Source organism: Flavobacterium sp. HJJ, from assembly GCF_015351475.1.
In the GTDB taxonomy this organism is placed as follows: Bacteria; Bacteroidota; Bacteroidia; order Flavobacteriales; family Flavobacteriaceae; genus Flavobacterium; species Flavobacterium marginilacus.
In genome coordinates this window covers 1-57671 of record NZ_JADKPR010000003.1, presented here as the reverse complement: position 1 = coordinate 57671, position 57671 = coordinate 1, and the positions used below count along the sequence as shown (strand labels likewise).

Annotated in this window: 37 protein-coding genes (1 of these 37 running past the window's edge); 10 read left to right on the top strand and 27 right to left on the bottom strand. The window is 36.6% G+C overall.

What is annotated here, in order from left to right; all coding sequences use genetic code 11:
- The 8 genes from IRZ80_RS03705 to IRZ80_RS03670 all read right to left on the bottom strand — a co-directional run.
- Positions 1-689, bottom strand: the beginning of a protein-coding gene (locus tag IRZ80_RS03705) for a glycosyl hydrolase (RefSeq protein WP_194640216.1). It extends 2704 nt beyond the left edge of the window; only the first 689 of its 3393 coding nucleotides appear in the window; its start codon is at positions 687-689; its stop codon lies beyond the left edge, outside the window.
- A 102-nt stretch (positions 690-791) separates the two neighbouring features.
- Positions 792-4070: a glycoside hydrolase family 2 TIM barrel-domain containing protein gene (locus IRZ80_RS03700; protein WP_194640215.1), complete on the bottom strand. Its 3279-nt coding sequence runs from the start codon at positions 4068-4070 to the stop codon at positions 792-794.
- A gap of 80 nt (positions 4071-4150) precedes the next feature.
- Positions 4151-5281, bottom strand: a complete 1131-nt coding sequence (locus IRZ80_RS03695; protein WP_194640214.1) for a glycosylase — start codon at positions 5279-5281, stop codon at positions 4151-4153.
- Positions 5282-5469: 188 nt separating this feature from the next.
- On the bottom strand, positions 5470-7152 hold the full coding sequence (locus tag IRZ80_RS03690) for a hypothetical protein (protein ID WP_194640213.1): 1683 nt from the start codon (positions 7150-7152) through the stop codon (positions 5470-5472).
- A 115-nt stretch (positions 7153-7267) separates the two neighbouring features.
- A complete protein-coding gene (locus IRZ80_RS03685) occupies positions 7268-9448 on the bottom strand; it encodes an alpha-rhamnosidase (RefSeq protein ID WP_194640212.1) in 2181 nt (726 codons plus the stop codon).
- A 1-nt stretch (position 9449) separates the two neighbouring features.
- A complete protein-coding gene (locus IRZ80_RS03680) occupies positions 9450-11030 on the bottom strand; it encodes a sodium:solute symporter (RefSeq protein WP_194640211.1) in 1581 nt (526 codons plus the stop codon).
- The gene (locus IRZ80_RS03675; RefSeq protein ID WP_194640210.1) at positions 11027-12091 is read right to left on the bottom strand and encodes a Gfo/Idh/MocA family protein; all 1065 of its coding nucleotides are present in this window, start codon (positions 12089-12091) and stop codon (positions 11027-11029) included. The genes IRZ80_RS03680 and IRZ80_RS03675 overlap by 4 nt, the downstream gene beginning before the upstream one ends.
- A gap of 132 nt (positions 12092-12223) precedes the next feature.
- Positions 12224-14728, bottom strand: a complete 2505-nt coding sequence (locus IRZ80_RS03670; protein WP_194640209.1) for an L-rhamnose mutarotase — start codon at positions 14726-14728, stop codon at positions 12224-12226.
- Between the two features lie 252 nt (positions 14729-14980).
- Between IRZ80_RS03670 and IRZ80_RS03665 the strand changes: the two genes are divergently transcribed.
- Positions 14981-15922, top strand: coding sequence for a helix-turn-helix domain-containing protein (locus tag IRZ80_RS03665; protein ID WP_194640208.1), 942 nt, complete (start codon positions 14981-14983; stop codon positions 15920-15922).
- A 144-nt stretch (positions 15923-16066) separates the two neighbouring features.
- Here the strand turns inward: IRZ80_RS03665 and IRZ80_RS03660 are convergent, their stop codons facing one another.
- The 6 genes from IRZ80_RS03660 to IRZ80_RS03635 all read right to left on the bottom strand — a co-directional run bounded on the left by IRZ80_RS03660 (position 16067) and on the right by IRZ80_RS03635 (position 21977).
- A complete protein-coding gene (locus IRZ80_RS03660; RefSeq protein ID WP_194640207.1) occupies positions 16067-16903 on the bottom strand; it encodes an amidohydrolase family protein in 837 nt (278 codons plus the stop codon).
- 5 nt (positions 16904-16908) lie between these two features.
- Positions 16909-17706, bottom strand: a complete 798-nt coding sequence (locus IRZ80_RS03655; protein WP_194640206.1) for an SDR family oxidoreductase — start codon at positions 17704-17706, stop codon at positions 16909-16911.
- 189 nt (positions 17707-17895) lie between these two features.
- Positions 17896-18909 (bottom strand): zinc-binding alcohol dehydrogenase family protein, encoded by a 1014-nt coding sequence (locus IRZ80_RS03650; RefSeq protein WP_194640205.1) that lies wholly within the window; start codon positions 18907-18909, stop codon positions 17896-17898.
- 51 nt (positions 18910-18960) lie between these two features.
- Entirely contained in the window at positions 18961-19815 is an 855-nt protein-coding gene (locus IRZ80_RS03645; RefSeq protein ID WP_194640204.1) for a fumarylacetoacetate hydrolase family protein, read from the bottom strand.
- Between the two features lie 138 nt (positions 19816-19953).
- Positions 19954-20718: an SDR family NAD(P)-dependent oxidoreductase gene (locus IRZ80_RS03640; protein ID WP_194640203.1), complete on the bottom strand. Its 765-nt coding sequence runs from the start codon at positions 20716-20718 to the stop codon at positions 19954-19956.
- 17 nt (positions 20719-20735) lie between these two features.
- A complete protein-coding gene (locus IRZ80_RS03635; RefSeq protein WP_194640202.1) occupies positions 20736-21977 on the bottom strand; it encodes a glycoside hydrolase family 105 protein in 1242 nt (413 codons plus the stop codon).
- Between the two features lie 194 nt (positions 21978-22171).
- On the opposite strand from IRZ80_RS03635, the gene IRZ80_RS03630 reads away from it, so the two are divergent.
- The 9 genes from IRZ80_RS03630 to IRZ80_RS03590 all read left to right on the top strand — a co-directional run bounded on the left by IRZ80_RS03630 (position 22172) and on the right by IRZ80_RS03590 (position 32712).
- Entirely contained in the window at positions 22172-23311 is a 1140-nt protein-coding gene (locus tag IRZ80_RS03630; protein WP_194640201.1) for an ABC transporter substrate-binding protein, read from the top strand.
- A 4-nt stretch (positions 23312-23315) separates the two neighbouring features.
- Entirely contained in the window at positions 23316-24458 is a 1143-nt protein-coding gene (locus IRZ80_RS03625) for a CaiB/BaiF CoA transferase family protein (protein WP_194640200.1), read from the top strand.
- An 88-nt stretch (positions 24459-24546) separates the two neighbouring features.
- Positions 24547-25683, top strand: a complete 1137-nt coding sequence (locus IRZ80_RS03620) for a CaiB/BaiF CoA transferase family protein (RefSeq protein ID WP_194640199.1) — start codon at positions 24547-24549, stop codon at positions 25681-25683.
- Positions 25684-25685: 2 nt separating this feature from the next.
- Entirely contained in the window at positions 25686-26909 is a 1224-nt protein-coding gene (locus tag IRZ80_RS03615; RefSeq protein WP_194640198.1) for an extracellular solute-binding protein, read from the top strand.
- Between the two features lie 2 nt (positions 26910-26911).
- On the top strand, positions 26912-27979 hold the full coding sequence (locus IRZ80_RS03610) for a Gfo/Idh/MocA family protein (RefSeq protein WP_194640197.1): 1068 nt from the start codon (positions 26912-26914) through the stop codon (positions 27977-27979).
- Between the two features lie 150 nt (positions 27980-28129).
- Positions 28130-28570: a MaoC/PaaZ C-terminal domain-containing protein gene (locus IRZ80_RS03605; protein ID WP_194640196.1), complete on the top strand. Its 441-nt coding sequence runs from the start codon at positions 28130-28132 to the stop codon at positions 28568-28570.
- A gap of 24 nt (positions 28571-28594) precedes the next feature.
- Positions 28595-29899 (top strand): L-fucose:H+ symporter permease, encoded by a 1305-nt coding sequence (gene fucP, locus IRZ80_RS03600; RefSeq protein WP_194640195.1) that lies wholly within the window; start codon positions 28595-28597, stop codon positions 29897-29899.
- Between the two features lie 189 nt (positions 29900-30088).
- Positions 30089-31777, top strand: a complete 1689-nt coding sequence (locus tag IRZ80_RS03595) for a glycoside hydrolase family 3 protein (protein WP_194640194.1) — start codon at positions 30089-30091, stop codon at positions 31775-31777.
- A complete protein-coding gene (locus IRZ80_RS03590) occupies positions 31732-32712 on the top strand; it encodes a glycoside hydrolase family 3 C-terminal domain-containing protein (protein WP_194640193.1) in 981 nt (326 codons plus the stop codon). The genes IRZ80_RS03595 and IRZ80_RS03590 overlap by 46 nt, the downstream gene beginning before the upstream one ends.
- 297 nt (positions 32713-33009) lie before the next feature.
- Here IRZ80_RS03590 and IRZ80_RS03585 read toward each other — a convergent pair whose 3' ends face one another.
- The 13 genes from IRZ80_RS03585 to IRZ80_RS03525 form a co-directional block, all read right to left on the bottom strand.
- A complete protein-coding gene (locus tag IRZ80_RS03585; RefSeq protein ID WP_228520792.1) occupies positions 33010-34638 on the bottom strand; it encodes a DUF5597 domain-containing protein in 1629 nt (542 codons plus the stop codon).
- Positions 34639-34755: 117 nt separating this feature from the next.
- Positions 34756-36954 carry an endo-1,4-beta-xylanase gene (locus IRZ80_RS03580; RefSeq protein ID WP_194640192.1) on the bottom strand — a complete coding sequence of 733 codons (2199 nt, stop codon included), beginning with the start codon at positions 36952-36954 and terminating at the stop codon, positions 34756-34758.
- Between the two features lie 70 nt (positions 36955-37024).
- Positions 37025-38401 carry a glycan-binding surface protein gene (locus IRZ80_RS03575; RefSeq protein ID WP_194640191.1) on the bottom strand — a complete coding sequence of 459 codons (1377 nt, stop codon included), beginning with the start codon at positions 38399-38401 and terminating at the stop codon, positions 37025-37027.
- Between the two features lie 17 nt (positions 38402-38418).
- Positions 38419-40056: a RagB/SusD family nutrient uptake outer membrane protein gene (locus IRZ80_RS03570; RefSeq protein ID WP_194640190.1), complete on the bottom strand. Its 1638-nt coding sequence runs from the start codon at positions 40054-40056 to the stop codon at positions 38419-38421.
- A gap of 12 nt (positions 40057-40068) precedes the next feature.
- Positions 40069-43239: a SusC/RagA family TonB-linked outer membrane protein gene (locus IRZ80_RS03565; RefSeq protein WP_194640189.1), complete on the bottom strand. Its 3171-nt coding sequence runs from the start codon at positions 43237-43239 to the stop codon at positions 40069-40071.
- 483 nt (positions 43240-43722) lie between these two features.
- Positions 43723-46248 carry a glycosyl hydrolase 115 family protein gene (locus tag IRZ80_RS03560; RefSeq protein ID WP_194640188.1) on the bottom strand — a complete coding sequence of 842 codons (2526 nt, stop codon included), beginning with the start codon at positions 46246-46248 and terminating at the stop codon, positions 43723-43725.
- Positions 46249-46579: 331 nt separating this feature from the next.
- Positions 46580-48526, bottom strand: coding sequence for a RagB/SusD family nutrient uptake outer membrane protein (locus IRZ80_RS03555; protein WP_194640187.1), 1947 nt, complete (start codon positions 48524-48526; stop codon positions 46580-46582).
- 11 nt (positions 48527-48537) lie between these two features.
- The gene (locus IRZ80_RS03550; protein WP_194640186.1) at positions 48538-51633 is read right to left on the bottom strand and encodes a SusC/RagA family TonB-linked outer membrane protein; all 3096 of its coding nucleotides are present in this window, start codon (positions 51631-51633) and stop codon (positions 48538-48540) included.
- Positions 51634-52152: 519 nt separating this feature from the next.
- On the bottom strand, positions 52153-52809 hold the full coding sequence (gene fsa, locus IRZ80_RS03545; RefSeq protein WP_194640185.1) for a fructose-6-phosphate aldolase: 657 nt from the start codon (positions 52807-52809) through the stop codon (positions 52153-52155).
- 353 nt (positions 52810-53162) lie between these two features.
- Entirely contained in the window at positions 53163-54488 is a 1326-nt protein-coding gene (gene xylA, locus IRZ80_RS03540) for a xylose isomerase (protein ID WP_194640184.1), read from the bottom strand.
- Positions 54489-54495: 7 nt separating this feature from the next.
- Positions 54496-55977, bottom strand: a complete 1482-nt coding sequence (locus IRZ80_RS03535; protein ID WP_194640183.1) for a xylulokinase — start codon at positions 55975-55977, stop codon at positions 54496-54498.
- Between the two features lie 9 nt (positions 55978-55986).
- Positions 55987-56997, bottom strand: coding sequence for a GntR family transcriptional regulator (locus IRZ80_RS03530; protein ID WP_194640182.1), 1011 nt, complete (start codon positions 56995-56997; stop codon positions 55987-55989).
- 238 nt (positions 56998-57235) lie between these two features.
- Positions 57236-57671, bottom strand: a 436-nt coding sequence (locus IRZ80_RS03525; protein ID WP_194640181.1) for a family 43 glycosylhydrolase, incomplete at its 5' end; no start/stop codon positions are given.

The window sequence follows — 57671 nt, the reverse complement described above, 5'->3', positions numbered from 1 at the left end:
ATTACGATTGATTTACAGGTAAAAGGATGTGCAAATTCATACTGAATCCAGCCTGCATCTGTAAACTTGAAATTTTCATCTTTTTTAGAATCTGCCAAAAACGAAGCATCAGTATTGTTTGATGTCGTTACTTTTGGTAACTGAATCTGCGAAGTCGTCTGATATTCTTTTATCGGAAGGGCAAAAACCACAATGTCTTTATAATACTCTTTGTAATGTTCGGGAACTGGCAGTTTTGAAGCTACTTTTTTTCCTCCCAAAATTTCAGTTGTTGACCAGACTACTTTTTGCATCGACATTTCGGGTGTAATCCATGGACCACCTGCAACGGCGAAACCGTCTGCTCCGTGAAAAGCCAATTTCAATCCTAAACGATCCGCTTCTTTAAATGCCCAGTGAATCATATCCCAAAATTCAGGACTCAGCTGTAAAACCGGCGGATCCATCAATGGCAGATTTGCCGGCCCTTTGATGGTCATTAAATACGCGCCTGCAATTCCGGCTTGTTTCATGGCTTCCAAATCGGCTGTGATGCCGCGTTTAGAATAAGCAGATTTCATCCAATACCAATACACCCAAGGTTTTGAGGATTCTATCGTTGGCTGAAATGATTCTTTTTTATAGACTTCCTGCGCAGAGACGAAGCATGCGAAAAGGAGGATAAAAAAGAGGTGTGCTTTTTGAAACATTTTAATTGTTTTTAACCGTTTTGTTTGTCAATTCCGACGTAAGGAGAAATCTCATACCGAGAGCAACTAAACATGATTGCTTCGTTCCTCGCAATGACTTCATTAATACTTAAACTTCTTCAAACTGCTTTCCAGCTGGTTTTTTGAACCACTGAAAGGCGTTAAATAAAAACTATATTGATAATCTCCTGATTTAATTTGATATTGTTCCAAAGGCTGTGCAACTAATGTCCAGCTATCGTTCCCTCCCACTCCCATCTGCATTAAGTCGATATTTACCGTCAAAAATCCCGGATCTTTTAGATCGTACGTATGACCTGCTGAACTCAGGTTTTCTTGTGTGTAAGGCCACGCACTCATGCTTAAAACTTTGGAATCATTCACCACCAAAAATCCATTGCTTTTCTGTGGAGTGCTTAATGCCATCCATCGTACATCACATCGGTTTCCGTTTTCCTGCGGTTTTGGATAATGTTCGATAAAATCATTTATTGGCAGTGAATATTTACCAACAAACGAGCCAAAACTTCTGTCGTTGTAATTTTCTAGTTCGCCTTTTCCGTACCACGAAATCTGGTCGAATTTTCTCTGAACACCCATCTGCATTCCGATTTTTGGAATGTTTGGCAGTTTGTCTGAAGCTTTTAAACTATAATCAACTTTTATCACGCCGTCTGGACTGATATTGTACACTACATTTACACTAGCACTGTCTTTTATAATTTCGTAATCGCTGATGATTTTAATATCTGAAGCTGATTTATCTATTTTAATGTTTATCAATTTAGGTTTCGCTTTGTACCATTGTTTCAAAAGCTTTTGGGATTTCCATCCTCTTTTGTCATTGTCTGTAAGTGGTCTTACGAAATTTGGAAGCAATGGCGCAAAAACCTGTTCTTCTCCATTGAAAACATACGAGCTCAATGCTCCGTTTACTTTGTTGATTTTGATATCAAAAGTTTTTCCTTTGATATTAAAATCAGCATCTGATTCGGAAACGCTTAGATTTCCTTTTTTAGATTCTAAAGTAACTTCCTTCTTTTTCAGCAGAAACTGATCTTCTGCAACAGCGTAGCCTTTTGAAGCCCACAACTCATCTTTCGAAAGCTGGAATTCGATATTTAAAATGTACTCTGCATCGGCTTTCATTTTTGGAAGATACTGACTCACATTTAATGTTGTGAATTGTCCTGCTTCTAAAGTGAAAGGTTTTAAAATCTGTGTTTTGATTACATTACCGTTTTCTAAAATCTTCAAAACCGGAATATAACCCGCTAAAGATTTTTCAGCACTGCGGTTCTTTATTTCTAATTGATTGCCGTCTTTTAAGGTTGAAGTCACCGGTTGAAACACCCATTTACATTCATAAATAGAGCCTTTGGGTTTTCCGTTAGAATCTACAATTCCTTTTGTATTGAAGTTTCCATCATGGTATTTTTCGCCAAAATCCCCTCCGTGGGCAAAATAATTCTGACCTGATCTGGAATCGAATTTTACCAGTCCCTGATCTTTGAATTCCCAGATACAGCCTCCAATAACTCTTGGAAGCGAACGGAATTCATCCCATAATTCTTTTAAATTTCCAACTGAATTCCCCATAGCGTGTGAGTATTCAACGAAAATAATTGGCCTTGTATCTTTCTTCTGATCTACCAAAAATTTAGGTGTGAAAACCCCCGGATAAAAACGGCTGACCATATCTACATACGAATCATCCTGCGGATTTTCAAAACGATACGCGTGATCAATTGTTTTTGGATATCCTGGATCAAGCGGGTCAATGTAACCGTCTAACTTTGCATTTCCCTGAGCAGGTTCATAATGTACCGGACGAGTAATATCAAAATCGTGAACCCAGCCCGACATTGCGGAATGATTTGGCCCTTTTCCGCCTTCATTGCCTAAACTCCACATCACTACTGACGGGTGATTTTTATCTCTTTCAACCATTCGGGTCATACGCTCCAAATAGGCGTTGGTCCATTTTGGATCGTTACTCAGTTTTCCTCCAATTCCGTGTGTTTCCTGATTGGCTTCGTCCATTACCATAATTCCATATTGATCACATAATTCGTAGAAATAAGGATCGTTTGGATAATGGCTGGTACGTATGAAGTTGAAATTAAACTTTTTAATCGTGGTAATATCCTGCTTGATGTCCTCTCTGGTTAATGCTTTTCCACGTACAGGGTTATGATCGTGACGGTTTACACCATATACATACGTTTCTTTTCCGTTGATGAGCATTTTTCCGTTTTCTTTCGAAAATTCAATAGAACGAAAACCTACTTTACAGCTTTTGGCTTCGGTAATATTTCCATTTTTATCTTTTATCGAAATGACCATCGTGTATAAATTCGGTTCTTCTGAACTCCATTTTTTAGGATTTTTGATGTTTTCCTGAAAGAAACCGAAACGTACATTATCCAGACGCGGGTAGCTTTCGTTGATTAAATCGATCACCGGTCTTTGAAGCGGTTCTTTGAACATTGCCGTATTGTTAGCATCGTACAACTGAACATTCATCATATAATCTTTGATTTTTTGTCCCGTCAGATTCTCTACTTTCGGTCGTAGTTTGAAAATCGCATCTTCGTATTTTTTGTCTAATTTGGTCTGAACAAAGAAATCCTGAATGCGTAACTTTGGCTCTGCCATAATAAAAACTTCACGCTGGATTCCACTCACACGCCAGTGATCCTGATCTTCCAAATAGGAACCATCCGCCCAGCGAATCACCCGCACAGAAACTACATTTTCGCCTGCTTTCAAATATGGCGTTACATCAAACTCAGATGGCAGGAAACTGTCTTCTCCGTATCCTAAAAATTCTCCGTTCAACCATACTTCAAAACCTGAACTTACAGCTCCGAAATGTAAAGTAACCGTCATATCTTTCCAGTTTTCAGGAACGGTAAAACTTCTTTGGTACGAACCAACTCCGTTATAATCTTTCGGGATATAAGGCGGATTTATTGGTCTAAAAGGATAAACCGCACTTTTGTAAATTGGGTTGTCGTAACCTTTCATTTCCCAATTGGAAGGCACTTCAATTTTGTCCCAACCGGATACTTTTGTTTTATAAAAATCTTTTGAAGCCTCTTTTAAATTTACCGCATATTTAAAATCCCAATCGCCGTTCAACATCTGCATTCTGCTCTTGGTTCTGTCCCCTTTTAAGGCATCTTCAATGTTGGTATACGAATAAGCAGTTGCTCTTGAAGGTTGTCTATTGATGCTCGTAACTGTTGGATCTTCCCAAGGTGCAAATTCATATTTTTTGTGTGGCTCAGGAACGCCCGCAGGTTCTCCTGTTACGGACTGTGCCTGTACCATGACTGACGTTAACAGTGTAAAAAGTAAAATTTTAATTGTTTTCATTCTTTATTTTTTTCACGCAGATTCCGCAGATCTTCGCAGATTTTTATTTTATCCGTTTCTTTATTTATCTTGTCTAAAACTTATTTCTTCTCTTTCTTCTCCGGTGGTGCCACAAAACTCGTTTCACTTTTCCCTAAATCCTTCGAAGTTGCCACTGCGATTCCTCTTTGCTCTGCTTTGTTTACGGCACAATAAAAATGATACACTACACCATCATGTTTTACAACAAATGATTTGTGCGCAAACATATTGTCATAAGGTTCAGACGATTTAATCAAATCTTCGCCTTTCCAATCGGTCCAGTTAACCAAATCATTTGAAACTGCAAAACGGTTAAATGCACCCTGATTCCAGCCCGTCCAGAAAGCGCCGAAATAGAACATCACCCAAGTATCATTAATACGCTGGATATAGGCATCGCCTGAGATTCCTTTATGATGATTGATCAATGGTTTATCGCCATAACGCTTCCATTGTTTCATGTCATTTGATACCGCCATTGCAATACGCTCTGCGCCTTTAGCAGGATTGATACTGTCTCCTCGGGCGTTGTAGTACATAATGAAATTGTGTCCTGTCAATTTATCTTTATCACGAATCACACTGTTTTTATACATCGTACTATTATCCCACCACTTAGCGTCTTTATCTTTTGGCGTTAAGACCGGATTTTCCAATCTCTGAAATTCATGTGGTTTCGTCGGTGATTCTTTGGTATACGCCATTCCGATTGACAGAACACCTGCTTCGTAACCTTTACTGTCTCCTCCAAAATAACTCATCCAGTATTTGTCATCGTATTTTTCCCATTCGTAACTTCCACCCCAAGTCATGTCTTGCAATGAAATATAACCCGCTTTTTGATTCACATCCCAGTGTTTTTTATTCTCTGAAAAAGACATCACTTTTCCTAAATATTTCCATTCCAGTAAATTATCACTTTCAGCAAGCCAAGTTTCATAACCTCTTCCGTCATAAATTAAATACGTCATATACCATTTTCCGTCTTTTCTGAATACAGAAGGGCAGTCCATTTTATAAGAGTTATCCGTTGGCACCATTACTAGACCGTATTTATAAGGAGTTTTGATTTCGTTGTAAATCTCCTGCATTACGGTTTCGGTGATTTCTCTTTTCTTATATTTTGTTGCGCAGCTTATTGTAAGCAAAGCCACTATTCCAAAAACAAGATATTTAATTGTATTGTTCATTTGATAATTATAAATGTATGTGCTTAAATGGACACGGATGACACGGATTAAACCGGTTGACGCAGATTTTATTTTTTTAATTTTACCACAGATTAAAAAAAATTACAGATAATTTATATTGTTTTATTTTAAAATCTGCGCTGTTTAGCTTAAATCCGTGTCATCCATGTTCCATTATTATTTTTATTTTATTTCAATTCCTTCAATCGCGATTCCATTACTTCTTTATTCAGTTTCACTTTTAGCATTCCGGTTGGGTGAAATCGTTTTTTCAGATCAATAGCGTTGTATACAATTGTGTAAACATCATTTCCTTCTGGAATTAGACAAAGCGGTGTTCGCATAATGTCCCACCATTTATCAACTTTAGTTTCGATTGGCAGATAATGTGCTTCCGACCAATTGATTCCGTCTTTTGAAAGTGTATATCCAATCATATTCGGCAAATGATGTCCCCAGCCTTCCGGGCCTCCGTCAAAAACAGCGATGTACAAACCGTTTGGTAACTGACTCACAATCGGGTTTTCAACAAATTGAGGATGTATCGTTTTTATCGGTTCTAAACCTTTATTCATTCGGCTCCATGGACCTTCTAAACTATTCGATTCTGCCAAAGCAACGAACCAGCCTTTTCCGGATTTCTTTGGATAATCTGCCCAGGATTCAAATGGATAGGCACCACTGTAAAAACCAAAATACTTATCTCCTACTTTATACGGAAAAAACGAAGCTACGCCCTGACGACCTTCCCAAGGCTGTGAATCCAATCCCGGCTCCATAATGATACCCATATCTTTGTATGGCCCGCCGATTCCGTTGATGCCTTCTACTGCTGATTCGCATCTCCAGATTCTTCCAAAAGAATGGTTGGGCTGAATTTCTTTGTGAACGGTATACGCCAAATAATAACCGTACCATTTGTTTGTTTTTTCACTAAAAACAGGCATATACGACCAAATTGCACCTCGACGGTCATTCATTGGATTGTCATCTTCGGTTACGGCATAAGTTCCACTGGCTTGGTAAATGGTGGATTCTCTTTTCCAGTGAATTGCATCTTTACTCGTCCAGTGACCGATTTTAGTTTTTACACGATCATAATACATTTCCACTCCTTTCTCTCCTGCTCTTTCCGTTGGAAACATATGATAGGTATCACCGACTTTTACAACACGTCCGCCTTCAAAACCACCTTGAATTCCTTCTGTTCCGGGCATTCCATCGTCGATAACGGGTTTATTTTCTCCTCCTATAATTTCAAAAAGCGGTTTTTCATCTGAGAATCCTTCAATAATGTAGGTTGGGTTCCAAAGTTTTCCATCTAATAATTCGGCGTTTCGGGCAATCAATTGCTGACTGCTTTTTATTACTCCCAAAACGGCAAACAATCCTTTTGCGTTTGGCAGAATCGTGTGTGCTCCTTTTGCGTAAGCGATGGCATAAATATTTACGGGAGCTAATCCAGTAATCGTAACTCCATTTTCAAGAATCAATTTTCCGTTTTCAATTGCATTCGGCTGAAGATATTCTTTGTTATTTGTTTCCTGAAAAACACCAACCAAAAGCTGAACCGGCTCTTTGAACTTTAGCTGTAACGGAGCATTTGTACCTTTTTTATAGGCATCCAAAGGCAATTCAATTCCTGTTAATCCCTGTAATTCTGGAACTAAACCTACAATATTGTGTTTGCTTCCTGAAAAAACATGGGCGTATTGTGTTGTTTTGAATGTTTTGTAATTGGATTTTATTATTTCAAAAGCTACAGGCTTCCAAGCTGTGTTTTGTGCTTCTGCAAATTGAATGCAGATTGAAAAAAGCGCAAGAAAAGCGGTTTTTAATTTAAAATTGTATGTTGTGTTTTTCGAAAACATTTTTTTTATTTTTAATTTCCACAGTCTTGTCATTGCGAGGAACGAAGCAATCACATTTGCAAAATCAAGCTTTGTCTAATTGTTAGTGAGATTGCTTCGTTCCTCGCAATGACACTTAAATCGCCTTATAAATCACTTTATACTCCACATTCGGCTTTACGATCAACTGATATTTATTTTTTGCTAATTCTGTAATCGTTCCTGAATTGGTTTTTGGTTTATTTTGACTTTCAAAAATCAATTTACCTTCTCCTTCAGCTGCTTTAACCTTAATTTCTTTTGTACTGCAATAAACGTTAACTTCTCCTTTTGGTGTTGGTACTTTTCCTTCCATCCATTGTAAACCACCTAAATTAGGTTTGATTTCATATTCAGCATAACCGGGAGCGGTTGGTTTTACTCCTAAATAATATTTACCCAGCAAATAGATTGGACTTGAACCCCAAGCGTGGCAAAGGCTTTTCCCGTAAGGACGTCCATACATCGCTAAATGTTCTGCGCCTTTTTTGCTAGGATTGTATTCTTCCCAGAAAGAGGTCGCTCCCTCGTTTAGCATTCCGCCCCAATAGTTTTTCATTTCTTTTAAAACATAATTCTGTTCACCCATAGCGCACAAGGCTTCCAACTCGTAAAAACGCATATAAGGTGTCGTGATTTTAAGAATTTTATCATTAAGCAGTACTTTATTTTTGATGCTTTGTTTTTGGTCTTCATTAAAATAATTGAAGAAAATACCGAACATATTAGCATATCTAGTTACAATATCCTGCATTTTACCGTCGATACGCTGATGCTTCATCACGTTTTCTTTTTTATCCCAAAACACATCAAATAGTTTTGTTTTTAAATCAGAAGCTAATTTTTGATATTCTTTTTGGTCTTCATTTTCACCTGCAATTTTAGCACTGACAGCCATAGCCTCTAAACTTCTTGCCAAAAGCATTTGTTCAAAACTAACCTCACCGGTTTTTGGTAATCCGTTTGCCCAGTCAATAAAAACCCAATCACCTTCCAAGGGTTCGAGGAATCCGTTTGTATTTCTTCTTTTTAAACAGAACTCCATCAATGATTTCATTCGCGGATAAAAAGTCTTGATAAATTTCGTATCGCCAGTGTGTAAATAGTAATCGTAAACACCCACAAACCAATAGAGCGAATAATCCATTATGATATTTACATGAGCTGTCACCGGTTCTTTGCCACGAAGCGCCAACAGCGTTCGTTCTACCGAAGCCGAATCAAAGAATAAATAATAATTCATCAAGTAACTTTGATATGCATCGCCAGACCAAACCCAGCGGTCGCGTTTGATTCCGTCTATAAAAAATTCGCGGGATGTTAAATGCATCGTGTAAGCCGACACATCCCAAATTTTATTCAATTGTTCGTCTGAAGATTTGAATGCACCACGATAGTCCAATGGCAAATATTCATAAAGCATCGAAATAGAATCATATTTTACTGTTGGATCTGTCTCTACCCGAACATAGCGGAATGCTTTGGAACCTGTATGTGTGTAGGTTTCGGGCTGATTTCCATCAAAAGATAAATGGTCTAATGTTTCGCATTTGGCCGTATCCAGCGCTTCCTCACGAGATTCACCATAATAAAGAGCCACTTTCCCTTTTCCTTTTAAACCGTGAATTTTGATATAACCAAAAGTTTCTTTACCAAAATCGACCAATTGACCAGTTCCTATTTTTTCTGTTTTTTTGGCACTCAAAGGTTTGGTTGTGAGTTTAAATTCGGAAGGTTTATGCTCTGGCGAGTCAAAATTCCAGGATCCAACAGGCACCCAAGGCGTGCCGGATTGCTGTGCTTTTCCATTTTCATCAATCCAAAGTTTGTCTTCATTAGTCACCTTCCAAGAAGCGTCTGATTTAACGTATTTACCAGCAATATAAATAGCCGGCAACACTTCCTGATTATATACTTTAAAGGAAATTTTGTGTTTTCCGGCAGGAATTTTTAATGATTTTGGCTGTCCATAAACCTGAACACCGTCTAAAATCAACTGAAAAGTTCCTTCCGAATAAATTTTTACCTCGTCTGGTGCTGGAATATCTACTTCTGTTTGAAAAGTCACCAAAGCATACGGACTGTAATATTGCCAAAGCGGTGGAAATACGGCTTCGCGTTCTGTACGTCTTACCTGCATTTTATTACTTAACCAAACTTCAAAATCTCCAGGATAATAAATCCATGTTTGAGCCGAAGACATTTCGGATAAAAACAATAATGCGATAACACTAACAGCCGTTTTAAAACGTTGACCTAAAGAAGTAAATGTGATCATATTAATTGAAATTAAAAATGAGGTATAAACTCAAAATGGTTAGTCCCAATAAAGCGAACAAGATCTTCACTCGTTTACTGGTTTTAGGAACATCGGTTTCACTAACAAAATTAGTTTCCGGATTTTTATCCAATAATGAAATGATAATTGCCCCAATCATTAAAACCGCAAAAATGTAAAATGATATCAATAAAAAGTGGGGCCAAACAGGATACTTGTCTGCTGGAAAAACCCACAGATATAAAACTCCCACAAACAAACTAAAAGCCGAACCCCATGAAAGAGTTGCATTTACTGCTTTTTTGGTAGTGCGTTTCCAGAAAATACTCAACAAAAACACCACTGATAAAGACGGAGCCAAGAAACCTAAAACGGCTTGGAAAATATTGAATAAATTTTGCCCTTTTATATTATCAATTGCCACAGCGATGAGAATGGCAAATAAACACCCCGCAGCAATTGTAATACGTCCTATTTTAATTTGTTCCTTAATGGTTGCGGCCGGATTCATTTTCTTTACATAAATATCATTTGTAAAAACCGTACTTAACGCATTAAGAGACGAACCAATTGTTCCCACTAAAACAGCAATCATTACGCAAATCACCAGTCCATTCATGCCGCTTGGAAATAAATTAGTAACCATTGTCATATACGCCAAATCAGAATTTTTACCCAATTCAGGATATAAAACATAACAAAGGATTCCAGGCAGAATAAATAAAGGCAATGCCATTACTTTTAGCCAGCCAATGAAATTAACCCCCAATTGTCCCTGTTCCAGATTCTTTGCTCCCAAAACACTTTGCACCATAGATTGATCCGTACAAAAGAAAGCCACTGCGGCAACAGGATATCCTAATAAAATAGCTGTCCATGGATAATGCGCATCGTTTGCAGGCTGTACTAAATTCCAGAAATTCGAAGGTGTTTTGGCAATCAAAGCTTCAATTCCTCCTACTTTCTGCAATCCTAAATAAGATAAAGTAAGCGATACAGCAATTAATAAAATCATCTGGAAAACATTCACTTTAGCAATGGCTTTCAATCCTCCGGCAAACGTAAAAATCCCAGAGAAAATGACTAAAACTGTAACGCTCTGCCACATCGGGATTCCTAAAATCTGACGTACCAAAATCCCTCCGCTAAATAATCCTAATGACAGCCAGCTTACCAAAATTTTGACCATAGCGTACCAAGCCAAGATAGTCTGAGTACTGTCGCCATACCGTTTTCCCATATATTCGGGCATCGTACTTACTTTACTCGCAATATACCGAGGCGCAAAAACCATTGCCAAAAGCAATAAGAAAACAAAAGCGTACCATTCAAAATTTCCTGCCACAATTCCTGTGGCATAACCAATACTGGCAAAAGCCAATAAGGAAGAAGGTCCCACATTGGTTCCCCACATATTGAATCCGATATTGTACCAATTCAGCGAATTTCCCGCCATAAAAAGCGTTTCGTTCTTTTTGCTCTGCTTGACACTGACCACATAACCAATGACCAATAAAGTCACTAAATAAACAGCAACTATTATAAAATCGAGGATCGTTAATTTGTCATAAATGCTGTTCATAGGCCATATTCATTAAGAACATCAGTAATTTTTACTGGCATTCCTGTTTGTAATGATTTATCCATTGCCTGCAGTAAGGCTACGGTTCTTATTCCTTCGTTCATATCTGGATAAGCCGTAAAATCCTGCTCAATACTATCTGCAAAATATTCCAGGTAATTTTGGTATTCACCGCCATGGTGGCTCTGCCCCTCAAAACGGAAATAATATTTAATAGTCGAATCACCCCAATGAATTATTTTTTCTTCTCCCTTTTTGTCAGTAACTGAATAACGTAATTCGTGATAATCAGCTTGGCTTGCCCCTTCAGTACCTCTCAAAATAACACTCATACCGCTGTCTCTTTTGGTTGGCTGTGTTGGCGAAGTATAAACACCGCTCACTCTAGCAATTCTGCCATCGGTTGCCTTAAAAATAAAGTGCATTGTATCTTCATTTTTCAAACCCGCTGTTACTCCGTTGCTGCTAATCATTCCGTACCCCATTACCTCTTCAATATTTGGCAAATACCAACGAATGAAATCTACAGGATGGCTCAAACCGCCATACAGCCATTTAAATGATTGCAATAAGGACCATTCTTTTTCCAAAAACCAACGATGATCCGCATGGTAATGGGATTCAATTGTAATTAAATCCCCTATTACTCCTGTTTTATAATCTTTTCTTTGTCTTTTTGCCGGTTCAAAAAAACGAGAACTCTGTCCGATAAAGACCTTTTTACCTGTCTTTTCACTTAATTCTAATAATTCTTTGGCATCTGATAAATCATCAATAAACGGTTTTGTACACACTACATGTTTTCCATGTAATAATGCCTGCTTAACATGCTGTGCATGCAGATGATCCGGTGTATATATTGCAATTATATCGATTGCGCTATCTTGCAATAAATCATCATAGTTTGTTGTAAAAGAATGAAAATCAAACTCTTTTGATCTCTTCTTACACAACTCCTCACTTTTGTCACATATTTTGACAAGCTCTAGTTTTGAACTTTCTAAAACGGCCGACATTGTACTGCGGCCTTCTCCAAGTCCTAAAATGGCTATTTTTAACATTGCTTTTAGTTTAATGCCTTGAATTCACGAATAATCTTTCTTAATCTTTATCATCAAAAATCTCACTAATTCTATTTGTGAAATTATATCCAGAAAACATTTGTTTTAATTCGTTAATTCGTGGCTTGATTTTTATTTTATTTTATTCAAAAAAATCCACGTTTCATCAGGTTTTGCACCTTCAATTCCTGTTTGATATTTTTTCATCAAATTATTCCAATCGTTGACACGGGGATTATTTTCGGTTGTTTTTGGGTTCAGTTTATCCAAGCTTTCTCCTTTCGGAATACTGATAATCAGCATTAATTGTCTTCCATTTTTGAAAACCTGTAACTGCTGAAAATCGGCATTACAAAAACCTTTTGCAATTTCAGGCCACTTTTCAAATTGAGTGGCGTGATAATCAACATATTCTTTTTGCATTTTGGGATCATCAACCAAATTAGCTGTCAAAATTATATTTTCCCATTCTGATACAGGATTTGAATCCTTGCATCTTTCGAATTTCTGGAAATCATAAACAGGATTTTCGTATACCTTTATTTCTAATTTTGGGAAAGCCAAAGCCAGTTTCTTTTTCACTCTTTCCGGCTGATTCATTAGTCCGTAAATCACCAAATGATTTTGCCATTGGTACAATTCTTCACCTACAATTCGGAAGCCTTTTATGGTTGATTTGATTTTTTCTACATCCAAATCAGTTCCAACTAATTCAATCACCACAGCTTTTGGCATTTCCTGCAAGCCCCAAGCTTCATCCACAACAACCTCTTTGTCTAAATCAGCATAAGGCTTTCTGATTCCTGCATTTTCCTTAATTTTTGGATTTACAAATGCATAATTGTCTTTCCAAATATTCCCTTCGGGACCATTATTATTTTTTAATATTTTCTGAATTGGTATCCAGTTGTTTTGTATTGTAAAATACTGTGAACCTTCATCCGTGTACATGTACAGCCACAGGAATGGATCGTGTGCATAAGGACTAAAATATACTTTGTCTATATAATTCTCTTCAATTCGGCTGTCTGCTTGAGAAGAAAGTGTATAAATTCCTGCTACATCGTGCAAATGTTTGGCATAATGATGAATTTTATTCCCAATAATTTTATTGTTTCGCATCACATTTGCAGTATGCGTCCAGCCCCAGCCCATCGAAATACCGCTGTAGGCTACATCCGAAATTTCATTATGCTCGATAGTCAGATTTTTGACAAAACCTGCAGCAATTCCAAGACATCCCCAATCTTCATTGGCCACATTGGTAATCATATTATCAGCAATCAGTTCATCTGAACAAACTTCTCTTTCATCTTTTATATTTAATGGTAAATGCGCTTCAAAAGACTCTTCAGAAAAAACACCCAAGCTCATTCCGTTTCCACCAATGTCCTTGAAAAGATTTCCCTGCACTCGATTGTGATTCGTTCCCTTATTAAAATCCAACCCTGTAGAAGACAAATGCTCAAAACTACAGTCTTCAAACACTATATTATTAGTGTAATTAACCTCAACTGCCGCTCTTGGTCTCCCAACCCAAGCCTGATTTTCTAAATTTGCCTGATTTGGTGTTCCAGGTGCTTTCAATTTATAGGCATCCAGCAAATACATTCCCGCCTGCAAAGGAACATGCCCTTGTTGTGACGGACGCAGCCAATTGCTGTATTGAAATGAAATTCCTTTAAATTTAAAATAACTTACCGGTGAATCTATAGTTCCTTTTATCTCTACCAAATTTTCTAAAACTGGCACCGTAACTTTTGCAGAAACCATATTTTCGCCTGTTCTTGGAATGTAATAAATCTTGGCATTTTTTCTATCCAAATACCATTCTCCAGCTTCGTTCAACATTGACATTCCGTTGTTTAAATAGAATGCAGAGTTTCCATTATTTTTAGAAATCCAAGGTGCTGGCCAAGGGTGCTCACTCTGAATACGGCTTTCAGGTTTTTCAAATGAAAGTCTGGCGCTGTCTTTTCGTATTTCGATATTTTTGATTCTCAGATTGGCGATAGCCCACCATTGCACAATAAAGATTTCCATACCAGGCTCGAACTTAACCGATTTGTCCTTGAAAGGAATCCAGCAGGTTTCTGATGCAGCATTCCAAGAGAGAATGCGGTCCATTTTGTTTCCAGCAGTGCTTTTGGCTCTAACAGCTTTTATATCATTTACCCAAAGCTGTCTGTAATTCAATATTTCTCCTGCCTGCTTAGGCGCATCAGCTACCCAAACTGTTCCTGCTTTTAAGCCGTTTATAGCGATTGCAGATTTTTTCCAATTTTTGATTTCAAATCCACCGCTAAAAATAGGTTTTGCATTGGCAGCTGCTTCAATTGTAGTTGGACTCTCGGCAGTTCCTGAATCCTCGGGTCTTATAAATAAAGGTTCATTCAAATTATAGGTTCCATCCATAATTATAATATGGATACCATCTTTTATGGAAGCATCTTTTAATCGGCGTAATTCTCTGGCTTTTCTTACGGCCATATGTACAGTTGCCAGCGGACTATCTTTTGTTCCAATGTTACTATCCTTACCTGAAGCTGACACCCAAATTTCGGCAGCATTGGCAGTAAACATCATTCCAATCAGGAAAAAAACCAAAAAAAGTCTATTTTTTTGCTTTAAAATCATTTTACCTTTTAATTTTAATTTGGTGACTATCTTAAATCTTAAAAATGTAAGATATTCGCCTTTTTATTTATTAATCCTATTTAAATAGGAATCTATTTTTATGAATATTAAATTTTATATTATAAATAATCATTGAAATGTTAAAAGTAATATTTATATAATTATTCCGTGTTATTTTTAAACAACGAACAATTCTATAAAAATTTTCTAATTTAGCCATTGAAAAATAACTAATTGACTTAACTAAAAATTATGGATAATTTAAATTCAAACAGCATCCAAAAAAATAGCGCTGGAAATTCTGGAGTCTGGTGGCATGAAAAAAATCCTGGGCCATTAATCAATATACCTTTCATCAAACAATTCGGCAGTATGCGCTTTACCAAAGTGCAGATGGACGAAAATATGCGGCCACACTTGAATGACGGAATTGAAATTCATTTTGTAACCAGCGGAAAATACGATTGGGTTGTTGAAGGTAATCAAATAGAGCTATTGCCAGGCAATTTATCTGTAACGGCGCCTTGGCACTGGAACGGTAGCCCAAGCGGCAAAATGGATATTGGATATATCGACTGGATTATATTAAAACCTTTGGAATACAATCAAAAAAAGAAATTAAACTTAGGAAACTGGTCAAAATTATCCAAAAGCATTCAGGAAAAGCTAGGTGATTTGATTGCTGACAACAGAAATGTGGTTGTAGAAAAAGCCAAAACCTTTGAAAAATATTTCACTGAAATTCGCAGGGAGCTGGCCAATCAGGAAGAAGGTTTTGAAATTATGGTCGGTAATATTTTAGAGAATTTACTAATCGATTTATACAGACAGCTTTCGAGCATGGTCCTGAAAACTGATGAAGAAACCAATTTTATAGAAAAATTCACTAAAACCGTCTCTGATGACATCAGCAAAAAATGGAATATTGACGATCTGGCGCATAAATTTGGAATGGGAAAAACAAAATTTACCTATGAAGTAAAAAGATTAACCGGATATCCTCCAAACAGCTACATCATTAATCTAAAAATCGAAAAAGCTATTGAACTAATCTTAAATCCTAAAAATAAATCGATGTCGGATATTGCTTATTCCTGCGGTTTTTCATCGTTACAGCATTTTACTTCTTCTTTTTTGCAAAGAACGGGAACCACTCCAGGCCGTTATAGAAATCAAGAAATTAAAGACAATTAAATCATAACTGATACTTTTTTTAAAACATATAAGTCATATAAGTTTATGAATCTTACTAATATGACTTATATTTTTACTGCTGATTTTAAATAATTTATAAGACATCAATCATCTGATTATTCAATTTATCACCAATATTTTTATTTAGATTTCCAATTTATAAAATGCCTCTGCGTTTTCAAACCAAATCTTATTCTGCTCCTGAATGGAAAATTGAGCGATATAATCTTCTAAAGTATTTACTACTGCTGCATAATCCGCTGCCACATTACAAACCGGCCAATCAGAACCGAACATCAATTTATCTGTCGAAAAATTTTCAAAAATCACATCTAGATAAGGTTTTAAATCCTGTGATTTCCAATTGTTCCAATCGGCTTCTGTAACCATTCCAGAAACTTTACAGCTTACATTATCAAATTTTGCAATCTCTTTGATATCTTTTTCCCAAGAAGCAATTTCGCCCGATTTGATATTCGGTTTTGCAATATGATCGATGACAAATTTTTGTTCCGGAAAACGTTTTACCAAATCGATTGCGGCCGGTAACTGCCGATGAAAAATTAGAATATCATAAGTAAAATCAAATTCCTTTAATGCAGCGATTCCATTTCTGAAATCATTTCGCAGCATAAAATCATCAGCTTCGGCCTGTACTACGTGACGGAAACCTTTGATGATTTTATTATTTGAAAAATGGTTTAATCTTTCACTTACGTTTTTATCCCGTAAATCTGCCCAGCCGACAATACCTTTAATAAAATCTTTTTTAGAAGCCAGATCCGCTAAAAAATTAGTCTGTTCTTCCGATTGATGTGCTTCAACAGCTACACAGCCCTGAAATTTATTTTCGGTCAGCAAAGGCAGTAAATCTTCCGGCAGAAAATCCCTTTGAATTTTCTGCATCGAATCATCAATCCAGCTGTCTCTAATGGGATCGAATTTCCAAAAATGCTGATGAGAATCAATTCGTTTGTTCATCCTTATTAATTTACATCGCTAATTAAAGCACGATCCAAATGCACATAACCGCCTTCAACAAAAACAAACTGTCCTGTAGTGTGAGAAGAACGATCGGAAATAGTAAACAAAACTGCATCGGCGATTTCTTCAGTTTTAGTCATTCTTCCCTCAAATGGTATACTTTTATTGATTTTTTTCAAAACTGCTTCACCATCTGGTACCGTTTTGATCCAGTCTTCGTATGCTGGTGTGTAACATTCAGCTATAATTATCGCATTGGAACGAATACCAAACTGAATCAAATCTACAGCCCATTCTCTGGTTAATCCAAGTACCCCTCCTTTTGCGGCAGCATAACCGGAAGTACCGCCCTGTCCTGTCAAAGCTACTTTTGAACCAATATTCAGAATATTTCCTTTTGATTCTTTCAAATAAGGAAGCGCAAATTTTACCAGCAGGAAGTAACTCACTACATTCAATTTTAAAGAATCCATAAATTCTTCATAAGTAGCATCTAATCCTGCTCCGTCGTTAACTCCTACATTATTGATAACAGCATCAATTCTACCGTATTTTTCGGCAATCTTTTTTACTGCATTTTCCATCGCCTCAGGATTGGTAACATCCGTCTGCACAAATAAAGAATCAATTCCTTTTTGCTGCAAAGCTTCGGCATAACCAAAACCTCTGCTGTTTCTGTCTACAAGAACCGGAATAGCACCTTCATCAGCAAGGCGGTTGATGATGGTTTCACCAATACTGCCTTCTTTTCCGGCGGAACCTGATACTACTATGATTTTTCCTTTTAAATTTAAATCCATTTTTTTCTATTTATTTATGGTTTTCAATAGCTATAAATATTTTTAACCACATAGAAACATAGCTTTAGAAACATACAAAAAGGCGTTTCACTTGCATACAAACGCATAGCTATGTGTGAGAAACTAGTTTCTTTCAATTCTCTCTCAAAAAAGAAAAAATCTATGTTTCTATGTGTTTAAAGCTTAATCTTATTTTATCTCAATTATTGCTTTAATAGTATTGTTTTTGGGATCAATCCATTTTTCAAATTCACCAATCATGTCTGTAAAATCAGCACGGTGAGTGATGTATTTTTTAGGGTCGATTTTACCTTCTTTCAGGCATTGCATTACATATTCAAAATCTTCGATGGTCGCATTTCGGCTGCTCATCAAAGTAGATTCTCTTTTATGGAAATCAGGATGACTGAAACTCAGTTCTCCTTTTTGAAGTCCCACCAAAACAAATCGGCCGCCATGGGAAATGTAATTGAAAGCACTGTTCATCACTTTTTGATTTCCGGTCGCATCAATCACCACATTGGCCATATCACCATTGGTCAGTTCTGCTAATTTTGCAGCAACATCATCGTGCAGCGGGTTTATAGTTTCATCAGCCTGAAGCGCTTCTTTACAAAAATTAAGGCGGTATTCATTAATATCCAGAACAATCACTTTAGCCCCGGCAATTTTTGCAAACTGGATCAATCCTAATCCGATTGGTCCTGCTCCCATTACTAAAACAGTATCGGTTGCTTTTACAGCTGCCCTGCGAACGCCGTGTGCTGCAATGGCAAGCGGTTCTATCAAAGCCAGTTCATCATAATCCAAACCTTGTCCGTGAAGGAGATACTGTTCAGGAACAGTCACATATTCTGCCATTCCGCCATCTATATGCACACCAAAAACTTTGATATTTGCACAGCAGTTTGTTAAACCGTTTCTGCAGGCAACGCATTTTCCGCAGCTGAAATAAGGAATAAAAGTTACTTTGTCTCCCGGTTCAAAACCTTTTGCATTTCCTTTTATATATTCTGCTGCCAATTCGTGGCCTAAAATTCTTGGATATTCAAAATAAGGCTGTGTTCCTCCAAAAGCATGTATATCGGTTCCGCAGACCCCTATTCTTTTAATTTTCAAAAGAACTTCTCCTTCTTTAGGTTCCGGCATTGGTTTCTCTTTCAGCAGAAACTCTTTCGGTTTTTCGCAAACAATATATTTCATTTTATTAGAATTATTTTTTTAGAAATTGGATAAACAACTCCTAAGTTTATATTATTTACTATATGCTTTTGCTACCTGTCTGCTGGATCCTAAACCTTCCATGCCTAACTCAATAACATCACCGGGCTTGATATAAATTGGATCTGGCTTGATTCCTAATCCAACTCCAGGAGGCGTTCCTGTACTAATGATATCACCAGGCATTAAAGTCATAAACTGGCTTAGATAATGTACTAAAAATGGAATTTTGAAAACTAAGTTCAATGTATTGCTGTCCTGGAATTTTTTACCATTTACAGTTAACCACATCGGAATATTATTTACATCGGCAATTTCATCCTGAGTAGCAAGGAATGGCCCAAGAGGCGCAAACGTATCGCATCCTTTTCCTTTTGCCCATTGTCCGCCCATTTCTATCTGAAAAGCTCTTTCGCTGTAATCGTTTAGTAAAGCATAACCTGCTACATAATCCAAAGCTTCTGCTTCTTCTACATAACTTGCTTTTTTGCCTACAACAAATGCCAATTCGATTTCCCAGTCTGTTTTTTCACTGTTTTTTGGGATAATCAAATCATCATTTGGACCGCATAAAGAAGTCGTTGATTTGAAAAAGATAATTGGTTCTGCTGGAATCGGCGCACCTGTTTCATGACAGTGATCCACATAATTCAATCCAATACAGATTATTTTTGAAGGTCTCGCTACTGGAGAACCCAAACGTACATCGGCACTCACTTCTGGCAAAACCGGATTGCTTTCCAATGCTTTTTTTAATTTTTCTAAACCGTTTTCATCAAAAAAAGCTTCATTAAAATCTGAAACAATTGAAGATACATCATATCGTTTCTCTCCAATAATAACTCCTGGCTTTTCTTTTCCTACAGCTCCAAAACGTATTAATTTCATTTTCTTTTTTTTTTAAGTTACTGAGTTGTTAAGTTACTAAGCTGCTAAGTTTTTCATCTCGGCAAATTTAGTAAGTTGTATTTTTTAAGTTCCTGATTTCCTCAAATGCTAAGTATCTTAGAAGCTTAGCAGCTTCTTTTAATTATTTAATTTGATAAATCCTCCGTCAATAGGGTAATCTGAACCAGTAATAAAACCTGCTTCGTCACTGCACAAATACAGTGCTAAAGCTGCAACTTCATCTGGTTTGCCCATTCTTCCGATTGGCTGGGATTTTGATAATTTTTCGAAAATTTCAGCTTCTTTTCCCGGATAATTTTTATTGATAAAACCATCAACAAAAGGCGTGTGAACTCTCGCAGGAGAAATCGAATTACAGCGGATGCCTTCATTGATATAATCTCTCGCAACCGACAGAGTCATAGCCATTACAGCTCCTTTTGCAGTTGAGTATGCAAAACGGTCAGGTATACCAACCCATGCAGCAATTGAAGCCATATTCAAAATTACACCGCCGCCTGACAGTCTAAATTGCGGAATTGCTGCGTACAGACAATTATAAACTCCTTTTACATTTACATTCATCACTCGGTCGAAATCGGCTTCTGGTGTCGTATCAACTTTTCCAACGTGCGCAATTCCGGCATTATTAACCAAAATATTGAAGTTTCCTATTTTTTCAAATGTATCGGTAACTTCTTTTTGATTGGCTACATTACAGGCATAAGAAAATACTTTTCCGCCCAATTGTTTAATATCATCAACAGCCTCCTGAGCACTTTCGATTGTTAAATCGATAATATGAACCTCGGCTCCCTGTTTAGCAAACAGCGCAGCTATGGCTCTCCCAATACCGCTGCCTCCTCCTGTTACTACTGCTTTTTTATTTTGTAATGAAAACATATATTCAAATTTTAATTTTATCTATTCAATTCTAAAGCTGCCAAAATAAAAGGCCCTGTCGCTTTCGGGTCATTATTTTTCTTTCTTTCGTTAATATAATATTCGTACGAACCATCGCGATAAGGATTACCGCCCAAACCTGCTACAGCACAGGCATTAGTCAATTCTACTTCGCCTTTAGAGTCAATTATTATCGATTGTGAAGTCAATCCGTCAAATGCTTTATTGGCAAAGTTTTTGAATTTTTTAGGCAGGTAGCCTTTGTTCACTCCTTTTGCAAAAGCATAAGCAAACATAGCAGTACCAGAAGATTCTAAATAATTACCTTTTCTGCTTCCCATGTCAGTTACCTGATACCACATACCCGATTTTTTGTCCTGAAATTTAATCAATGCATTTGAAACAGCATTTAAATAAGCAATTAATTCTTTTCTTTTCGGATGCTCTTTGGGTAAATAATCCAAAACGTCAACCAAGGCCATCACATACCAGCCAATAGATCTTGACCAAAAATTTGGCGAAACACCAGTCTCTTTATTCGCCCATGGCATGGCTTTGCTTTCGTCCCAGGCATGGTAAAGCAATCCTGTTTTTTTATCAGTGGCGTGCATTTGGATTAATTCAAATTGTTTGGCTATGTCGTCAAAGAATTTTCCATTTTCAAAAACTGCAGTATACTGAGCATAAAATGGTTCTCCCATATATAATCCGTCCAGCCACATTTGGTTTGGATATATTTTTTTATGCCAAAATCCCCCGCTTGCTGTTCTTGGCTGATTTTCTAACTGCCTGCGTAAAGTCTGCATTGCGGTTAAATATCGCTTATCGTTTGTCTTCTTATACAAATCAAACAGTAATCTTCCTGCAGTTATATTATCAATATTATAGGTATCCGGCTCATACGTTTTGATATTTCCTTCTCCATCAATTAAATCATCTGCATAACCTTTTATATAGGCAGCATATTTTGGTTCCTTTTTCTGCTTATTCAATTCTTCAAAAGCATACAAAACCAATCCGTGTACATAATCCCAATGCGGATTTTTTGCATCGTCTATCATATAGGACTGCGGATGGCGGTTCATCAGTGTCAAAGCCATTCTTTCAGACCATTTCAGTTTATCCGAAATTTCATTTTTCTGTTTTCCTGAAACTGCTTCGATTTCGGTTTTTTGAGCCATAATGTGGCCGCTAAACACTAACAAAGCAAGCATCACACTTGTCCTTACAAAAAAAATGATTTTTAATGAATTATTCATCTTTGTTACAAATAAGATTATTATGAATTCTTTAGTTTTTGCTGATTTTTTTTACACAAAAAACAAATAAATTGTAATCGATTACACAAATGTAATTTTAAATATCAATATTCCAAACATAATTTATACATTTGTAATTGTAATTTTTACATTTATTATTTTTTAGCCAAAAAACAAACAATTTATCATAAAAAATGACAAAACTTAAAGGCATAACTTGGAATCATACAAGAGGACTTTTACCTATGGTTGCCACAGCGCAGCGTTTTACAGAACTTAATCCTGATATTGAAATCAGCTGGGAAAAAAGAAGCTTACAGGAATTTGCAGATGCTTCTATTGAAGATTTAGCAAAAAGATTTGATTTGTTAGTTATCGACCATCCCTGGACAGGTTTTGGAGCACATACCAATGCTATTCTTCCTTTGTCCGACTATCTTTCTCCAGAATATATAAAAGACCAGGAAATCAATACTGTAGGACGTTCTTACGGAAGTTACATTTTTAGCAATAAATTATGGGCACTGCCAATTGACGCTGCCACTCCGGTAGCTGCAGCACGATTGGATATTTTAGAAAAAAACGGTTTAAATGTACCGCAGACATATGATGAGTTATTGGCTCTGGCCAAAAAAGGACTGATTGCTTTTGCAGGAATTCCGGTAGATTCGTTAATGACGTTCTATTCTTTTTGCTGCAGTCTGGGTGAAGCCCCTTTTCAGTCGCAGGAAAAAGTAATTTCGATTGAAACAGGAAAAAAAGCCCTGCAGATGCATCGCGAACTGGCACAGTTAATGGATCCGGCAAACTTTAACCGAAACCCGATTCAGGTGTATGAAGCAATGGTCAACTCCGATGAAATTGCCTACTGCCCTTTTGCTTACGGCTATTCTAATTATTCAAGAATTGGTTACAGCAAAAACTTACTTCATTTTTATGATTTAGTAAAATTGAATGACCAGCCAATGATTAGCTCTTTAGGCGGAACAGGACTCGCAGTTTCTTCTTTCAGCAAACACATTCCTGAAGCGGTAAAATATGCAGAATTCACAGGATCATCACACGTACAGCAGAATATTTTTGCAGACAATGGCGGACAGCCGGGACATCTTCAGGCTTGGAAAAATGACCGAATCAATGGGATAACTCACGATTATTTCAAAAATACACTGCCTGCTTTGGAAAGAGCTTTTTTAAGACCTAGATATTCGGGACACATGTATTTTCAGGATCATGCGGGCGATGTGGTTCGTGATTATCTGATTAACGGCGGTGATGAAGAAGCCGTTTTAGCAGCAATGGATGCGCTTTACATCAAGTCATTAAACTTATAACAGCATGAGACCATTAGAAGGATTAGTTGTATTGGAATTCTGCCAGTTTTTGGCAGGGCCTTCTGCGGGCTTAAAATTGGCTGATTTAGGCGCGAGAATTATTAAAATCGAGCGTCCGGTAAAAGGCGAAGCTTGCCGTCAGCTGAGCATTAAAGACCTTTTTGTGGATGACAGCAGTCTGCTTTTTCATACCATCAATAGAAACAAAGAATCATTTGCAGCCGACCTTAAAAACCCTGAAGATTTAATTTTAGTAAAAAAACTAATCGCCAAAGCCGATATTATGACCCATAATTTCAGGCCGGGTGTTATGGATAAAATAGGTTTAACTTTTGCGGAAGCGTTAACCATTAATCCAAAAATAATTTATGGAACAATAACAGGTTACGGAGACAAAGGTCCATGGGCAAATAAACCGGGACAGGATTTACTGCTGCAGTCACTTTCCGGACTGAGCTGGTTAAGCGGCCGAAAAAGCCAAGGGCCTGTTCCATTTGGTCTCGCTGTCGCCGATTTAATGTGCGGCAATCATTTTGTTCAGGGTATTTTGGCCGCATTACTCAAAAGAGCCAAAACCGGAAAAGGAGTTTTAGTAGAAGTCAGCCTGCTGGAATCGATTTTAGATGTTCAGTTTGAAGCCATTACTTCCTACTTAAATGACGGAGGACAGCAGCCGCAAAGAGGCGATGTTAAAGGAAGTGCCCACGCCTTTCTAAGTGCGCCTTATGGAGTTTATCCCACTCAGGAAGGATACATTTCATTGGCCATGGGTGATTTACTTTTCATTGGAAATACGTTAGGAATCGATTTAAATAAATATTCCGATAAACATTTATGGTTCTCACAAAGAGATGAAATCAGAGAAATAATAACTGAAAAACTGCTGACTCAAACAGCTGATTATTGGCTGAATTTACTTCAAAAAGAAGGAATCTGGTGTGGCAAAGTTCTCAATTACGAAGAGTTGGACAGCCAGCCTTTTGTGAAAGAATTACAATTAAAACAAACGGTTAAAAATGCTGCTGGAGAAACCTTGATTACTACCAGAAGCCCTATTCAATTGGATGGAGAAATTTTGGCCAGCCCGAAAGCAGCACCAAAAGTGGGTGAAGACAATACTGTGATACATGAAGAGTTTATTCGTTGAACCGTTTATTTGTTTAATCGTTTTATCACAAACAGTTAAACAAATAAACGATTAAACAGTTAAACAATCAAAAACGATTAAACAAAAAATGAAACCATTAGAAGATTATTTAATAGTAGATTTCAGCCAGTTTCTTTCCGGGCCTTCAGCGAGTTTACGATTGGCCGATCTGGGTGCTCGTGTGATAAAAATTGAAAAACCGGGAACTGGAGACATCTGCAGAACCTTATATACTTCTGACTTGATTATGAATGGGGAATCTTCCGTTTTTCATACCATCAACAGAAACAAAGAATCATTTGCCATTGATTTCAAAGAGCCGAATGAACTTGAAAAATTAAAAAAACTGCTAGCCAAAGCTGATGTTGTTATGCACAATTTCAGACCCGGCGTGATGGAACGTGTTGGCTTGAGTTATGACGATGTTACAGCAATCAATCCCAATATTATCTATGCCGAAATTTCGGGCTATGGTACTAAATCGGATTTAAAAGATTTACCGGGACAGGATTTATTACTGCAATCATTGACTGCATTAACCTGGCTGAGCGGTAATCAGGAAGACGGTCCGGTACCAATGGGATTATCAATAGTGGATATGCTTGCAGGAGCGCATTTGGCACAAGGAATTTTGGCCGCTTTATATAGAAAAGCAACTCACGGTATCGGAGCAAAAGTTCAAGTAAGCATGCTGGAATCGGCTTTTGATTTCCAGTTTGAAACCATTACGACATATTTTAACGACGGCGGTGAACTGCCTGTTCGTACAAAATCCAACAATGCACACGCATATCTGGGTGCGCCCTACGGAATTTACAAAACACAAAATGGTTATTTAGCTTTGGCAATGGGATCAATCCCAGTTTTAGCATCTCTTTTAAAATGTGATGAATTACTGCAGTTCCCTGAAAATAAATTTGGATTACGTGACGAAATCAAGAACATACTCGCCACGCATTTACAAACTCAGGAAACTCAGTTTTGGCTGGATATTTTAGAACCTGCCGATATTTGGTGTGCCAAAGTACTGAACTACAAACAGCTTTTTGCCGAAGAAGGATTCCGTGTTTTAAATTTCACGCAGAAAGTCGAAATGACAGACAGCTATACTTACAAAACAACCCGATGCCCAATTAAAATTGATGGAGAAATTTTCACATCAGTTAAAGGTTCCCCAAAATTAGGACAGGATAACGAACGGATTATTAAAGAATTTATAGCTTAATAATGGAAAAGTTAAGAATCGCTGTCAGGAAATTTGATCCTTTTGAAAGTACATTGCAAAAACTGTGGGATTTGTTCTGTATCGAAAATAATATTGAAATGGAAGCTGAAATGATTCCGTTAGAATTACATGATTTATATACCGAAACAATCAGCAAAAAGGGACTAAAAAAAGGAACTTGGGATATTGCTCATCTTAACACAGACTGGATTTTTGATGCTGTCAATGAAAAAGCAGTACTGGATTTAAATCCATTAATCGCCCAAAATGCACCACAGAATTTCCCGGAAGGCTGGCATCAGTCGCTGTTACATTTACAGCAGATCAATGACAGAACTTATGGACTTCCTTTTCATGACGGTCCGGAATGTCTGATTTTTAGAAAAGATTTATTTGAAAATACAATCGAAAAAGAAAAATTCAAAAAACAATACGGTTACGAGTTAAACCCTCCCGGCACTTGGGAACAATTCAGCCAGATTGCCGAGTTTTTCAACCGTCCTGAGCAGAATTTATACGGAAGTGTGTTTGCCAATTTTCCTGATGGGCATAATATGGTATTCGATTTCTGCCTGCAGTTATGGACACGCGGAGGTTCTTTACTAAATGCACAAAACCAAATCGACATCCAACGTCCTGAAGCCATCGAAGCTTTGGATTTTTACAGAAAAATAATCAATAACCCCAAAGCCGTTCATCCAAAAACGAAAAAATTTGGTTCGGTAGAAGCTGGTTTGGCTTTCGCCAAAGGAGAAGCAGCAATGTCTATTAATTGGTTTGGATTTGCCTCAATGTGCGAAGTAATTGAAGAATCAAACGTGAAAGGGAAAGTAGATATTACCGAATTACCACACAATTCAAATCACAAAACAGCTTCTTTGAATGTATATTGGCTGTATACAATTGGTTCAGGAAGCAGACACCAAAAACTGGCGTACGATTTTCTGCGGTTTGCTACTAGCCCCGAAAGTGATAAATTACTGACCAATGAAGGCGGAATCGGATGCCGAAAATCAACCTGGAATGATTCTGAAATCAATACCACAATTCCGTTTTATCATAAATTAGAAATGCTTCATGAAAATGCTTTAACGTTACCGCAGACACCGATTTGGCCCAAAGTAGCCGAATTGATTGACCAAATGGTACTCAAGGCTATTGACAGCAGTGTTCCATCAGAACAGCTTTTAAAAGACACTCAAAAATCAATCCAAAAATTATACTAATCATGGATATACCTTATAAACCCTTATTGCCAGAAACAGTACAGCCCATAATCATTATTGGTGCAAGCGGTATTGTAAAAGATGCCCATCTGCCCGCTTATAAAATGGCTGGTTTCAGTGTTTTTGGCATTACAAACAGAACACTTTCGAAAGCACAGGATATGGCTGAACAGTTTGCCATTACGCATGTTTTTGAAAACGTAGCCGAAGCTGTAAAAAATGCTCCATCAAACGCTGTTTATGACATTACTGTCCTTCCTGATCAATACATCGAAATATTAGAACAATTGCCAGATGGTGCCGCCGTGCTGATTCAAAAACCTATGGGAAATGATTTGGCGCAGGCCAAAGAAATTGTGGCAGTATGCGAAAGAAAAAAATTAGTAGCTGCTATTAATTTTCAGCTGCGGTTTGCTTCTTATATCAGCGCTGCCCGATACATGATCAATCAGGGAATTATTGGAGATCTGTATGATCTTGAAGTAAAAGTAACGGTGAATACGCCATGGGAATTGTTTCCGCTGATTAAGGAGCATCCAAGATTGGAAATTCTTTTTCACAGTGTTCACTATATCGATTGCATTCGCTCTTTTATGGGAAATCCAAAGGGCGTTTATGCCAAAACAGCGAATCATCCTTTGAAGAAATTATCCTCCTGCCGTTCTTCGATTATTTTGGATTACGGCGATTCGATGCGTGTGGTGATTAATACCAATCACGATCATCATTTTGGACCAAAACATGAAGAAAGCTACATCAAATGGGAAGGAACCAAAGGTGCCATTAAGGCTAAAATGGGTTTATTAATGAATTATCCTGATGGTATGCCTGATGAATTTGAGTATGCCCTGCAGACTGAAGAAGGTTCCTATGAATGGCAAAAAAAGGAACTGGAAGGTTCCTGGTTTCCAGAGGCTTTCATTGGCACGATGTCAAATCTGATGCGTTTTAAAGAAGGTTCTGATGCTGTTCTGCACACCAGCGTGCAGGATGTTTTAGGCACTATGAAAGTGGTAGAGGCCTGTTACATCAGTAATGAAAGAGGAGCGGTCTCACTAGATAAATTATAAAAACAATTTAAAAATTTTAAACATATAAGTCATATAAGAACCAAGAAATTAAATGAACCTCTTTTTTAACTTATTCATAAGTTAAAAAAGATATAGGCCTTAAAATCAAATAAACTTATATGACTTACATGGTAAAAAAACTAAAAAAATATGTATTTCAAATCAACATTTTTTGAAGATTATCAGCTTAATGATAAAAGAGTTACATTAGGCAGAACAATTACTGAAACTGATTTTGTGGTTCACGCGGGACATACTGGCGATTTTTTTCCGCATCATATGGATGAGGAATGGTGTAAAACACAGCCTTTTGGACAGCGGATTGCCCACGGGACAATGGTTTTCAGCATTGGAATCGGACTTACAGCATCAGAAATAAATCCAGAAGCTTTTTCTAAAGGATATGACCGTATGCGGTTTGTAAAACCAGTTCATATTGGCGATACCATTCATTCGGAAATTACCATTTCTGAAAAAGGAGAAGCCAAAAAGCCTGAAATGGGAACTGTTACCGAGCACGTAGAAATCATCAACCAGCGAGGTGAAGTCGTATTAGTATGCGACCATCTATTATTAGTAAAAAAGAAATAATTAACTAACCTATAACTATAAATTATGCAAATAACCAACCAAACTGGCGACCATCATGAAGTCCCAACAGAACAAGGAGCAGGGACTAAATATTTACTGCCTTTTATTTTAATTACCAGCTTATTTTTCCTTTGGGGAATGGCTCACAATCTAGATTCTATTTTAATTCCGCACCTGAAAAAAGCCTGTGAATTAAATAACCGCCAGTCTACATTGATCGATACCTCAGTGTTTTTTGCTTATTTTATTATGGCAATTCCAGCGGGAATGCTGATTAAACGATTTGGATATAAAAACAGTATTATCATTGGACTTTTGGTTTTCGCCAGCGGTGCTTTCCTTTTTGTACCTGCAGCAAATACTAGAACATATGAGTTATTTTTATTTGCCTTATTTGTAATTGGGTGTGGCCTTACAATTCTAGAAACCAGTGCCAATCCCTATGCTGCCATTTTAGGTCCAGCAGAATCGTCATCAAAAAGACTAAATTTAGCAGCCTCTTTTAACGGTTTGGCAGCTATGATCGCTCCAATTGTGGGTTCGATGTTCATTCTTTCAGGAAAAACACATACTGCAGAGCAGATGGCAGCTATGCCGGATGCCACAAAAGCAGCTTATTTACTGGAAGAAGCTTCGGCTGTAAAACTGCCTTATATCATTCTGGGAAGCGTATTACTATTGGTGGCAATATTATTCTATTTTATGCATTTACCATCGATGAAACCAACTCATACAGAGGCTGAAATCAAACCTGGATTTTTTTCTGTTTTGAAATTCTCTCATTTAAGCTGGGCAGTTGTGGCACAATTCTTTTATGTAGGCGCACAGGTTTGTATTACTAGTTTTTTCATCAGAATTGCACAGCAAGGTGCCGGATTAGATGAAAAAACAGCTGGTTACTACCTCGGAATTTATGGCTTCCTGTTTATGGCTGGCCGCTTTATTGGAACCTTCTTTTTAAAATTCGTTAAAGATTATGTACTGCTTTCTATCTACTGTGTCATCAGCGTTTTACTTTGTATCGTAGCTATTTACGGATCAGGTATTTACGTTATCTATGCTTTAGGCGGATTAGGTTTTTTCATGTCAATTATGTTCCCGACAATTTTCTCGCTGGGATTAGTTGGCTTGAAATCCAATACCGAAACTGGTTCATCTTGGTTAGTAATGTCCATTGTCGGCGGGGCAATACTTCCTTACTCTATGGGAACTTTAATCGATATGAAACATGACGATATTCAGGCGGGTTATATTATTCCGCTGGTTTGTTTTGTCATTATTCTTTATTTTGGTGTATTTGGACATAAAGTAAAGAACAGTATTTCATAAAGTATTTTTTCGTTTTATAAAAAAGATAGTATTGAAGTAATATCCAATACTATCTTTTTTTTATTTTTAAAACAATCGGTTGTTTTTTATATCTTAGCCGAAACATCATGAATTGGGTTAAAGAAATAGTATTCCATTTATGATGTTTTAACATTAGATTATACTCCTTTCAGTTTAAAAAACTTTACGATGAAAATAAACATTCTTTTTAAAATACTATTTGTTAGTATTACCGTCTACGGTACGTTCAATTGTAATGCGCAGAATCAATATCGTTTTCAAGATTATAATTTAACCTTTGAAGAACGGGTAAATGATTTAGTCTCTCATCTCACTCTTGAAGAAAAAGTATCACAAATGCTTAACTCCTCACCTGCTATAGAACGTTTGGGAATACCGGCTTATGACTGGTGGAACGAAACACTGCATGGAGTAGCCCGAACACCTTTTAAAGTGACTGTTTATCCGCAAGCCATCGCCATGGCAGCAACATTTGATAAAAATTCATTGTTTACCATGGCCGACTATTCTGCAGCCGAGGGCCGAGCCATTTACAACAAAGCGGTTGCATCCGGCCGTACAAATGAGCGGTACTTGGGACTCACCTACTGGACACCAAACATTAATATTTTCCGTGACCCGCGCTGGGGACGCGGACAGGAAACTTATGGAGAAGATCCATATCTTACTGCCATGCTGGGTGATGCCTTTGTACGAGGACTGCAGGGTGATGATCCAAAGTATATTAAAGCTGCAGCCTGCGCCAAACATTATGCGGTACATAGCGGTCCTGAACCGCTTAGACATGTCTTTGATGTAAATGTAAGTGCCTACGATCTGTGGGATACCTATCTTCCAGCTTTTCAAAAATTAATAACAGAATCTCGTGTTGTCGGCGTTATGTGTGCTTACAATGCTTTCAGAACGCAGCCCTGCTGTGCCAGCGATATATTGATGACCGATATCCTAAGAAACCAATGGAAATTTGACGGCTACGTAACCTCCGACTGCTGGGCAATCGACGACTTTTTTAAGAATCATAAAACACATCCTGACGCTGCATCAGCATCGGCAGATGCTGTATTTCACGGAACAGATATCGATTGTGGTACCGATGCATACAAAGCACTAGTGCAGGCCGTAAAACAAGGTAAAATTACTGAGGCTCAGATAGATGTTTCGGTTAAACGTTTATTTATGGTGCGTTTCCGTCTAGGAATGTTTGATCCAATTTCAATGGTTAAATACGCACAAACCCCTGATAATGTTCTCGAAAGCAAAGAACATGCTGCACATGCTTTAAAAATGGCACAGCAGTCAATGGTACTGCTAAAGAATGAAAAACAAACCCTTCCTCTCAGTAAAAAACTGAAAAAAATTGTTGTCCTTGGGCCAAATGCGGATAATGATATAGCCATTTTGGGCAATTACAATGGTACGCCTTCTACGCTGAAAACGGTTCTGCAGGGCATAAAAGACAAAGTTGGCACAGCTACCGAAGTTGTTTATGAAAAAGCAGTCAGCTTCACCAATAACAATCTTTTGCAATATCAGGATTTATCCCAGCAGTATTCTTATGAAGGGAAACAGGGATTTAAAGCCGAATATTACAATAACAAAGACCTTGAAGGCACTCCGATAGTAACCAGAGAAACCAAAGTAGACAATATCTGGCAGGAAGGTCAAGCAGTAACCAGCACAATAAGAGCCAATAATTTCTCAGCCAGATATACTGCCGATTTTAAAGCTGAAAAAGACGGTAATATAACTTTTGAACTCCAAGGTGATGAAGGCTTCCGATTTATTGTAAACGGCACAGTTGTTATTGATTCATGGGAAAAAACCGCTGGGGAGCAAAAACCTATGAACTTGCAGTAAAAAAAGACTCCCATTATACCTTAGCTGTAGAATACTGGCAGGGCGAAGGAAGCGCGTATATTAAAATGAATGCGGGCAGTTATGTTAAAACGGATTATAATCAGCTTGCTGACCGCTTTAAAGATGCTGATGCCTTTATTTTTACAGGAGGAATTTCTCCACAGCTTGAAGGCGAAGAAATGAAAGTAAGCGACCCAGGATTTGACGGTGGCGACCGTACCTCAATACAGCTGCCAACTGTACAGACGGAATTGATGAAAGCCCTAAAATCAACTGGCAAGCCTGTAATATTTGTTATGATGACTGGCAGTGCGATCGCTGCACCATGGGAGTCCGAAAACATTCCTGCAATTTTAAATGCGTGGTATGGAGGCCAGTCAGCTGGAACCGCAGTCGCAGATATTTTATTTGGCGATTATAATCCATCCGGCCGTCTGCCTGTCACATTCTACAGAGGAGACAGCGACTTGGCATCTTTCAATGACTATAATATGGAAAACCGAACCTATAGATATTTCAAAGGTGTGCCGCAATATGGTTTTGGATTCGGACTGAGCTACACCTCCTTTAAATACAGCAAATTAAAAATACCTGTTCAAGCTGAAAAAAACAAAAATGTATCAGTATCGGTAACTATTACAAATACTGGCAAATTTTCAGGTGAAGAAGTAGCACAATTATATGTCCTTGAGCAAAGCAAAAAAATAAAAACCGCTATTAAAGCCCTGAAAGGTTTTGAAAGAGTTTCTCTTAATCCGGGACAAAGCAAAACAATAACTTTTACTTTAACTCCGCAGGATTTATCGTATGTTACTGCTGAAGGCAAACTACAGCAGCTTAACGGCAAAATCGAAATTGCTGTAGGCGGTCATCAGCCTGACGAACATAACCTATCAAGCAGCGGACTAATTAAAAGTGCAGTAACTATTAAATAATCATCAGGCTGCCAATTCAGGCTATCCGCTTCAAGTCCGCGGTCATCGCCCAAAAAAACATAAACCCAAAAGGAGCTTCCGCTGGTCGCTCTTTTGGGTTTTGTTTTTTTAAGGGCTCTTCCCTTGCGGGCTTTCCGCTGCTATCCTGGGCAGAAAGATCTTTCGCTTATTACAGAATATTTTTTCTTATAACCTGAGTTCGATTATAATATAAATAATTAATATATTGATTATAAATTATTTATAATAAAATCAATCGCATCAGGCTTTATATTATTGTCTTCTACCGAAATTCAACTATTCGTAAGTATATAATTTTAATTTTTGAATTTCATAATCACCAACAGAAATCCTAAGATGCCTTCCCTGATGCGTCTGGTCACCATTAAAATGACGGATTGTTCTCCAAACGTTCTCATCAAATCGGCCTTGGTCAACTTTTAAAATTCCAGCATTTAAATCACTATTTTTTAACGGTTTAAAAGTCACCACAATCCCGGAACCGGCTATATAAAATTCGTCTGGTGCAGTTTCAATGATAATCGCACTGGACATTGGCCAAACATTTTCTTTGGCACCATCAGACCAATTTAAAGTATAATCGTGTTTAAAAGTAAACTCATAATTTCCTAGTGTAATAATCTGTGAAGCATTTTCTTTGTCCAAAAGTACACCGTCAATCTTGCCCAATCCTTTATATTGCTCAATAACTGGAGTCAATTGTTTCACCAGATCATATATTTTGCTCAAAGGTTCTTTTTTACCATCTTCAACTGATTCAATAGAAAACGGAGAAAAACCAATAGCTTCATAATGACCTATTGCATACAATCCTTTAAATGGTGCAGTTGTATCAAACTTATGCTCTGGTATAAATAAAGGATCTCCCTGACGGGTAAATAAATCATTCCACTGTTTGAAAGAAGGATTGTAAAAATCTGGAGCCAAAAGATCAATTGCATTTCCTGCTGCTTTCCAAACATCCATTACATGCGGGAGCGGACCGGCACTTGGATATTCGCCCGGTTTTTTTCCAGGAGCATTCAGGGCAGCATTTACATACATTGGAATTCCGTAACTGTCTTTTCCTGCTTTGGCTACAGCATTAGTGAATTTTGCAAAAAACCAAGCCATAAAAATTTCATCTGTCTGCAGTCCTTTTCCAAAAACATCTTCCCAGTTTCCAGAGGTTTTAAAACCATTTTTTTTCCATAATTCAAAAAACTCAGGCACCAGTTTTTCTTTGTTCTTTTGCATGTACTGCAACAATTCTTTGGGTACTTCTTTTTTGAAAGCTTCGTTTGCCAATGGATGATAATCTCTTGCTGTTGGCAGCATTCCGATTTCATTCTCCACCTGAATCATTATGACAGTATGATCTTTCTGATCAAAATCTTTTATGTGAGCCATTAATTTTTGAAAAGCATTCAAATCTGCTTTCAAATTATTTTCACTAAACGGCGTTAAGATTTCATGGCTTTTATTTTTGTCATCTTTGATTCTCGGATATTTTTTCTGATTTAACTTTATCCAAGCCGGAGCATGGCTCGACATACTGTTTTTCCATGATCCGAACCAAAGAAAAACCAGTTTTAGATTCTCTTTTCTGGCTTTTAGAATCAGATCATCGACTAAGGAAAAATCAAACTTCCCTTCCTCCTCTTCAATAAGTTCCCAATAAATAGGCATCAGAACAGTATTAAGATTCATATCAGTAAGTTTTGGCCAGATTGGTTCCATACTCTCCATACTAGTAGCGGAGGAATTTCCTAACTCGCCGCCTCTTATAATGAAAGGCTTTCCGTTGACTATTAATTGTGTTTTATTGCCTTTTTTCTGAAGACTTGGTATTGAATTTTGACAGAATCCCAGCTGTATACACAATAATGCGGGTAAAAGAAATCTGCAGTTTATAAAATTAAACATCCTTTTTATTTTAATATTAAGAATTAAAAAAACAGAACCGAAAAATAGAAAAAAAAACAATCCATAGCGTAAACCCTTTGACAGATTTGCACTATGGATTGTTAACTAACAAAAAAACTATTTTTTTACTAAATCGCCAGAGAATCCAGCACTTACATCTTTTCCTGCTAAACCATCAGCAACTCCTTTGTATGCATGCTTGCGTTTGTAGCTGGCATCCCATAGGTTTGGAGATTCATTTGGCAGCCAGTTTACGTGCTCCTCTTTTCTATCTGAAATACCCCAAATAGTAATTCCGTATTGCTGTGCTTTAGGAATATACTGTCTGTAAGAATCTATAACATACTGATACATTGCAGACTGACTTGCTAATTGTTCTAAAGTTGGTGAAGCTGTTCCTAATCTCACATCCAATTCAGAAATTTTTATCAATTTGCCGCTAGCAGCCATTTTTTTGAACATTTCAACAATTTTAGCTTTATCAGTAGTCAATGAAATGTGCATTTGCGTACCAATACCATCAACAGCTGCGCCTTGGCTTTCGATGTATTTTACGTAGTCAATCAATCCGTCACATTTTGGTAAGTTAGCCTCTAAATTATAATCATTGATAAACAGTTTATCCGTTGCATTTCCATATTGGCGTGCTAATTTGAATGCTGTAACTGCATAATCTTTACCTAAATATTTTACCCAATAAAACTCATCAGAAGCTAAGTCTGTTACAACTCCGTCGCGCAGGCTTCCGCCTTCTTTCATTGGCTCGTTTACAACATCCCAAGCTTTAACATCATTCTTATAATGGCTCACCATTTTTGAAATCCAATCTGTCATAGCGTTACCAATAAGGGTAGCTTTTTCAGCATCAGTTTTTTCAATAGTGACAGAAGGCGTTCCAGCTCCACCGCCACTAGCAACTCCATCAGTTACTACTACTTTATCAATGTAATAAGTTCCTGCCACGGCTCCCAAATCGAAGTTGAAACCATCCTCTGCACCTGTTCCTGTAATCTTCCATTCCACATATTTCCAAGCTGTTGAAGTATTCTGATCTCCTTGATACATCGCATTTCCTGTGGTAGAACAGCGTACAGAACCTGCTGCATCTGATTTAATATAATAAGAAACAGTATATGCTGTCCCTGCCTTTAATTTACTTGTGAAATTAGAATGAATTTGAGTTTTATACTGGCTTCCAGGATTACTGGTCGAATTAATTACCTTCATTACTCCATTTCCTTCATAAGCCTCAGCTGCAGTGCCCAGATTTAATGCGTTTGCATCTCCATTCCATTTTGACCAGCCTGATATATCAGTATTGAAATTACCATTAGCAACCAAATTTGTAACTGTTGGAGCTGCATCTAAATCAACTACCGCAACAGTACTTGCATCGATATAATAAGTAACATTCGGCAAATAACCTAAATCAAAATTAAACTTAAATGCTGTAGATGCTGCTTTAATGTCTTTAATAACGAATTTAACCTGCTTCCATAATGATGTTGTTACAAAAGCTTCTGTATAAGTGGCTCCTGCAGCATACCAATCCTGATACGGATATTGATTAGTTACATTACTGTCAAAAGAAATACGCCCTTTACCCGCTTGATCGGATTTGATGAAAAATGAAATTTCATATCTATGTCCGCTCACCGCAGGTATACTAGGTGAAGTTAATTGCAAATTATAAGCCTGTGAAGATGTTGCACTCGAAACTAACTTAATAGCTTTGGAAGTACTGGATAATCCAGCTCCATCTACTGCTGTTATACCTGCACCCGGGTTGTTTTTTGCCCAGCTGCTAAAAGTACCATCTTTTAAACCAGCGATATTAAGTGTATTTGGGCCGCTTGAACCCGGAATAATAGTTGGAGCAATTAAACTGTTCAAATAACTCGCATTTTGATTTGAGTGCCAAACCAAAGTATGCCCAAAAACAGATAATCCTGCCTCTTTTGTTTTGGCAATAAAAGCATCAACTTTGGTGAAATTAATTGCGCCTGTTGAACTTACCATTGGAGCATGTTTCATTGCGTATCCTACTGTTACCTCGTCAAAATTTTCATTTACAAGAGTACGATATGCGGCATCATTCATATACTCGTCCAAACCTATACCTGCTCCAAGTTTGAAATCAGTATACGTTTTAAGCGGTTCATATCTGCTGATTTTTTCGGCTAATTCCAAAGGAAGTTCCGAAGAAGCTATATCTCCGTGAGAAGGATCTTTTCCCCATTCCATCAAATTATCATCACAAGATGCAAACAAGATACAAGACAAAGCAATTGCTGGCAGTATTTTATTATATTTCATTTAATTATTTTTTAAGGTGAAACTAATGTGCTATTGTTATTTAAATTCTAAACAATATCAAAGTTGTTATTTAATTAGGAAAATCGCTGTAAGTTGGTGTTTTCAATGATACAATCCTCCAATTATCTGTAGACACGCTTACAGAAGTAGCTGATGATGCAAATACAGCTTCACTAGCCTGTCCCGTAACGTTAGTTAATTTTACATCAGAATTTTCAAAAAAGAAACCGAAATTTTGATACGTTGCTGCTTCTCTAAATTTAAGAACATCATCAAAAATAAAACTAGCTTTTGAGTAACTATAAAATTTATTCAATGGAATAGTTACTGTCTGCCATCCTGTTGTTTGAAATGGAACCACTTTCCCTTCACTTGTTATCCAAGGTACATAATTGTAAGTGGCACCTGTCCATTCTCCCCCGTTAAAGTTATTTATCAGACATATTTTTAAAAAACCTGTATTGGTCCAGGCTGTTGGAACATAAATATCAAATTGTAAAGCAACCTGATCCAATGGAGTTGAAGCTGGAATGTATGGTGTCAATTGTGCTCTCCAATTATCAACACCATTCCCTGCTGTCCAAGTTTCGGAACATCGGTTTGTAGCTGCCGCAAATGAAGCGATACGTGCTGGACGATGCGGTACATATTTTCCTTGAGAAACATTTCCTGTACCAGCTGCTGTCGATAACAAATCAGCAGGCTGAATCATACTTGTTCCAGAACCCCAGTAGCCATGTGAACCTAATCCATCAAAATCAAGAATCACCCCTTTTTTGAAATTAAAATAAGCCGGTGAATACACTCCTCCATTGGCACTTTCTACTAATAAAGAGCCTCCTTCTGCTGAAACTCCTGCCGGCATGGTTACCGTAAAAAATTCTCCTTTAACATCAGATGTAATTCCGCTTGTTACTTCTATATTACCAGGGAAAACTACTTTTTTAACTTCTGTTAAACCAGTACCCGAAACTGTAATCACTTCACCAGCTTTTGGCATTGTATTAGAAATAGAAATAATTTTAGGTGCTGCTGAACGGATATTAAAAGCAAAAACAGCTTCGTTCGAGTCATTTACAAAACGAATCGTGTTACGAACCGCAGGATCTGCATCAATAGTCGGAGTATTTTTAGAAATGCTGATTAACATTGAAGTATCAGAAACAAATACGACATTAAAATAGGTTTCAAAACCATTGATATACACTTTCTTTAAACCTGTAAAACCAGTTCCTTCCACACGGATTAACTGTCCTAAACGGGCAAAAGAAACTTCTCTGTCCGGTACAGATGAATTAACATCCTCCAAAAAAACTTTACTTATCGTTATTGGTCCGCCGTCACTGCTGTCATTGTTATCACAAGCATTGAATAACATGGATACAAACATCATGACTATGATTGTAATAGACGCCCAATACTTTTTATTTAAAATATAATTTTTCATATTTTGTGTTTTCAGTTTTAATTAAATAAATCAGTTATTTTAGCTTCCTTGAAATCATAAGGAACTGGTGCTTGGCTTAATAATGGATTCTGAATTACTTCTGATTCTGGGTAAGGCATCAAAAATATTGAAGCATCTATAGCCCCAACCGGTCTTGTAGAATTATCTCTTGTGGCATCTACCGAAACAGTATTTGTTGCTGCGGCATAAGTAATCGGCACAATAATTCCTCTTGATTGACCAGTAACATAATTAATAACTTCCTGCTGTTTATAGTAAGACCTTCTTACTAAATCATACCAATACTGCCCTTCCATGCACAATTCTACTCTGCGCTCATGTCTAATATCTTCATATGTTAAAGATGTTTTTGGATCCAATCCTGCTCTTTTTCTCAAAAGATTTACAAAAGTCAAAGCATTAGCATCTGTAGTATTGGCATTATTTCCTAAAGCAGCTTCTGCATAATTAAGAAGCACTTCTCCCAAACGCAACATATAAGTGTTCAAAGATGAATTTTGTCTGGTAATTTTGCTGTTATCTTTGGTGGAACCTACAACTCCTTTTTTGACATTTACAAAAGTATTTGCATGATCTACAGTATACCCTCCATTGGCGGCATTAATAGTGGAATAGTGATCATCATCGGCCATCCAAGTAGCTTGACGTCTTTTATCTTTTGGTTCATATTCATATAAAACATTATTTGATGCTCTTGTCCAATATCCCCAGGCAGCATCATCGCCAGTAATATCTGAACTTAAAGCAAAATAAGCCTGCTGCGTATTATTAACACCATAACCTCCAAATGGTACCCACTGCAAAGCAAACATAGATTCAAGGTTATTGTTATTGTCTACTTCAAATAAATCAGCATAATTAACTAACATACGATAAGGTCCGTCAGCAATTGCTTTTTCTGCAGCCTTTTTAGCTAAATCAAGATAAGATTGGCTTCTTGTACCAGAATTAGGATTATCACTTAAACCTGCAACGGATAAATACAGACGAGACAGCATTCCGAAAGCACTATATCTCGTTAAACGTCCAGTTTGTGGTGCATTTTCCGGTAAAAACTTGGCAGCAAATTCTAAATCACGAATAGCAAATTCATAAACATCTTTTGTTGGATTCGTGTTAACCACAGGATTTTTTACCAAAACTCCCGGATCTGTAGAAATAATTACATTTCCCCACAATGAAGCCAAATACCAATAGGCAGTCCCTCTCATAAAACGAGCTTCAGCGATATATTTATTTTTAACAGCTGTATCAACATTGCTGGCTTCAATTCCGATAATAACGTTATTAGACTGCTGTACTACATTGTATAAAGATCCCCAAGCAGATACTAAAGGTCCTGTTAATCCTGTTTCGGTCAAATCGGCAAATGGATAAATATAATCCGAATAAGGTGCGTATAAATTGTATGAACGGCCGTCTCCTAATCCGTAATAAAATTTATCATTAAAATCAAACCACACTCTGTTATATAAAGGAGCTGTAGCAGCTTTAAAATCATCTTCTGTTTTATAAAAATTCTCTTTGGTAATTAAATCATTAGGAGCTTTATCAAGAAAGTCTTCACTACAGCCTGCTCCCAAAAAAGACAATGCTGCAAAAAGAAAAATGCGTTTTATATGTATCTTTTTCATATTATTTTACGTTTAAAATTTAACATTTACACCAAAGGTTGTAAAACGCGGCGTAGGATAACGGCCATTGTCTACACCCGTTATCAGAGCATTTTGATTTAACGATCCTACTTCTGGATCATAACCAGAATATTTAGTAAATGTGATTATATTCTGCATATTTGTATATAATTTGATTCCTGCAACTCCAATTTTTGAAACAAAAGAGCTTGGCAGATTATATCCTATCGAAATATTTTTGATTCGTACAAAAGACCCGTCTTCTACAAAACGATTACTAAAACGAAAGTTCGAAGCTGATGAAGCTGATGAAGCAGCAATACGAGGCATGTAAGGATCACCTCCTACGATTTGCACATTACGGTAATCATTTGGTCCAGTTGGGTCAATTAATTCTAACTGTGCATAACCCAAAGCTGTTGAGAATAAATTCGTGTTCTCACGAGGATTTTCTAGAAAACGTCTTTGGTAATTTACCACATCATTTCCATAAGATCCATCTAGAAATATATTTATATCAAACCCTTTGTATGTAAAAGTGTTACCAATACCAAAAGTGAATTGCGGTAATGGATTACCAATGTACTGAAGATCTTTATCATCAATAACTCCGTCTTTATTACTGTCTTCAAAGATATAGTCACCAATCCATGCACCATTTTCACTAATTTTCATGTCTTTTGGCAAAGCAGTCGGCACTACGTTTCCTGCTGCGTCTTTATAATAAAAATCAGTTGCTTTTTCAAAACGACCAATTACTTTATAACCATAAAACTGGCTGATAGGATTACCTACCGCTGTACGGGTTACTACAGTAACATCCGATCCCTGCTGAATTGTTTGATCATAATGTCCAGAATCACTGTTTAATGACAGCACTTTATTTTTGTTCATTGAAAAAACAAAATTAGAAGTCCATTTGAATTCATCTCTCTGAAAATTAATTGTATTCAAAGCGATTTCAATTCCTTTATTTTCAAGAGATCCAATATTGTACCAAGGAGGAGAAGTTGATCCTTGACCTGATGTTCCAACATAAGCCGGCAATGCCAATTGGTTTAATAAGTCATCTGTCTTTTTGTAATAAACATCTGCAACAAGCTCAATTCTGTTATCAAACAAACCTAAATCTATACCAATATTACTTGAATAAGTTGTTTCCCATTTCAAATCTTTATTAGCTGTATTTGAGGCCAGTAATCCTGTTCCCCAGTTAGCTGTAGCACTTGATCTATAAGTAGAAGTATAGGCGTAGTTCGGTACATTTTGATTACCAACTGCTCCCCATCCTAGTCTTAATTTCAAATTACTGATAATCTTATTATCTTTTAAGAAATTTTCATTAGAAACCTTCCAGGCAAAAGCGGCTGAAGGGAACCAGCCCCAGCGATTGCCTTCTGCAAACTTGGATGAACCGTCACGGCGCATAGTTGCAGTTAATAAATATTTATCATCAAACGAATAAAAAGCTCTGCCAAAATAAGAATTTAACGAACTGCCATTACTATTATTTGATACTATAGCAGTTTTAGGATCTCCCATAGACAGATCCGTTGACGTATTTGTCAAATAACCAGAAATAGATCCATATAAATTTTCCCAATACGACTCTTGTGCTTCCTGCCCTAACATTGCATTTATCGTGTGCTTTCCAAATGTACGGTTGTAGTTTAAAACATTATTCCAGCTCCAAAATTTACTAAAACCTTTGGTACGTGAACCCGTACGTGTTTCATTTTTAATCTGTCCAAAAGTATAGGAAGGATTAAAAGTATAATCATTTGTAAAACCGTAATTCAAAGAATATTGTGTTTTAAAAGTCAATCCTTTTGTAAAAGTAATTTCTCCAAAAGTACTTGCTCTAATTCCAACATTTTCATTGTGATTATCATTAATGTTAGCCAAACCAATTGGATTGTTTTGCACAAATTGATCGGTATCCGGACCATCAAAAGAGCCATCTGCATTACGGACTGCCACATTTGGAGTCTGTTTAAGTGCTGTAAGAATCAAAGACTGATCAGAAACAGTAGTTGTTTGTTTTGAATTATTTAATGCAAAATTCAAACCTACTTTAAAATAATCCTTTACTTGTGAATCCAGATTACTGCTCAAGTTCAAACGGTCAAATCCAGATCCAACTGCTATACCATCCTGGTTCAGGTACCCTATTCCCATGTAATAAGTACTTTTTTCTGAACCGCCAGAAGCTGATAAGTTATAACTCTGAACCAAAGCCTTTGCAAATAATTCATCTTGCCAGTCTGTACCTTCACCCAATAAATCGGTACGAATAAAGTAAGGATCTCTCTCTACAATACCTAAATCAGAACGTGTATTTTTATGCACTCCGTATTCTTTAAGGTTAAGAACATCTAAATGTTTTGGTATTTCCTGCCATCCTATATAACTGTCTAATGAAAGTGTCAATTCACCTTTTTTTCCTCTTTTAGTAGTCACCATAATAACACCGCCCGAAGCTCTAGAACCATATATAGCGGTAGCAGAAGCATCTTTCAAAATATCAATAGAAACGATATCCGAAGGATTTATAGATGATATAGGATTAAAATTTGTATTACTGCTTTGTCCATCAATAATAACCCCGTCAATAACATAAATTGGCTCGTTTGATGCATTAATAGAACTTATACCGCGAATGCGGATTGAAGAAGCTGCACCAGGTGCCCCGCTGTTTTGTGATACCTGAACCCCGGCAGCGCGTCCCTGCAGCACCTGTTCAATCGATGTAGTAACCGTTTGTGCAATAGATTTACTTGAAACTGAAGAAACAGAACCTGTTAAGTCACCTCTTTTCATAGTTCCATACCCTACTACTACAACTTCTTTCAGGTCGTTTGCATTTTCCTGCAGGACAACATCAATTTTAGTTCTGTCACTCACTGCAATTTCTTTGGTTTTGAAGCCTACAAAGCTAAAAACCAAAACTCCGTTAGCTGGAACTCCTTTTAAAGAATAGCCGCCGTCAAAATCGGTAACTGCACTATTCTTAGTTCCCTTTACAATAATATTTACTCCAGGAATTGGTCCGCTGCTGTCAGAAACTGTTCCTGTAACAGTTGTTTGAGCATTTACCGCAGCAGAAAATACTAACATCAGGAACAGGTATCCCAAGTTTTTAAAGTATTTTGATTTGCTTTTAGTAAGTAAAAAGTTAGTCATAAATAATTGTTTTAATAAGTTAATAGAATTGGTTTAGTTGTTGTTGTTTGTTTACTGTATTATTTTGCTATTAGTTTAAAAAATCGAACATCTAATTAGACGTTCTTGAAGCAAATATATATATAAAAAACAATCATACACAATCGGTTGTGTATATTTTTTTTATAAATAACAAAAAAATAAACCATAAATAAAACACTATAATTATTTATATTGATAAAATATTGATTTTTTATCAATAACACCTGTCTATTAAACTAAAACGTTATAGATAATAATTATTTTTAATTAAATACTTATATTATACATAAAAAACAATTTTTATACATTTTCTGAATTATATTTTTTTTATTACAGAATTATGCTTTTCAATAATTAATCCAAAAAAGCAATCGGTTGCTTCTAAAACAAAAAAACTCCCTTCAAAAGCATTGAAAGGAGTAGTCATTTGTCAAGAAAATAAGCTGTCTATTTTAAAGAATTTTAATCCATAATTTCATTTTCAGGAGGGCCTAGAAAAGAAGGCAGTAATCCTCCGGTATCTATCAGAATCTTTTGCAGAACAATACCGGGTTCTAAAACACGAAAACGCAGTGTATGTTTTCCTTGTTTCTGAATAGAAAGTTTTACTGAAGACCGTATAATCTGTTCTGCCTGCCATTTTCCTAATTCACCGCGGTAATGACCGTTGAAGTTTACAAGCTGTGGTTTTTCTCCATCAAAAGAGATCTCATAGCGCAATCCCTTGTTACTGTTAAAATTTAAAGTAGGTGCCAAAAGCAGCTCAACACTAAACTCGCCACTGGAGGCAAAGTCGATTTCATATTCTACAAAAACATTTTCAGTCTCACTCGGATAGGCATTTTGCGGAAAAGTGGTAATACCTGACTTTGTTTTTCCAAAATCAGGAATCACTTCCCAATGAATTTTATCAGTATTATTTGCTTTGGAAAAATGTTCCGCTTCTATAGAAACATAACCGTTCCTTTCTTTGAAAGTTTTGCTGATATGCGCATCTTTTTCAGAAATATAAGTAACGTCAGGCAATATATTTTTAGGCGAATCGTGCCAGCTTTTGTAGCCAATTCTCATTTGATCCATCATATGAGTCCACTTGCCTCCAGCAATTTTATTGTTATATTTATCCTGAAGAACAGAATCACGGGCAAAATAAGTTTTTACTTTATCCGCATAATCATTGGCCAAAATATTTTTTCCATCCGCAAGTTTTCTGTTTTTTGCCTGTGCAAAATACATTTCATAAAGATTACTGCAGGCGTCTATCGGATAAAGCACCAGCTGAAAATAAGCGTCTTTATATTGTACAGGAATTTCATCATAAAGACGATAAGCATCTAATGCCAAATTTTTATAATCATTGACAACAGTTTCAAATTCATTATAATTGTCAAGGCTAAAAGTTTTACTGTTCAGCATTTCAGGAGTAATACGTCGGTTATACCTTGGGTAAGTATTTAACAGATCTGCAATTTCTTTGGCCTGTTTTTTTCCAAACTGCTGTGCTGCCCAATTCTCTGTAAATTCAAAAAGATTCTTAGAATTGAACTGCTTTGGATTCCAAGCCATGTCCAGAAAGAAACTAATAGGAAATTCCATTGGTTTAAGATCTCCCACATTTACAATCCAGACTTTATCAACGCCGTGTTCGTAACTAAGAGTCATCTGCTCCCAAACTCTTTGTATAGGACTGATATTAATCCATTTTGAATTTCTTGGAGCGCCAACATAGTCAAAATGATAATATATTCCGTAACCTCCTTTGTGCATTGGTTTAACCGGATCTGGAAGCTTGCGCACATTTCCCCAATTATCATCGCAGAACAGCAGAATCACATCATCAGGAACTTTCATTCCCTGGTCAAAATATTCCTGTACCTCTTTGTACAAGGCCCAAACCTGCGGTGTTTTTTCAGCTTTTTGTTTCGTAATCTTTTCTATTATCTGACGCTGATTTTTTACAATATTCTCCAGCAGACTAATATTAGTTCCTTCTGTCATTGCTTCATCTCCATCTCCGCGCATTCCAACAGTGACTAATTTTTCCCAATTCATACTGCGTTCGATTCCAGTCTTCCAAAATTCATCTAAAATCGGCTTATTTTTGGAATAATCCCAAACATTCTGCAGTTTGTTTTTTTGAATATATCGTTTCCAGTCCTGCTGTGCCAAAGCCATTGGTTCATGATGAGATGTCCCCATTACAATTCCCATTTCATTCGCCAGCGGACCATTTTTAACATCATCATCATAAAAAGCATTTCCCCACATAGCCGGCCACATATAATTGGCCTTGAGACGAAGAAGCAGTTCAAAAACTTTTTCGTAAAACTGACTATTAAATCCTCCAAACGCTGCTTTACTCCAGCCGCTTAAAGCTGGAGCCTCATCATTCAGGAAAATACCTCTGTATTTCACAGCAGGTTCGCCATCAGTATACATTCCTTTTTTGAAATACAGGTTTTCTTTATGCTCTACCGGTACATCAGCCCAGTAATACCAAGGAGAAACGCCTATCTGACGGGATAATTCATAAATTCCATAAATGGTTCCCCGTTTGTCGCTTCCAGCGATTATAACAGCCTCCTCTACTCCCTTGAAAGGATTTTTAATACTTTGAATGATAAATTTTTCATTCTTACCTTTCAGTTCTTTACCATCAATTTTCTTAAGTTTTATTAAATCATCAATTGCAGAATTGGTACCGATTGTTCCAATGATTATCAGCGGAGATGAAGTGCTTACTATCTGATTAAGAATTGCAGGCTTATCCCCTGTTACTTTTTCAAAATCAGACTGAAGATTGTTCACTGCACGCAGAATGCCTTTATCTGTTCCATTATTTACAAACAATGAAAGCCTTAATGATTTTTCTTTAAGAACAACAGCATCGGCACTTTTTTCGGCCGTGATAAAAGATTCTGCTGCTTTTAATGGACTAAAAATACAGACTGCAGCAAGTGTTACAATAAATTTCGACAAAGCTTTCATTATATTTCTTTTAAAATTATATATAAAATTAACCCTTCGGATACAATTAGACTTAATGATTAAAATTCTTAATTTTATGACTAATACTTATCCGTTTTCCTATTTCTATAAAACAGCTAATATTACTTTTTTTTTTAGTAATTACACTCGCCAGAATGCAAACTATATTTTGAATTTAAATTTAAAAAGCCGAGAGTGAATCAACACTCTCGGCTGCCTAACTAAAACAAACTTAATAACTAACTAATTATGAAGGTATCCTGTAAAAACTACACTTATAATTGTTAACCAAAATGCATCATTTAAAGTTGTTCTTCATTAGGTATAAAACTTAATAACCAGGATTCTGATATGCTTTCTTTTCAGCATCTGTCATTTCCATTCCATCAAGCTGGCCAATTGGAATTGGTCTTAAATAATGATATGGCTGGATAGTTCTTGTTACTGTTACAGGAGTATGATCACCATAATTAGCTCCACAAATTCTATAGGTTCCTGCTAGCTCATTCCATTTTTGAGTACGTACTAAATCATACCAGCGGTATCCTTCTCCAAAATATTCACGTGAACGCTCAGCAAGAATGTAGTTAATATCAATAACTGCAGGAGTTGCCGCTGTAAGTGCCGCGCTGTTATCTACAGCTTTTGCTACATTACCATTATTATCCCAGCGCCATTTTCCTGCACGAGCACGGATGACATTAATTAGATTTCTGGCTGTCATAGATCCAGTTGCTCCTTTTACAGCAGCTTCAGCAGCTACAAAATAAAGTTCCGAAAATTTAGCAATTGGAAATGGTCTTGTACTTGCAGCATTAGGCTGTCCTAAAGTACCTGCATTATCTGTACGATATGGACCTAATTTCCAGAATCCTGGATACACAATTCTGCTAATCCCTAATGGTGAGACAACATAGTCAGCTCTACCTGGTAAAACTCCAGCACCAATACCACTTCCGCCTCCTCCAGAAGGGTATGTTATAGCAGCAGCAGGCTCAGCATCTAAGAATGACAATACAGCATCTTTTGGGCTTATTGGTAATGAATTTGCATTATACAATGTTGCTACATCTGTTAATCCAGTTCCTTTTAAATTCCAGTTCCCGCGATATACAGTTGTAAAAGTACCATCATATCGTGAATCATTTGTTTTATCAGCAAATGTGTTTGTAAAAACATCAATAGGAGGCGCCATACGAGTCCAAGGACGTCCCAAAGCCTGAGCCGCTTCACGCTGAACAGGAGACACTAAACTGCCAGCTGCATTTTTACTTTTAATCGCTGTATAATTCCAAGTTGCCATCCATCCTGCAAAATTATCCGCACCGCCGCCATTAGCATAAGTAAGGCTGGATCCGTTATAATACTCATTAGCCTCAGTATGATCAGCATAAAGCAGCATTTCTTTATTACGGTCGTTAGAACCCAAATTAACATCGTAGAAACTTGCCTGCAGAGCAAAATTACTTCCTGCATTATTAATACCGTCTAAAGCAACATTATATGCTTCCTGGAAATACCATTGTGCATTATGACCGTCAGGGTCTGTTCTTGGAGTATCTGGATAGGTTGGAATATTATTTGGATTTTGTAACCACCAAGCATATGTCAAATAAGCTTTCGCTAAATATAAACGAGCCAATGTTTTAGTTGCTGTTCCAGTCAGTCTAGATGCATCCGGTAATTGAGCTACAGCAGCTTTTAAGTCAGGGAAAATTGCCTTAGTATAAACTTCAGTTACAGTATTACGTACCGAAAATCTGGTAGCTACATTATTGAAAGCTAACACTCCTGTTCCTAAATCCAGAGGCACTCCTCCAAAAGTCTGCACTAATAAGAAATAATCGAAACCTCTAAAAAACTTAGACTCTGCAATTAAACTTGGAGAAACTCCAACAGATGCTCCATTTTCAATAATTCCATTGGCTGTATTAATATCTGAAAATGAATTATTCCACAACACATCAGAACGGCTAGAACTTGCAGTAATTGATCCCACACCTGATAAATCATGATCTTTAAAGTTGCCATCAGCACTTTGCGCATAGGTAATCTCATCTGTACCGGTTTCTAATGAATTATAAAAATAAGCATTCCCATACAGCCAGCGTAAATGTGCATAATGAGATGTTAGACCTTGAAGTACACCCTGCTCTGTTTTAAAATAGCCAGGCTCATAAAAATCATGCGGTTTTTCCTCTAATAGGTCTGAACAACCAGCCAAGCTAAACAAAGCTACTGATCCTATAATTATATTTTTAAATATATATCGTTTCATATTATTCTTTATTAAAATGTTAAGTTAAGCCCCATTAAAAAGTTACGAGTAGATGGTGTATTAGTACCAATAACTAAAAATTTGTTAGGATAAGAAGCTACCGCCTGATTTTGATCACCCAAAGAGTTTGTTTCTGGATCCATGCCTGACATATCATGATAAGGAGAAAAGAAAACAAATGGATTCTGAACTGAAGCATATATTCTTAGTTTATCAATACCTACAGTTTTCATGAAATCCTGCTGAAGGGTATAACCAAGAGTTATAGATCTAATTTTCAAATAAGACCCATCAAAATACCCCATAGTAGACATATATTTTGGATTATCACCGCTTCTAACACCGTTTGGATTAGGGAAATCTGCACCTGTATTTGTTGGTGTCCAATAATCTACATCCACATTACTGCCACGACCATTAAGTAAGTTCAAATAACTCGCACTACCGTATAGTGTACTTATCAAAATCCCACCGCTTCTAAAAGCTCCAACGGCATTAAAATCAAAACCTTTATACGTTAAGTTAGTATTGAAACCACCTTGAAAATCAGGATCGGTATCAATAATTTGTCTATCATTTTCATTAATTCTACGTACAGGAGAACCATCGGCATTATAATCTCCAGTATATGCTACTTTTATAGACCCCACTACAGTCCCCTTATCATTAACACCCGTTGGACCTGACTCATATTTATCCATAAAAGCGTCGCCCTGTTGCCATAGTCCTACCTTTTTATAATCATAAATAGAAGCTATATTATGACCAACAAACCATAAGTTTGATACATCCCTATCCGATCCTGAAGCAAGAGATTTGATTTGGTTTTGATTAGCATAAAAGTTAACACCAACCGTCCAGGTTAAACCATTAGGATTATCTAATATCACCCCGTTTAATGAAATTTCATATCCTTTATTTTCTGACGTACCAACATTTGCAGTATAACTATCAACACCTGTCGTCGTAGGTAATTTTACTTTTTGCAATAAATTCTTAGTTTGTGTATTATAATATTCTACAGTACCCGTCAAACGACTATTAAAAAATCCAAAATCCAATCCATAATTCATGGTTTGAGAATACTCCCATCCCAAGGCAGAGTTAGGCAATTCATTAACATAAACTCCTGTCGAATTAGTGGTTCCAAAATTATATGCCCTAGTATTTAAGGATCCTAAAGTTTTATAAGGATCAACTGCTTGGTTAGAAGTCTCACCATAACCTGCACGCAATTTTAACGAACTAAGCCAAGAAATATTTTTCATAAAAGATTCATTAGAAATAGTCCAGCCTGCAGAAACCGCTGGATAAGTAACCCACTTGTGACCATCAGCTAATCTTGAAGACCCGTCAGAACGTATTGTTCCTGAAATAAAATAACGATTATCGTAAGAGTACATTAATCTCGCCATAGCAGAACGCAATCCCCATTTTGTATAATCCTGTTCAGAAGGTGTTATAGTGATAGGTTCCTCACTTTGCCCCATATTATAAAATTGAAATGCATCAGAAGTAATTCCGTTTCTTGCAATTCTCGAATTATTTCCTGTATAACTTTCATTAGAATATAGTCCAACAAAATTAATAGTATGTTTTTGGGCAAAAGTCTTATCATAAGTAATTAAATTCTCAAGCAGCCATTGTGTTGACATGAAATTACTAATTGAAGCATTAGATAAAGTAGCTGCATTTACATCAAAAACACCCTGCCCTTCATAATATCCATTATTAGTTGAACGCAAATTCAGTCCAGAATTCAATCTGTATTTCAAACCATCTACACCTGGAATTTTTAGCTCGGCAAAAATATTATTGTAAGTACTAAATGCTCTGTCTAGATTAATATATTTATCGCCTAAACCATTAATCGTTTTTCTAGTATAAACCCACTTATCATCTATCAATCCCTGATTTACAACTCTCTTTAAATTCCCATCAGCATCATAAGGATTTACTAATGGAGACATACTCAAAGCTGTTCCAGGCCCTATATTGTCACCGTTTGTAACTGCATAGTTATTATTAGTAGTAAATCCTATGCGAAATGCAGTTCCGATTTCCTGATCTAGTGATGCTCTAAGGCTAAAACGCTCATAAGACTGACCAGGTAAAACGGATTCTTCTTTATAGTAACCAAGTCCTCCTGTATAAGAACCGCCTTCACTTCCTCCAGTAACAGCTACATCATGACTTATTATTTGGCCAGAATCATACAGTAAACCCTGCCAGTCAGTATTAGTTCCTCTTACTTCATCTCTACCATCTGAATATAACTTAGTAATATCACGAAGCGCTGCAAACTTATTACCGTCCATCATATCATATTCACCAAAAACATTCTTTACACCGCCAAATCCATTATAAGTAAATTTAGCTTTTTGACCTTTACGCCCTTTATTTGTTGTAATCAATACAACACCATTAGCACCGCGAGAACCATAAATAGCAGTCGCTGAAGCATCCTTTAAAATATCAAGGGACTTAATATCAACTGGGTTAATATCACCAATTGCCCCTGCAAAAGGAACGCCGTCAAGTACAATCAAAGGATCATTATTTGCAGTTAACGATCTAGTACCGCGAATACGGATCTGCATTGAAGCACCCGGTTTGGTAGAGGTTTGAGTTAATTCAACACCAGGAAGTCTTGCCTGCAGTGCCTGAGTTACATTTCCTGATGCAAACTCACCCAATTCTTTTCCTGCAATTGTAGAAACAGATCCCGTAACTGCCTCCTTACGAACGGCACCGTATCCAATTACTACAATTTCTTTCAGCGTATTGGATTCTTCTTCAAGAGTAACATTTATAGTAGTACGCCCGCTTACTGTTACTTCTTTTGTTTTATATCCTAAAAAACTAAAAACAAGTACTCCATTTGAAGGAACATCTTTAATCGAATATTTACCGTCAAAATCAGAGCTGGTTCCGCTGCTTGTTCCTTTCAGGTTTACATTCGCTCCAGGAACAGGACCATTTTTGTCTGATATTATTCCTGTAACCGCCGTTTGCGCACCCGCACTGAGCGAAAGAACAAACATTAAAATCAAAAAACCAAGGCATTTACAATGCTTTGATTTGCTTGTAACAAAATAGTTAGTCATAAAAATTGATTTAATTAATTAAAATAGGGTTAGTCATATTTACATCAAATTGTTTTTGATGTAATTGATTCAAATATATAAAATAATCAACACAACACAATCGGTTGTGTTGATTATTTTTTAATAAAATGAAAAAAAAGTGCGATAAAAAAACAATATGCGTATTTTTAATAACTTAATTTTAAATTTTCACTAAATAAAATTATTATTTAAGTATCTTTACTGTAAATAAAAAGTCATTTAGACTGAAAAATTAAAAAAAATATAAAAAGTTAAAAAAAATATATTTTTCTAAAAAAAAACAAAATTTATAAAACTTTAGAATTATATTCTTTCAAATAACTAAGTATAATTAAAAAAAAGATTATATAAATATTCAATGTAATATAGGTGCTATTTTAAAAAAAATGAGAGATACTCAAAAAGCGAAGAGCAAAACAAGCGGTTGCATAAAAAAACTCTCTCCAAATATTATTTTGAAGAGAGTTCCATAAATTATAAAGAAGAAATTAGAAACTTTTACAAATTCATCTTTTTAGCATCTTCAACAAACTGTGCTAAACCAATATCTGTCAAAGGATGCTTCAACAATCCTTTAATTGCAGAAAGCGGACCGGTCATTACATCAGATCCAACTTTTGCACAATCGACAATATGCATAGTATGCCTGATTGAAGCAGAAAGAATTTGTGTTTGATAATCATAGTTATCATATATTTCTCTGATTTCAGAAATCAAATGTATTCCGTCTGTAGAAATATCATCTAATCTGCCTAAGAAAGGAGAAACATAAGTTGCTCCGGCTTTAGCCGCCAAAAGTGCCTGACCTGCTGAGAATACCAGAGTAACATTCGTTCTGATACCTTTTGACGAAAAATATTTACAAGCTTTTACACCATCAGCAATCATAGGCAGTTTCACTACGATCTGCGGATGTAAAGCAGCAAGTTCCTCACCTTCTCTTACCATTCCTTCATAATCTGTAGAAATAACTTCGGCTGAAACATCTCCGTCAACAATATTGCAAATATCAAGGTAATGCTGCAAAATATTTGCTTTTCCAGTAATTCCTTCTTTTGCCATCAATGACGGATTGGTTGTAACCCCGTCTAAAACTCCCAATGACTGAGCTTCTTTAATATCTCCTAAATTGGCTGTATCTATAAAAAATTTCATATTCTAGTTTTTTAACTTTAAACAATAATCAGATTCCCTCTGATTTCCTGACTTATCTATTTTTTAAATTAATGATTTCTAATAAAATTCAATTATCTCAAAAACAGTTAAATAAATTTCTTTAGAAATAAACTGCTTCGTTATAAAGCAAAAAAAATGTGCACTCCAATTGCGTTAGTCTTTAAAACATTTGATAACAAATAACCTAAAAACATTACTAAAGCTGACTTTACATCTCAAATAAAATTCATAAAAAAGTAACTAAACCTTTAAATCTTTTTTCAAAAATCTTAAATGACAATCAAGCTGGCAGCAATCGGAACACACATTTCTGCAGTATTCAATTTTTACTATTAAATATACTGATTAATTATATTTTCGAACAATTCTTGTTTACCGCTCTGTAAATTTAATTCTCCATTTTCCTGGGCAATTTTATACAAAGCCTGTAAATCTAATTTTCCTTCTTCGAAAGCTTTTCCGTTTCCAGAATCAAAAGAACTATATCTTTCTGTTCTTAATTTTTCGTAAGGAGAAGAAGTGATGATTTTATCAGCAGTCAATAAAGCTCTTGCAAAAGTATCTGCTCCCCCAATATGCGCTAAGAAAACATCTTCCATATCTGTCGAATTTCTTCTGATTTTAGCATCAAAATTGATTCCACCTCCTTGTAAACCGCCTGCTTTCAAGAACACAAGCATAGCTTCGGTAGTCTCCTGAATGTTATTTGGGAATTGGTCGGTATCCCATCCGTTTTGGTAATCACCTCTGTTCGCATCTAAACTTCCTAACATTCCAGCTTTGGCGGCCACTTCAATTTCATGCTGAAAAGTGTGCTGTGCCAATGTAGCGTGATTTACCTCAATGTTCATTTTGAAATCTTTATCTAAACCATATTGACGTAAAAATCCAATAGCAGTAGCACAGTCAAAATCATACTGATGTTTTGAAGGCTCCATAGGTTTTGGCTCAATAAAGAAATTTCCTTTGAATCCCTGTGCTCTTGCATAATCTCTGGCTTGTACCAAAAATTGTCCCATGTGATCCAATTCTCTTCCCATATCAGTGTTAAGCAAAGTCATATACCCTTCACGTCCTCCCCAGAATACATAGTTTTCTCCTCCTAATGCAATAGTAGCATCCAAAGCCAGTTTTACCTGCCCTCCTGCTCTAGCAACAACATTAAAATCAGGATTGGTTGCCGCTCCGTTCATATAACGCGGGTTAGAAAAACAGTTTGCAGTTCCCCAAAGCAATTTTACTCCAGAAGCGGCTTGTTTTTCTTTCAAATAATCAGTTATCGTAGCTAATCTGCTTTCTGATTCTGCAAAAGTTGCGCCTTCTCTAACTAAGTCATAATCGTGAAAACAGTAATGACCAAAACCCATTTTAGTAATGAATTCGAATGCTGCATCCGCTTTTTCTTTTGCCGCTTCAATTGCATCAGCAGGCTGATCCCAGGCAAAATGCTGTGTACCTGGTCCAAAAGGATCGCTCCCCTGTCCGCAGAAAGTATGCCAGTATGCAATGGCAAATTTAAAATGCTCACGCATTGTTTTTCCAGCAACAACCTGATCTGGATTGTAATATTTAAACGCTAAAGGATTATCAGATTCTTTTCCTTCAAATTTAATCTGCCCGATACCTTTATAGTACTCTTTGTTTCCTAAAACTATCATTTCTCTACTATTTATTTGTTAATATTAATTCTAATTCTTTTTTCCATTTTTGATAAGCTTCTTGATATGGTTCGCTATTCTGCAAAGGCAAAAATGTCATAACGTGATCATTTTTTGAAATATTTGAACCAAATTTTTCAAAATCACCATCGGTTAATCCGACTGCTCTTGCTGCTCCCACTGCTCCTGTTGTATTATAAATTTCAATTTCGTGACCAATTAAAGACGCAACAGTATTTGAAAATATTTCCGAACGAAATAAATTATCATTCCCTGCACGAATTACTCCAATGGCAGCATTGTCATCTTTCAGACATTCCATTCCGTAAACAAATGAAAAGGCAATTCCTTCTAAAGCCGCTCTAAATAAATGAGAATTACTGTGAATGTTTAAATTAAGATTTAGGAAATGCGTTCCAATGTTTTTGTTGTTAAACATACGCTCAGCACCATTTCCAAAAGGAATTACTACCAACCCTTCTGAACCAATTGCAATTTTGGCAGCTTTGTGGTTCATAGATTCATAGGTTTCGTCTCCCATATTATTACGCAGCCATCGGTACTGAATTCCAGCTCCGTTGATATTTAATAACTTTCCGATTCGAGGATTTTTTTCTTCAAAATTAACATGCACAAAATTATTCACACGTGTACTATTTCCAATTGTAACATCGGTTACGGCATAAAAAACTCCAGAAGTTCCGCCTGTCGCTGCTACTTCACCAGGATTTAATACATTTAAAGACAACGCATTATTAGGCTGATCTCCTGCTCTATACACAATCGGAATTCCAACGGGAAGCCCTGATTCCTGAGAACCTTTTTCATTTGTAACCCCTTGATTGCTAAAATTCTCAACAATAGCAGGTGTCATAGAAGTTTCAATTCCGTAATACTCCAATAACCAATCTGCTACTTTATTTTCTTTATAGTCCCAAAGCATTCCTTCTGACAGACCATTTTTGGTTGTAGTAATATCGCCTGTCAGTTTATAAGAGATATAATCTCCCGGAAGCATGTATTTATATACTTTTTTGTAAATCTCAGGTTCATTCTCTTTTACCCATTTTAATTTTGAAGCAGTAAAATTTCCCGGAGAATTCAACAAATGTGTCATACATTTATCTTCGCCTAATTCTGCAAAAGCCTTGTTTCCAATTTCAACTGCTCTACTATCACACCAAATAATGGAGTTGCGTAAAGAGCTGCCATCTTCACCAACAACGACTAAACCATGCATCTGATACGAAATACCAACACCTTGAATTTTTGAAGCATCAATATTAGCCTCACGAATAGCTCTTTTAGTTGCTGTGCAAATGTGTTCCCACCAAACTTCAGGATCTTGTTCTGCCCAATCAGACTGAAGCGAAACAATTTCCATTTCGTTTTGAGGCTCATTCAAAACAATTATTTTTTTTCCTGTTGCTGCTTCAACTAAGGCTGCCTTAACTGAAGAACTTCCAATGTCATATCCTATATAATACATAACTATAACTTATAATGATTCTCTTAATATTAAATTTGTCGGCACGTAACACTGAACTATTTCGTCATGCGTGATAAATGCTGCTGCTTTTGTTCCTAATGCGGCAAAATCAGTCGATACTACTGAAATTCCTTTGTATATAAATTTCTTCATTGGTGTTTCATTGTATGACAAAAAACCAACATCTGTACCAGGCTCAAAATCCTTCTCCTTACATTGCTCTAAAAAATGACCTAAAATCCTGTCACTCACACTCATATAAGCAATGTTTTTTTCTATGATAAACTCTTTTGAGTCCGTGATAATTTTATAATCAAAATCATAATCAGCACAAAATTTCTCAAAATATTGAATTGTTTCTTTTGGATGATTAGTATATTCAGGATATACAAACTGTATGTTTTTATATTTCCTGAATAAATCAGCCGCCTGTGTCAAAGAATCATAAAACGCTCTTCCAAAATCCTGAAAAATATAATTGTTCTCTTTTTTTGAATGTACATTCCAATCAATCAAGAGCAGCTTATCATTAGAAATTGACGACAGTGTTGGGATTATTTCTTCATGATCAAAATTCATGACCACGTATTTATAATATTTTCCAACACTATTATTAATTATCGTTTTAAAAACATCTATGTTATAATGATGAAACTGAACATCAGTAATTACATTATCAGGCAGATTATTTACAAAAGAATGATATAAAACTTCTTTATAAGCTTTGAAAGTATCCAGCACCAAAAGCACTTTTCTCGTTTCACCCGAAACATAATAGCCCTTATTAGGAACCGATTCAATAACTTTTTGCTCTTTTAATATTGAATACGCTTTAAAAACAGTATCTCTTGACAGCTGATTATTTTTACATATGCTGTTAACCGAAGGAAGCAGTTCTCCTTTCTGTAATATATTCTCAGCTATTGCATTTGTAATCCCATTTACCAGCTGCTGGTATTTTGGAATATCACTGTCATGATTTATTACAAATACAAATTTATCTTCTTCTTCGTTTGTCATTCCGTTCCGTTCTGTTCTGGTCTGCTAAACTAGTCACTTTTATCTAATAAAAAAAATATTTGCTCCTATTTTTTTGTCTTCTCAACATTTATTATTTGAAAACTTTTATATTTTTCCGACGAAAGACAAATTCTCATCTACAGCCTCAGCAGACTAGTATATGAATATTTATTTTTCGCCGAAAAATTATGCACTAACTGCTCTATTTTTTACATTAAAAAAAGAATCTCTTCCTGTTTTAAATCTCTCTGCCATAGGGATCAATAGTCACAATTGACCCGTCATCATTATACTCGATTTTAGCCACTTTCATGCTCCGCAAATGAGTAACACCCTTGGAAAGACTCGAATCATGGTAAAACAGATACCAGTCATTCTCAACCCTGCATATTGAATGGTGCGTGGTCCAGCCCACAACCGGATTCAGGATGCGTCCCTGATACACAAACGGTCCGTACGGGCTGTAGCCTATCGCATAACAGATAAAATGCGTATCGCCTGTGGAGTATGAGAAATAATATTTATCGTTGTATTTATGAACCCACGAGGCTTCAAAGAAACGGCGGTCATTGTCACCGGCCAGCAGAAGCTCTCCGTTCTCATCAAGAATCTGGATTTCTTTCGGTTCCTCATCAAACTCAAGCATATCGTCTCTGAGTCTTGCAACAATAGGA

What these genes read in the sequence shown, in the direction of transcription:
- IRZ80_RS03700 (WP_194640215.1), bottom strand. Translation starts at nt 4,070, where the DNA reads ATGAAAACAATTAAAATTTTACTTTTTACACTGTTAACGTCAGTCATG.
- IRZ80_RS03695 (WP_194640214.1), bottom strand. Translation starts at nt 5,281, where the DNA reads ATGAACAATACAATTAAATATCTTGTTTTTGGAATAGTGGCTTTGCTT.
- IRZ80_RS03690 (WP_194640213.1), bottom strand. Translation starts at nt 7,152, where the DNA reads ATGTTTTCGAAAAACACAACATACAATTTTAAATTAAAAACCGCTTTT.
- IRZ80_RS03685 (WP_194640212.1), bottom strand. Translation starts at nt 9,448, where the DNA reads ATGATCACATTTACTTCTTTAGGTCAACGTTTTAAAACGGCTGTTAGT.
- IRZ80_RS03680 (WP_194640211.1), bottom strand. Translation starts at nt 11,030, where the DNA reads ATGAACAGCATTTATGACAAATTAACGATCCTCGATTTTATAATAGTT.
- IRZ80_RS03675 (WP_194640210.1), bottom strand. Translation starts at nt 12,091, where the DNA reads ATGTTAAAAATAGCCATTTTAGGACTTGGAGAAGGCCGCAGTACAATG.
- IRZ80_RS03670 (WP_194640209.1), bottom strand. Translation starts at nt 14,728, where the DNA reads ATGATTTTAAAGCAAAAAAATAGACTTTTTTTGGTTTTTTTCCTGATT.
- IRZ80_RS03665 (WP_194640208.1), top strand. Translation starts at nt 14,981, where the DNA reads ATGGATAATTTAAATTCAAACAGCATCCAAAAAAATAGCGCTGGAAAT.
- IRZ80_RS03660 (WP_194640207.1), bottom strand. Translation starts at nt 16,903, where the DNA reads ATGAACAAACGAATTGATTCTCATCAGCATTTTTGGAAATTCGATCCC.
- IRZ80_RS03655 (WP_194640206.1), bottom strand. Translation starts at nt 17,706, where the DNA reads ATGGATTTAAATTTAAAAGGAAAAATCATAGTAGTATCAGGTTCCGCC.
- IRZ80_RS03650 (WP_194640205.1), bottom strand. Translation starts at nt 18,909, where the DNA reads ATGAAATATATTGTTTGCGAAAAACCGAAAGAGTTTCTGCTGAAAGAG.
- IRZ80_RS03645 (WP_194640204.1), bottom strand. Translation starts at nt 19,815, where the DNA reads ATGAAATTAATACGTTTTGGAGCTGTAGGAAAAGAAAAGCCAGGAGTT.
- IRZ80_RS03640 (WP_194640203.1), bottom strand. Translation starts at nt 20,718, where the DNA reads ATGTTTTCATTACAAAATAAAAAAGCAGTAGTAACAGGAGGAGGCAGC.
- IRZ80_RS03635 (WP_194640202.1), bottom strand. Translation starts at nt 21,977, where the DNA reads ATGAATAATTCATTAAAAATCATTTTTTTTGTAAGGACAAGTGTGATG.
- IRZ80_RS03630 (WP_194640201.1), top strand. Translation starts at nt 22,172, where the DNA reads ATGACAAAACTTAAAGGCATAACTTGGAATCATACAAGAGGACTTTTA.
- IRZ80_RS03625 (WP_194640200.1), top strand. Translation starts at nt 23,316, where the DNA reads ATGAGACCATTAGAAGGATTAGTTGTATTGGAATTCTGCCAGTTTTTG.
- IRZ80_RS03620 (WP_194640199.1), top strand. Translation starts at nt 24,547, where the DNA reads ATGAAACCATTAGAAGATTATTTAATAGTAGATTTCAGCCAGTTTCTT.
- IRZ80_RS03615 (WP_194640198.1), top strand. Translation starts at nt 25,686, where the DNA reads ATGGAAAAGTTAAGAATCGCTGTCAGGAAATTTGATCCTTTTGAAAGT.
- IRZ80_RS03610 (WP_194640197.1), top strand. Translation starts at nt 26,912, where the DNA reads ATGGATATACCTTATAAACCCTTATTGCCAGAAACAGTACAGCCCATA.
- IRZ80_RS03605 (WP_194640196.1), top strand. Translation starts at nt 28,130, where the DNA reads ATGTATTTCAAATCAACATTTTTTGAAGATTATCAGCTTAATGATAAA.
- fucP (WP_194640195.1), top strand. Translation starts at nt 28,595, where the DNA reads ATGCAAATAACCAACCAAACTGGCGACCATCATGAAGTCCCAACAGAA.
- IRZ80_RS03595 (WP_194640194.1), top strand. Translation starts at nt 30,089, where the DNA reads ATGAAAATAAACATTCTTTTTAAAATACTATTTGTTAGTATTACCGTC.
- IRZ80_RS03590 (WP_194640193.1), top strand. Translation starts at nt 31,732, where the DNA reads ATGGGAAAAAACCGCTGGGGAGCAAAAACCTATGAACTTGCAGTAAAA.
- IRZ80_RS03585 (WP_228520792.1), bottom strand. Translation starts at nt 34,638, where the DNA reads ATGTTTAATTTTATAAACTGCAGATTTCTTTTACCCGCATTATTGTGT.
- IRZ80_RS03580 (WP_194640192.1), bottom strand. Translation starts at nt 36,954, where the DNA reads ATGAAATATAATAAAATACTGCCAGCAATTGCTTTGTCTTGTATCTTG.
- IRZ80_RS03575 (WP_194640191.1), bottom strand. Translation starts at nt 38,401, where the DNA reads ATGAAAAATTATATTTTAAATAAAAAGTATTGGGCGTCTATTACAATC.
- IRZ80_RS03570 (WP_194640190.1), bottom strand. Translation starts at nt 40,056, where the DNA reads ATGAAAAAGATACATATAAAACGCATTTTTCTTTTTGCAGCATTGTCT.
- IRZ80_RS03565 (WP_194640189.1), bottom strand. Translation starts at nt 43,239, where the DNA reads ATGACTAACTTTTTACTTACTAAAAGCAAATCAAAATACTTTAAAAAC.
- IRZ80_RS03560 (WP_194640188.1), bottom strand. Translation starts at nt 46,248, where the DNA reads ATGAAAGCTTTGTCGAAATTTATTGTAACACTTGCTGCAGTCTGTATT.
- IRZ80_RS03555 (WP_194640187.1), bottom strand. Translation starts at nt 48,526, where the DNA reads ATGAAACGATATATATTTAAAAATATAATTATAGGATCAGTAGCTTTG.
- IRZ80_RS03550 (WP_194640186.1), bottom strand. Translation starts at nt 51,633, where the DNA reads ATGACTAACTATTTTGTTACAAGCAAATCAAAGCATTGTAAATGCCTT.
- fsa (WP_194640185.1), bottom strand. Translation starts at nt 52,809, where the DNA reads ATGAAATTTTTTATAGATACAGCCAATTTAGGAGATATTAAAGAAGCT.
- xylA (WP_194640184.1), bottom strand. Translation starts at nt 54,488, where the DNA reads ATGATAGTTTTAGGAAACAAAGAGTACTATAAAGGTATCGGGCAGATT.
- IRZ80_RS03535 (WP_194640183.1), bottom strand. Translation starts at nt 55,977, where the DNA reads ATGTATTATATAGGATATGACATTGGAAGTTCTTCAGTTAAGGCAGCC.
- IRZ80_RS03530 (WP_194640182.1), bottom strand. Translation starts at nt 56,997, where the DNA reads ATGACAAACGAAGAAGAAGATAAATTTGTATTTGTAATAAATCATGAC.